Below are 57,671 nucleotides of genomic sequence, written 5' to 3'. Positions count from 1 at the left end.
TCGCTGTTCTTTGACGCGGACGGCGACGGCGATCAGGATTTGTATGTGGTGAGCGGTAGCAATGAGTTCGAGGCAGGTTCCCGTTATTACCAGGACAGGTTATATTTCAATGATGGGACAGGTCATTTCAAACTAAATCCCAGCGCATTACCTCCGCTTACAGCCAGTGGTTCTACTGTAAATGCCGCCGATTTTGACCGTGACGGTGACCTTGACCTTTTCATAGGCGGCAGACTTTCCCCAGGCACTTATCCCATGCCTGGCGAAAGCTATTTACTTAGGAATGAAGGCGGTAGGTTCGTGGAAGTGACGCAGCAGGTTTGCCCTGAAATCAAAAGTATTGGCATGGTAACCACCGCATTATGGACAGATTTCGACCAGGACGGCTGGACGGATCTTATTGTCGGCGGCGAATGGATGCCCATTGTGTTTTATAAAAATGCAAAAGGTCAGCTGTTGAACGTGAGTACGCTAACCGGACTTAAAAACACAACCGGGTGGTGGAACAGCATTACTTCCGGCGACTTCGACGAGGACGGCGATACCGACTACGTACTCGGTAATGTGGGCCTGAACAGCGAAGGAAAGCCCTCCAACGACAAGCCGCTGACATTACTCGCCAAAGATTTTGACAAAAGTGGCACCATGGACCCGGTAATCGCCCGCTACATTGGCAACGACCTGTACCCCACGCACCCGCGCGACGAAATGACCAGCCAGATGAACTTCCTCAAAAAGCGATTCATCTACTACGCCGATTATTCCAAAGCCAAAATCACCGACGTTTTCAAACCCGAAGAGTTGAAAGACGCTAAAAAACTGGTTTGTGAAACCATGCATTCAGTCATGCTCGAAAATAAGGGCGGCGGCAAGTTTGCATTGAAATACCTCCCCGCCGCAGCCCAGATGGGGCCGGTTTACGGCTTGCTGGCAGAAGATTTAAACCACGACGGCCACCTCGATTTGCTGCTTTCCGGCAACAGCCATGCTACCGAGTCGATCAGCGGAAGGCTGGATGGGTTGAATGGATTAGTGATGTTGGGTGATGGCAAAGGAGGTTTAAAACCGTTGCATGCGGCCCAAAGCGGCGTTTTTGTACCGGGCGATGCGAAGGGAATGGCGCATTTGCGATTAGCGAACGGTGGGTTATTGGTACTAGCGGCGCAAAACAATGCGCCGCTGCTGGCATTCGCCGGAGATATTGAGGATAAAATGTTGTATATCAAACCCATGTCACAGGATGCAGCGCTGATAGCAACTTATGCTAACGGCCGTCCGCGGCGCTTTGAGCTATCTTACGGTTCAGGTTGTTTGTCACAATCGGGGAGGGGTGTTGTATTGCCGCGCGAGGGGTTGCAAAAGCTATTAGCAATCGATTTCCGCGGACGCTCGCGCGCTGTTGTAACCAGCGATTGAAATCGCTGGTTAGGGAATAAGGCTACATGCCTAACGGCATTTGATATAGTCAAATCGTATCCCGCATTGAAGATGGCGTCAGGTACGTAATAGCGATGCAACATTGCGAACAACAAATCGCATCAAACCATCAACAAATGCCGTCAGGCATGTAGCCGTGTCTCATAACCAGCGATTTCAATCGCTGGTTACAACAGCGCGGCAACGCCCGAGCCCAGTCGATCACTGAACTGAAAAGCACTACCAAACAAACGTCCCAACCGACCCCGCTTTCAGACTGACAGGGGTCGCCAGGGCTCCATCCTGAATCGTAAATTTCTTCTCGACTTCCGAATCGTTCAAAACGATCAACACCTTTTTTCCGTCGGGACGTAAAAATGCGACGTTCAACAACTGACTGTCCGCGGCGCTCACATCTACGCCGGACGCGATACGCACGGAACCCGGGCGTACAAACTTGGATGCGTGCGCGACTACGTAATACGCGGCATTGCGGGTGACTTTGTCGCCATCGAGGGTGACGCCACCCAGGCAGCGGTCGCAGCCGCCGCGGTCGGTGAAGGGGCGGTTTTGCGGGTTGCTGGTGAGGTTCCATTCGAGCACGGTGCGGGCCCAGTTGCGGGTAGCACCGATGGTCAATTTTTTGATGTGGTCGGGAAAATCGCGCTCGAACTTGCCTGGCGCGCCCATCCATTGCTCGGTGAAATAAAGGTGCCTGTCGGGGTGTGCGTCGTGGACTTTGGATAATGCGTCGATGGTGCCGCCTTAGAGGTGGAATGCCGAGCCGTTTACATATCTCTTCGCTTCCGGATCGTCGAGGATCGTGATCGGGTACTCAGGTTTATCGGCATTGTGGTCGTAAACGATGATTTTAGTATTGATTTTGGCCTTTTCGAATGCAGGCCCCAAATGATTTTTGACAAAAACGGCCTGGTCTTTCGCCAGCATCAGCAGGCTGGGATTGTTGCCGGGATGCAATGGTTCGTTCTGCACGGTAATCGCATCGATACGAATACCCTCTTTTTGCATATCCTGAATGTAACGCACGAAATATCTGGCATAGGCATCATACCATTCCGGTTTCAGGCTTCCGCCGCGGGTGTCGCCATTGTCTTTCATCCACACCGGCGGCGACCAGGGTGAGCCGAGGATTTTCAATTTTGGATTAAAAGCTAATATCTCTTTTAAAATGGGGATCACATCGTTGCGGTCGGGGCCGAGGTTGAAATGCTTCATGTCCGGGTCGGTCTGGCCCTGGGGCAGGTCGTCGTAGGAGAATACCTTCTCATTCAGGTCGGATGCGCCGATGCTCACACGCAGGTAAGCAATCCCGATGCCATTGCCCGCAGTCGAGAAAAGCTCTTTGAGCAATGCGGTACGGGCGATTTTGCTCATGCCCATCAAATGCTGTGCGCTGCCGCCGGTGAGCGTAAAGCCGAAACCGTCGATTTCCTGGAACTTTTGTTTTGCATTAATACCAATTACCGGCGTTGCACCGGAAGATGCAGGTTTTTGTAATGCCAGGGCCGGCTGTTGGGCAAATAGCACCGATTTATCCGGATTGGTAAGCCAGAAATCGACCTTTTTCGACTGTCCGAAAGCCATCAGGCCGGTCACGAGGCAGATGCCGAGCAACAATGCAGGTTTAGGATTGAAGAATTTCATGCTTTTAAGTTTAATGTCTAAGAGTTTAGCGTCGAGCGTGTAAAGTTTAGAGTTTTGAAAGTTTAGACTAGACCTTGAACTCATAAACTCTGAACTCTCAACCGCAGCGGCGGACCGCTTAAAACCCATATTGAAATACACTGAAAATAATGTAATATATTGCGAGTTCAAATGTAGGGCAACCTGCACAACTTTGTGCATGACGGGCTACTACATTACTACAACAACCCGACTAAAATTGCGAAATAAATGCACTGGCGTGGTTCGCCACTACGTCAATCCGCTCATCAGTGTACTGCAAAGCCGGAATATGATACACATAGCTGTTTTCCTGTTTCTGGTGCTTTTTGTGCAACGGCTGTACGCACAGAACACCATCGGCCTGCCCGAGGTAGTCAACTATTCCAAACAAACATACCACGCCGGAACACAGAACTGGGCGATCCGCCAGGGCCGGAACGGTGTGATGTATTTTGCGAACAACGAAGGGCTGCTGACTTTCGACGGCATTTACTGGCGGACGTACCCATTACCCAACAAAACCAAAGTCCGCTCGCTGGAAATCGGGGCGGATAACCGCATTTACATTGGCGGCGAGAACGAATTCGGCTACTTCACGCCCGACAAGCGCGGTGTTTTGCATTATGTGTCCCTGCGTAACCTCGTACACGAGCGCGACCGCAGTTTTGCCGACATCTGGAATGTGGCAGTGCTTAACGGCAGCGTCTTTTTCAGGGCCAGCAACCGCATTTTTGTGTATGAAGACAATGCCGTCAGCGTATTCAGCGGCGGTTCGCATTGGCGCTTTATGGGCGTTTGTAATGGCATTGCTGTGGCGCAGGATGCGGCTAGCGGGCTGCTGAGGTACGATAATGGCCGTTGGGTACCGTGGATCACTGCTGGTGAGCTCCCTTCTGAATACCTAACCACGAGTCTCCTGTCCGTCGATAAAGAGCATGCGCTGCTCGTTACCATGGATGCTGGCCTGTACCGGCTTTCCGGCGACCGCGCCACGCGCCTGCAATCCGCGTTTATTGATCAGGTCAAAAGCGAGCGGATATATGCCGCGACGCGGGTGAACGAAAAACTGATTGCGCTCGCAACGAGCCTGGGCGGCTGCTACATCGTCACGAATGAAGGCGAGTTCGTTCACCGGTTCGCACGCGCGGATGGTTTGCAAAATAACAACGTCCTCAGTGTTTTCCGCGACCGGGACAAAAACCTCTGGCTGGGCCTCGACAACGGTATCGACTTCATCGCTTACGACAATGCCATTAAGACGATGTACCCGGCCGCAACCAAGGACGAGGCAGGTTATGCGTCGCTGATTCATAAGGGCCGCCTGTACGTAGGTACTTCCAACGGCCTGTATTCGGTGGCGGTGGGGCAGTTCAGCGACCTGAGCTATGTGAAAGGCACATTCAGTTTTGTAGCGCATTCGCGCGGGCAGGTATGGGGACTTTCGGAAATCAACGGGAAGCTGCTGATGGCACACCACGAGGGTATTTTTGAGGTGGAGGGTAATCAGGCCCGGCCGGTTGAAAAGCGAAATGGCTTCTGGGGCTTTTTGCCGCTTTCCCGGATTTACCCGGTCACGAAAGTGGCAGTAGGGAACTACAACGGCATCAATTTCCTGGAATATAATGGCAGTACATTCCGGCCGGTGGGTCGGGTCGAAGGGTTCGATGTGGCCGCGCGTTTCCTGAGTACGGATGCGCGTGAGGAGAATGTAATCTGGACGTCGCATCCTTACCGCGGGGTGTACAAGGTGACGCTGCCGGACAGTGAGCATTCAAGCGGCGATCCGTCAGGCGGCGATCCGTCGGGCGGCGTGCCGTCGGGCGGCGCACCGTCGCAGGCGCGGCTGTATACGCACAAGGACGGCCTGCCGCTTTCGCTCAACCACAATTACATTTATAAAGTCAAGAACAAGATCCTGGTCGCTACCGAAAAGGGCATTTACGAATACAATGCGGCGACCGACCGGTTTACGGCATCGGCGTACTACAATGGGATATTCCAAAATCTCGGTGTGCGCTATCTGAAAGAAGATCAGGCGGGTAACGTCTGGTTTGTACGCGGGAAGGAGCTGGGTGTGGTAGATATGAGCGGCGGTAGTCCCAAGATTATTTTCCTTCCCGAAATCAACCACAAAATGGTCTCCGGTTTCGAATACATTCACCCGTTAAATGAAGAAAACATCCTTATCGGCGGCGAGAAAGGCATTTACCATATCAATTACAAAAAGTACAAACAGAACAAGAGCCGTATTGCCGTGCAGATCAGCGCAATGCGGTCGTTCGGTACCGACTCGTTGCTTTTTGGGGGGTATTTCGGGGAAATTAATGATTTGAAAAAACAGACCGACGAACAGATTCCCCGCATTACAAACCGCTTGAATTCAGTGGGTTTTGAGTTTTCTTCGACATTGTTCAGCCAGCAGTCGAGCATCGAGTACGCCTATTTTCTGGAAGGATTTGACAGCAACTGGTCCAACTGGTCGGCGCGGAGTGCGAAGGAATACACGCATTTGCCGCCGGGGCATTATACTTTCAAAGTGAAGGCGCGGAATAATTTCGGCAGCGAGTCGGAAGCAGCGGGTTACTCGTTTGTGATCCTGCCGCCCTGGTACCAGTCGATCTGGGCGTATCTGGCTTACGGCGTGCTGATTCTCGGGCTGGCCTGGCTGTTTTACAAATGGCAGGAAAAGCGCTTCCTGCAACAGCAGCAAATGCATTTGGAAGAACAAAAACGCCTGCAATACCTGCACCAGCTGGAACTCGAAAAGAACGAAAAGGAAATCATCAAGCTCAAAAACGAAAAGCTGGAAGCCGAAATCCTGCACAAAAACACGGATCTGGCGACGTCGGCCATGCATTTGGTGCAAAAGGCTGAGCTGCTCTCGAAACTCAAAACCGACCTGGTTAAAATTACCAAAAGTGCTGAGGATGATAAGATTAACGATGATTTGAAAAAGATGATCAAGGTCGTTGGCGACGAAAACAAGGTGGATAAGGACTGGGGCCAGTTCTCCAAGCACTTCGATAGCGTGCACAGCAACTTCCTCATTGCATTAAAGGAAAAATACCCGAACCTGACCGCCAACGAACTGAAAATGGCCGCTTACCTGCGCATGAACCTTTCCAGCAAGGAAATCGCGCAGCTTATGAATATTTCGCTGAGAGGGGTGGAGGTAAGCCGCTATCGCCTGCGCAAGAAATTACAGCTGCCGACCGATGTGAATATGTTCAATTTCTTTCTCGGTTTTCATCTCGACGAGTCAAAAGAAAAGGCTTAGAGCAAAGCTCCAAGCCTTTCTGATCTGGGTATGAGACCGCTACCTGGTCCCGCCCCATTCTTTACTCTGCTCGATTTTCGTATTTTCCAGTTCCAGCAAAGGAATCGGAAGAATTTCGTGTTTGCCTGCCACGAAGCCTTTCGGTCCGAGCACGGCTGCCGCGTCACCCCATCGCACGAGGTCCATCCAGCGGTGGCCTTCACCCGCGAGTTCGAGGCGGCGTTCTTTTTTAATGTTTTCAAATGTCGCAGCCACTGGTTTCAGGCCTACACGTGCGCGTACCGCGTTCAGGAGCGCAGCGGCGCGGGTAAGGTCGCCCGACCCGCGTACGAGGGCCTCGGCTTCCAGCAGGTAGGTGTCGGCCAGGCGGGTATCGTACATATTCTGCGGGAAGTTGAGCTCGGGAGCACCGGCGCCTGTCCAACGGTCGGACTGCCTTCCTGCAAATTTTTCAAGGAAATAACCCGTGTTCATATAACCCTTCTCGTACGCTACGACGCCCGCTTTTTCAAGGCTGTCGAGGTTGGCCACGGTCGCTTTGTAGCGCGGGTCGAAATGGATCGCTTCAAATAGCGACGGCGTTACCGGCAGGAAGCTCCATCCTGAAACGTAATCCGGCGCCGAGTCCGACTTGCGGTTGTAGCCGCGCGGGCCGGTAATGATGTTCATCACATTACCTTCCGTACACGACACGCAGCTCCATCCTCCGGCAGAGGTATTGGTATAGGAAAGTTCAAAAATGGATTCGCTGTTGAACTTGTTCTTCGTCTTGAAAAGATCGCCGAAATTGTCGAGCAGCTTATAGCCATACTGGTTGTTACCGCCGGGCGTACCGTTCACTTTCGCCAGTTCCTGCGCAGCCTGCGCGAATTTATTTTGATACAAATAGACTTTACCCAAAATCGCATGCGCCGCACCTTGTCCTACACGGCCAGCTTCCGTTGCTACATTGATAGTAACCGGCAAGTCAGCGATCGACTCCGACAGATCTTTTTCGACCTGAGCATAAACTTCCGCCGGGGCCGCTTGCAGCACGTCGTACATTTCCTGGGTGGAAATGGTGCGGGTGAACAGCGGTACGTTCTTGAACAGCCTCACCAGCTCGAAATAGAAATACCCGCGCAGGAACTTCGCTTCGGCCGTGTAGCGCTTTTTGAGCGTCTCATCCATCGGTACCCCAGGAAGCTTTTCGAGAATGGCATTCGTGCGGAACACGCCCGAGAAGCCTTTTCTCCATAGTTCTCCCTGTGGTCCGGTGGTCGGGTTTAGGGTATAGTTGGAAATGACCTGGAAATCCATGATGTCGCTCGGGCCGCCGCCGCCCGCGAAATGGTCGTCGGAAGCCGCATTCATCGTGGCGATGGTGGAAACGTAGCCGTTACCCTGCCAGCCCACCACATCGTAAGCCGCCACCAGGCCGTTGAACGCCTCTTCCTGGTTGCGGTAGTAGTTCGCTTCGAGGTTGAGGCCCTTGGGTTTCACGTCGAGGAAGCTGTCGGAGCAGGACATGAGCTGCAAACCGGCGGTAAATGCCAGGGCAGTCACGAATTTGTTATATCTCAATTTCATTTTATTCGTATTAATCAATTAAAAAACAATGTTCAAACCTACCATGAAGCTGCGCGCCTGCGGGTAAATGCCCTTGTCGACGCTGAGCACGCTTCCGCCGATCTCGGGGTCGTAGCCGGTGTATTTGGTGAGGGTGAACAGGTTCTGGCTCATCACATACACACGTGCCTTTTTCATCGCCACCTTGCTGATGATCGAATTCGGCAGCGAGTAGCCGATTTGCAGCGTTTTCAAGCGGAAGAAATCGCCTTTTTCCAGATAGAAGCTCGACGGGTTCTGGAAATTCTTGTTCGGGTCGCCGTTCACGATGCGTGGGAAAGTAGTAGAAGTCCCCGGGCCCGTCCAGCGGTCGAGTGCGTCGGTTTGCCAGTTGGCATTGGCGATGTCGAGGCGGCGGAGGCCCTGGAAAATCTGGTTACCTGCCACGCCCTGGCCGAATACCACGATATCGAAACCTTTGTAGGCTGCATTCAATGTGAGGCCGTAGTTCAATTTTGGAGTGGGGTTACCGATGAACGTGCGGTCGGTTTCAGTGATCGTACCATCGCCATTCAGGTCCTGCCATTTGAAATCACCCGGTTTTGCATTCGGCTGAATCTTTTTGCCTTCGGCGGAAACGTGCGAATCCACTTCCTCCTGCGTCTGGAAAATACCCTGGTTTACATAGCCGAAGAACGAGCTGATCGGCTGTCCCACCTGCGTACGCGTGATCGGGGGCGAGCCCTGGAAGCTCTGGCCGCCGGAAAGGTACTGCACGCCGTTGCCGAGGTTGGTCACTTCGTTTTTGATATAGGAAACATTTCCGTTCACAGAGAAATCAACCTGGCCGAGACGCTTGCGGAAGCCCAATTCGAGTTCCACCCCGGTGTTTTCCATGTCGGCGATGTTGGCCGCAGGGTTCGAAATAGCACCTACGTAGCCCGGAATGCGTGGGTTTTGCAAAATATCCTTGGTAGCCTTCTTGAACCACTCGAAAGTCACATTCACATTATTGAAGATCGTCGCGTCGAAGCCGATGTTGGTCTGGCTGGTCTGTTCCCATTTCAGGTCCGGGTTCGCAGGCGCATTGGGGCTGTACCCGATGATGTAGCTGCCCGAAGTACCGATGGTGTAGTTACGGCCGCTCCCGATGGTCGAGAGGTAAGCGAAATCGCCGATACCGTCGTTACCCACCACGCCGTATCCCCCGCGGAATTTCAGGAAATTTACTGCATTGTTGGTCGGAAAGAATGCCTCGCGCGAGAGTACCCAGCCGAGTGAGAACGACGGGAAGATACCGTACTTGTGGTTCGAACCGAAGCGGGAAGAACCGTCGCGGCGTACCAATGCCTGCACGAGGTATTTCTCGTCATAGTCATAGTTCAAACGGGCGAAAAGCGAGCTTACGGTGTGATTAGCACCTTCTGAACCGTCGGAGTTGCGTTGGTCGGCAGGTACTTTAAAGTTCAGGGAAGCATCGTCGAAGTTGTCCGCAGGCACGTTGAAGAACGTCACGCTGGTCATGCGGGTATTGTTGTCAAGGTAAGCACCCTGTCCCAAAAGCACATTCACATTATGCAAGCCAAATGCTTTGGTGTAGGAAATGGTGTTTTCCAGATTGTAATCAAAGCGGCGGTTGTTGGTGCGGTTGAAGCTCGTCTGTGAATTAATGGAAGCCGCATTCAGCCACGAAATAGGGGTGAAGCTCTCATTGCCCCAGAACGCCAGCTTGCTACCGATGGTCGATTTCAGTTGCAAACCTTTGATCGGTTCGGCCATCAGGTAAGCATTGCCCACGATATTGTCCGACCAGCTGTAATTGCCTAAACGGTTTTGGATATACGCCAGCGGGTTGCTCATTTCCTGGCCCACTGCCTGCGAAATGCCGTAAGGATTGCCGTTCGCGTCGCGACGGATGCCTTTGTTGGTATAAGGCGCCGCATTTGCCACCGCAGGATCAGTGATTACTGCAGGTGTAATAGGGTCAAGGTTAATGGCAGAGCTCAACGGACCACCAAATTCGCTATTTGTATTACCCAGTCCCACGGATTTATCGTGCGCGTAACCGAGGTTCTGGCCGAATGTGAGCCATTTCGCAAGTTTGTGCTCCGAGTTAAGGCGAATGCTCGTCCTTTTGTATTTGGAAATATCCGTCGCGACAATACCCTCCTGGTTGAGATAACCCAATGAAAGATAGAAAGTTGACTTGTCGGTCCCGCCACTGACGCTCAGTTCGTGGTTCTGACGTTTGGCGCTGTTGTTAAAGATCAGGTCCTGCCAGTCGGTACCCTTGCCAAATGCCGCAGGATTAGCATAGGGAGCCGGTTGACCTGCATTTACAGCCGCTTCATTACGGATCGTCGCATATTGGGTAGCGTCGAGCAGGTCGAGTTTCTTAGCCGGTGCCTGCACGCCGATGTAGCCATTGTAATTCACGCGGATACCGCCTGCTTTCCCTTTTTTAGTAGTAACCAAAATTACCCCCGCAGCTGCCCGCGCGCCGTAAATGGCCTGTGAAGCTGCGTCTTTCAGTACTTCAATCGACTCGATATCAGACTGGTTAAGGAATCCGATACCACCGTTATCGACCACCACACCGTCCACTACGTACAAAGGGTCGTTGTTGTTCAGCGTCGTTACGCCCCGTACGCGTACGGTCGCGGCTGAGCCGGGCTGGCCGGAGTTCGAAGCGATTGTAAGGCCGGAAGTCCGGCCCTGCAACGCTTCTTCCAGTCGGTTAATCGGCATTGATTCTAAATCAGCGGCTTTTACGCTCGAAATGGCGCCGGTTACGACGCTTTTCTTCTGCGCGCCATAGCCCACCACCACCACTTCGCTGAGGTTATCGATGGATTCTTCCAGTTCAAAATTGATTTCGGATTGGTTGCCCACAGTAACTTTCTGGGTGTTCATTCCGATGAAACTAGCTACGAGGACGGAGTTGGGCTGCACCTCGATCGAGTAATTACCGGTGGCGTCGGTAATGGTCGCGTAGTTGGTGCCTTCTACTACCACCGTAGCGCCTACCAGCTCTTCGCCCTTCGTTTTGACCGATACTTTGCCCTTCACGACCCTGCTCTGGGCGAAGGCGGTCTGTACAAGGCCATATAGCATCAGCACACTACATAATAGTACAAATTTTTTGCTCATAAATGTTAGTATTAAAAATTAGTAGAACCGGCAAATGATCTTTGCCCAATTAATTATTGAAAAAGTAATACTTGCGTACCGCCGACAAAGGTATAGGCACAATGAGGCCTCCGGGTAGCAATGCATTACTACATTACTACCTCATATTGCACAAGTGAAATGTTTTCACGGAAAAATCACCCCTACATTACTACTACAATGAGGGGGTAAGCTGGTTATTTATTAACAAAAAGTAGGAGGATTTTGACTTTTAGCCTGTGGTGACATCGATTTTACCGATCACTTCTTCCAGGTCGATTCCTTCGCCTAAAACGGGTTTGAATAGGTCACCTTCGCGCTGAATTCGTTCCATGGCGTTGAAGATTGTGAAATCTTTCAATTGCAGACCGATCTTCACCTCGTCCCAATGCAAGGGCATGGAAACGGTGGCGCCAGGTTTTGGGCGTACCGAGTAGGGTGCGGCGAGTGTGGCTTTGGGGCGATTTTGGAGGTAATCGATGTAAAGTTTGCCCTTGCGGTTTTTGGTCATTCGCTCCACGCTGGTGAAATCGGGGAGCCGGTGCTGTACCTGGCCCGCCACCCATTCGGCGAAGAGCTGGCATTGGTCGTAGCTGTATTTCGCGCCGAGGGGAATGTAAATGTGCAGGCCGGTGGAGCCGGAGGTTTTGCAGTAGGAGGGCACATTCAGCGAATCGAGCAGGGATTTAATCACTTGCGCGGTTTCGATCACCTGCTCAAATGTATTGGTCGTGTCCGGGTCGAGATCGAGCAGGCACCAGTCGGGGTTATCGGGCGTTTCGATGCGGCTGTTCCAGGGGTTTACATCGATGGCGCCGAGGTTGGCCATGTAGAGCAATGTGGCCTCGTCGTTGCAGAGCATGAAGTTTTTGTGCTCGCCTTCGGAAACATAAGGTGTCGTTTCGATCCAGTCGGGTACTTTGCCGGTCACGTCTTTCTGGTAAAAGCTCTTGCCCTTAATACCGTTTGGAAAGCGGTTGAGCGAGAGCGGCCGGTTTTCGAGATAAGGCAGAATGAGTGGGGCGACCTGGTAGTAATAGTTGATCAGTTCGCGTTTCTGTATTTTATCGTCCGGCCAGTATAATTTACCCAAATTCGAAAACTTCACTTCATGGCCACTGATTTTGCGCACCTGCGTTTCCTCTTTCGGGTTCAAAAGTGTTTTTCTTTTCGGTTTGGAAGGTTTTTTAATGATGGTTTCTTCATCTGCATTCACCTCTTCCACCACTTCATCGGCCGGTTTTTCCACTTCCCGCACCACATCCTTCGCCGATTTGTCCTCCCGCATTCCCTCGAACGACGGGTGCCTGAACACGCCATCCTGCGTGATTTCGGTAAAACTGATCTCGCATACCAGTTCCGGTTTCAGCCAGGTCGCATTCGCGTGCGGCGGGTTCGGGCGGAAGCGCGAGGGTTTGTTGTAATCCGGCGTTTCTTTGAATGGGCTTTTTTTGATAATCAATGGTTTGAACAGCGCTAGCATTTCCTTTTGCTGCTTTTCCTTGAAGCCGGTGCCCACTTTGCCTACATAACGCAGCTCGCCTTTGTCATAAGCGGCCAGGAGTAACGCGCTGAAAAGCTTGGAAGAACCCTCATTCAGCGTATAGCCGGCGATAATCACTTCCTGCCGCTTGTTAATTTTTATTTTGAGCCAATCGCGCGTGCGGATGCCCGGAAAGTATTCGCTATCGGATTTTTTAGCGATGACTCCTTCCAAACCCATTTTCTGCGCTGCTTCGAAGAATGCATTACCATCCGCCTCGACACTGTACCCGAGCTGTACCGGGCTGTTTTCATCGACAATGCTTTGCAAAATGGCCTTCCGCTCGCTAAGAGGCAGGTGGATAAGGCTTTTGCCGTCGAACCAGAGAATATCGAAGGCATAGTAAACCAGCTCGCCATCGGCCTCGCTCCGCCAGTTTTGTAATGCATTGAAATCGGATAGGCCCTTTTCGTTAATTACAACGATTTCGCCGTCGATCACCGCATCGATTTTCCACTCCTGCAACTGCTGGTAGACGGGGTAAAATTTGTCATTAAACGATTTTTTGTTCCGCGATTGCAGGCTCACCCCGCCCTTGTTGAGGTAGGCCAATGCCCGGTATCCGTCCCATTTAACCTCATATTCCCAGCCGGGATCGTCGAACGGCCCGTCCACCAGCGTGGCGAGCATAGGCTGCAGGTCATCGGGAAACTTTTGCTTTTTTCCTTTTTTCAGGATCGCCGGTACGTCTGCGTCCGGACTTTTTTTTTCGGTAGCTGCATCCTCGGCGGGATCTTTGGCTTCCGTTTTGGAAGCTTTTGCTGTTGTCGATTTGCTTTTGCCCTTTGTTTTGCCGGTCGCCTTTGTTTTGGACGATTTCTTCTCCTCGTGATTGCTTTCCCAAACCGCGTCGCTTGCTTTTTCAATGCCGTTCAGCGTCCGGCGGGAGACGGCGGAGCGGTCTTTTTCGGTAATATCGTCCTCGGAAGCATATTTATCGCGGTGCTTGATGAGTAGCCAGGCATTTTCCTCCATGCCTTTCGTTTTCACCAATGCATATTCCCCTTTGAGTTTCTTACCATTCATCCGCACTTTCAGCGAGCCGGAATGCAGCTCTTTTAGCGCCAGTTTTTCCTGCGCCTTTTTACCTTTCACTCCCTTTAACTTCCCTTTTTCTACCTCTTCCAATGGCTCATAAGTGCCGTAATCCCACACCATAACAGTCCCCGCACCATAGTTTCCTTCGGGAATAATACCTTCGAAATCCTTGTAATCATAAGGATGATCCTCCACCATCATCGCCAGCCGCTTCACAGACGGATCGGTCGACGGACCTTTGGGGACGGCCCAGCTTTTGAGCACGCCATCCATTTCCAGCCTGAAATCGTAATGCAGGCGGGAAGCGTCGTGTTTCTGGATGACGAAAATGAGTTCCACCTGGTCGGCTTCGCCGCCTTTCGGTTCCGGCGTTTTGTCGAAAGTGCGTTTTTCGTTGTATTTGGAAAGTGTCATGGTGTGATGGGTTAGCGGTGGTGTGTTAATGAATTTTGAATGATTGAATGATTGAATGATTGAATAAGCTTGTGTTGCTGATTTTGAACTATTAATTTCTATGACTGTACGGGCGTTTAACTATTCAATCATTCAATCATTCAGTCATTCAGTCATTCAATCATTCAATCATTCAGTCATTCAATCATTCAATCATTCCCCGTTCCACGGCGGATCATTCAATCATTTCATTTATCCTGGCGTCGACACGTTCCTGCAACTTCCTCGCATTGTCCAGCGCGTGGCCGCCTATGTCGTTGTTGAAAAATGCCCAAACCTCGTGGCCGTCGTCGGCCCAGGCGGCGAATTTTTCGGCGTAATCTTCCAGGATATCGTCGGGGTAGGACGAACTGTACAGCGACGTCGGGCCGTGAAAGCGCAGGTAGATGTCTTTGGCGGTGATTTCTTCGTGGTAGGGGAAGCGGTCGGCCTGGGAGAAGACGAGCGCGATGCCGTGTTTTTTCATCAACCCTATGCTTTCCTCCGAAAACCATGACGGGTGCCGTACTTCGAGGGCGAAGCGGAAGCCTTCGTACGAGTCGGTTTCTTCGTAAAATGCCTCCGCTACTTCGGCTTGGAAACGGGAGTTGGCGGGCAATTGGACGAGTATGGGGCCAAGGTGTTTTTTATAAGGTCCAAAAATGTTGAAAAACCGTTCCAATGGCTCCTTTGGATCATGGAGCTTCTTCAAATGGCTCAGGTACCGGCTCATTTTCGGGCAGAACAGGAATCCATCGGGCACCAAATCGATCCATTTCTCCACGATCTCCTTCGTGGGCAGCTTGTAGAAGCTGTTGTTGATTTCCGAAACGGGGAAATGTCGGGCATAAAATGTCAGGTATTCCGCAGCTTTCACATTTTCGGGATAGAAAATGCCTTTCCAATGCTTGTAACTCCATCCTGAGGTGCCGATGTGTATCTTTCGCTCCACTTTCATTTTCAGTTTGTTGTGGAGCCAATAGAAGCAAATATCGTACCGAACGAAAGTTAGCGACGCCCGGATGGTAATGGGAACGGTTTTTGAATTTAGATACCCAAAACAAAACAGAAACCCATGGCAGTTATTGATATTCCCAGCATCGACAACCTGGGCGAGCAGGAGGAAACGCTGGGCACTGCCGACGACATTCGCGAGGAGGTGGTGCTCGACATCATGCAGCAGGAAATTGTGGGCAGCATGGTGAAAATAGAGTTTGAAACGTCGCTCGGGCTTTGTACCGGGCATTATTTGTCGACGGAACTAGGACACGAGGAGATTAACCTCGAAGCGGCATCATTCGAACGGCTGCGACAGCTTTTTCCTGCGTGCAACGGGGCGTTCGTGCATCCGGGCAACCGCGATTGGGTGGAGGTGAGCCTGGCGGAGGTTACCGGCGGGTTGCCGGAGTACAAGATCTACACGCGGCTGGTGACGGGCGGAATCGTATAAAGACGGGATTTCGTTGTGCATTCGGGAGGTTCGCACGAAAAAGTCCCCGTTTATTTCGAAATTGGCCCGTTAACTCACACCATTACCGCGTTCGCTCATGAAAGATATTAGTGTCCAGGATTTGCTTGCCATTGAAGTTTTTAAGGATGTGCCTGAAAACCAGCTGCAATGGATGATCGACCACAGCGAGCATTACGAGTTGCAGGAGGGCGATGTGATGATCCGGCCGGGAGAACCGCTGATAGGCACGCACGTCATTTTTTCAGGCCGGATCGAGCTGTACCGGGTTCAGGCCAATACCAAACAGATTATATCCGAGCTATTGCCCGGCACCGTGACGGGTATATTGCCGTTTTCGCGTGGAAAAATAGCCATCGCACACGGTGTATGCCTGGAAACGGCCCAGGTAATGACGCTCCCGAAAGAACTGTTGCGGGAGCTGGTCACGCTGCATTACGAGCTTACGCAGGCGCTCGTGATCGTGATGACGTCGCGCGTGCGGGAGTTCACCGAACTCGAACAGCAGAATGAGAAGATGATGGCGCTGGGTAAGCTCTCGGCGGGGCTGGCGCACGAGCTGAATAATCCTGCGGCGGCTATTGTAAGGAGTTCGGCTTCCTTGAAAGAGCATTTGCTGATGCAGCCCGATTCCTTTAAATCGTTGCTCTCGATCCATTTGTCGCACGAGGAAATCGACCTTTTGAATGATAAAATGGTGACTTTGCTCAACAATACGAACCGGCCTGTGCTCTCGATGATGAAACGGTCGGAGAAGGAGGATGAGATTCTCGACTGGCTCGATATGAACCAGATCGATGGTTGTGAAGACATCGCCGATAACCTCGTGGAATTCGGAGTTGGAGAAGATGATCTGGAAGCATTGAAAGGGAAGATCAACCACGATGACCTGTCGCCCGTGCTGACCTGGATCAACAATAGCCTGACGACCGAGCGGATGGTGGCGGATATTCAGGAGGCTTCGAAACGCATTGCAGAGCTCGTGGGCTCCGTGAAGACCTTTACGCATATGGACCGCGGGGGCGAGCGCGAGTACGTGGACATCCACGTGGGCATCCGCAACACGCTGATCATGCTGAATTACAAGCTGAAAAAGGGCAATATCAAGGTGACCGAGGACTTCGACCTGACGTTACCACCCGTGAAAGCGATGGTAGGTGAGCTGAACCAGGTGTGGACGAACCTGATCGACAATGCGATCGACGCGCTGGATAGTCAGCCGGAGGCCGAGTTGACGCTCATTACCCGCCGCGACAAGGAATTTGTGAAGGTGACGATCTGCGACAATGGCCCGGGCGTTCCGGCCGAGATCCGTTCCAAGATTTTCGACCCGTTTTTTACCACCAAGTCGGTAGGGAAGGGTACGGGGCTTGGGCTCGACGTCGTGAACCGCATCGTACGCCAACACCGCGGAACCGTTACGCTGCATTCGCAGCCGGGGCGTACCGAATTTGTGGTATGTTTCCCTTTTAATGGATAATTTTAATTCTCAACCCATACTTAAAAGAGCTCCCATGGCTTTGCCCATCCTATTTTCGATTGACGACGATCCCCAGGTACTCCGGGCGATCAGCCGCGACCTGAAATCCCATTACCGCGAAAAATACCGGATATTGAGCACTACTTCCGTGGCCGAAGCGATGGAAAGCCTGCTCGAATTGCAGAACCGCGGCGACGAGGTGGCGATGTTCATTTCGGACCAGCGCATGCCCGAAATGCAGGGCGTGGATTTTCTGCAAAAGGCCATGAAAATGTTCCCCTTCGCCAAAAGGGTGCTGCTGACGGCCTATTCGGATACGGAGGCGGCCATTAAGGCGATCAACGACGTTCAGCTCGACTATTACCTCATGAAGCCCTGGGACCCGCCGGAAGAGAAGCTCTACCCGGCGATCGACGAGCTGCTCCGCGACTGGCAGGGCAACTACCGACCGGATTTCAAGGGTATTAAAGTGTTAGGTTATCAATTCTCACCCAAAGCCCACGAAATCAAGGACTTCCTGGCTGGGAATCTGGTGCCGTACCTATGGCTGGATGCGGAATCGAACGAGAGCGGGCGGCAGATTTCGCAAAATAACAACCTGTGCCCGGTCGATTTCCCGGTGGTGATTTTTGAGGATGGTTCGTTATTGAAAACGCCGTCGCTGATCGACATTGCGGAGCGTATCGGGCTGAATCCCAAAACCAAACAGCAGATTTACGACGTCGTGATCATCGGTGCGGGCCCGGCGGGGCTGGCGGCATCGGTGTATGGTGCTTCGGAAGGTTTAAGTACTTTGTTGATCGAGCGCAAAGCGCCTGGTGGACAGGCCGGTACGAGTTCCCGGATCGAGAATTACCTCGGTTTTCCAACGGGTTTGAGCGGGGCCGAACTCACGCGCCGTGCCATCACGCAGGCGACGCGCTTCGGTACGGAGTTCCTTTCGCCGCAGTTTGTGAAGGAGATTAAGTTAAAAGATAAATATAAAACCGTGGTGCTTGGCGATGGTAACGAAGTGAATGCCAAGGCGGTAGTGATCACCACGGGTGTCGATTACCGTAAGCTGGAAACGATCGGTATTGAGGACTTTACGGGGAAGGGCATTTACTACGGTGCTGCCAGCACAGAGGCCAGTTCCTGCGGCAATAAGGATGTATATGTGCTCGGCGGAGGCAATTCTGCGGGGCAGGCGGCGATGTATCTGTCGAAGTTTGCGCGGAATGTGAATATCCTGGTCCGGAAAAATGATTTGACTTCCTCGATGTCGTCCTATCTGATCGACCAGATCGCCGGGACGGAGAACATCGCCGTTTTGGGCTGCACGGAAATTCTTGAAGCGCAAGGCGACGGCCATCTTGAAAACCTCAAACTGGTTGATTTGAATACCAGTGAAGAGCGCATTGTTCCGGCCGACGCATTGTTCATTTTCATCGGTGCGAAGCCTTATACCGAATGGGTAGGCCTTGAAATCATCAAGAACAAGAAGGGTTTCATCGAAACGGGCCGTGAAATGAAGAATTACGATAATTTCAAAGAGATCTGGAAAGCCGACCGCGATCCCTACCTGCTCGAAACGAGCTCGCCGGGCATTTTCGCTGCGGGCGACGTGCGTGCGGGCGCGATGAACCGCGTGACGTCGGCAGTAGGCGAAGGATCGATGTCCATCAGTTTTGTCCACCAATATTTAAGTGAAGTATAATGGAAGAGATTTGTAAACATTTAGAAGATATACAGGAGATTAAGGTCGCCAGCGAGCTTGTTTGCGAAGAATGCAAAAAAGTCGATGGCTGGTGGGTGCATTTGCGCACCTGCCAGACCTGCGGCGCGACCTTATGCTGCGACAGCTCCCCCGCCAAGCACATGACCAAGCATTTCCACCACACCGGCCACCCCGTAGCCTCGTCGGCCGAGCCGGGAGAGAAGTGGTTGTGGTGTTATGAGGATGAGGCGTTTGTAGAGTATGAATGACGGAGGAAGGGGAAGATGGAGGAAAGGGAAGAAAGGAGGAAGGGGAGGAAGGAAAAAGGCGCTGGTAGCGCTGGTACGAATCTCGTGATTCGTACGTACTATTCGCAGGCCTCTGGCCGGTCTATACTGCAATATCGGTTTGCGGTACAGACCGGCCAGAGGCCTACGAATATTTAGTCACGAAGGAAACCTTCGCGCCATTTTTCTTTTTTCTCCATCCTCCCTTTCCTCCATCTTCCCTTTCCTCCTTTCTTCCTTCTTCCCTAAATTTGATTTTCGTAACTTTACTCCATGGCGAAATCTGCGACGATCGAACAGTTTTATAAGGATACTTCCATGCTGATACCGGAGCCGGTGAAGAAGGAGGTGGGGCATTTCAATATTTTCAGGACGGACGAGCTGTACCGGCTGGCCGCCAAGAACCGCGTAATGCCCTACAACCGGCGCGCTTACTATAAAATCAGCCTGATTATCGGGCGGAACCGGGCGGAGTATGCGGACAAAGTGATTGATATACCGAATAATGCATTGCTTTTTGCAACGCCGCTGATTCCCTACAACTACGTGCCGCAGGATGAGAACCAGGCGGGTTTCTTCTGCATTTTCTCCGAAGATTTCCTTACGCAGGACAACAGCGGCGTGCGGTTACGCGAATTGCCGGTTTTTAAGCCGGGCGGTAACCCGATCTTCTTCCTGACGGACGAGCAGATCGAGGATATCAAATACATTTTCAGAAAGATGTTCCGGGAAATCGAGTCGGATTATGCTTATAAGTATGATCTGCTGCGGAATTATGTGATCGAGCTTATTCATTTCGGACAGAAGTTGCAGCCGGCGACCTCGCTTTTTACTGAAACCAATGCTTACAAACGGGTTTCTGCATTGTTTATCGAGCTGCTCGAACGGCAGTTTCCCGTCGAGCCGCCGCACCAGAAGCTGAATCTGCGCTCGGCGAAGGATTATGCCGACCAGCTTTCGATCCACGTCAATTACCTGAACAAGGTTTTGAAAGAAATTACGGGAAAGACCACCACCGAGCTCATTACCGAGCGCATTGTCAAGGAATCCAAGATCCTTTTGAAGCATACCGACTGGAATGTGTCCGAGATCGCTTACAGCCTCGGTTTCGAGGAAGCTTCACATTTCAATAACCTCTTCAAGAAGCATACGGCGCTCAGTCCGCGGGCATTCAGGGCTTAGATTTGAATTTCGTAAGTTTTGATTTGAAACCCGCAAATCCTGCCAGCTAGCGCCCGGTACCTTTGTTCCATCAATTTTAAACAACAAAAAAGATGGAATCAGTAAGTAAAATAGCATTGATTACCGGCGGCAGCCGTGGTTTGGGAAAAAATATGGCGATGCGCCTGGCAGAAAAAGGAAACGACGTGATTGTCGTGTACCGGAGCAAAGAACAGGAAGCGAATGAGGTGGTTGCCGCGATCGAAGCCCTGGGGCAAAAGTCAGTCGCGATCCAGTTGGATACTGCAAATATGAAGGCCTTCGACGGTTTCTTTGCTCAACTTTCGGCTATTCTGAAAGACAAATGGAACCGCACTTCTTTCGATTTTCTAGTGAATAATGCAGGTATCAGCCGGCATTCGGCATTTGCGGAAACCCCCGAGCAGGATTTCGACGACCTCCTGAATGTGCATTTCAAAGGCGTTTATTTCCTCTCTCAAAAAGCATTGCCGCTGCTCGCGGACGGCGGACGCATTGTGAATCTCTCCACGGGCCTCGCACGCTTCTCGTCACCCGGCTACGCAGCTTACGCATCCATGAAAGGCGCGATCGACACGCTCACGCGCTACATGGCCAAAGAACTCGGCGGCCGGGGCATCACCGTGAATGCATTGGCGCCCGGCGCGATCTACACCGACTTCAACAGCGACTCGTTCGATAACCATCCCGGCCTGACCGACTTCATCAGCAGCGTCACCGCACTGGGCCGCGTGGGCGAGCCGAACGACATCGGCGGTGTGGTAGCGTTCCTGTGTTCGGATGATGCGCGCTGGATTACCGGTCAGCGTATCGAAGTTTCGGGCGGGATGTTCCTCTAAAAAAGGAAAGGTTGAATGCAGGAATGACATTTCCTGAACATTCAACCTATTTCCACCTATGAACCCTTCACTAAATTTTGTTGCCCGAGAGCTTCAAATGCACCTCGATACCCGGCTTGATGGACGCGTCGTCCGGCAGGCCGGGTTCTGTGGCGTAATTCATGCCCCACAACGTGCGGTCGAATGTGGTGACGGCCTCCAATTTGAATGAATCACCGTTGATGTCGATCCGCGCCGGAAATGTGACCGGATTACTTTTACCTAACAGTGTTAAATGTCCTGTCACTTCATAATTGGCCCCTGAAATCACCCCTGCGCCGGTTCCCGAGTAGGGGGCTACGCTCATGATTTCAAAGGTGACGATCGGATGAAGCGCCATATTGAAGAAATCGGCGCTTTGCAAGTGGTGTATGAGCTGGTGTTTCAACTCGTCGGTAGGCAGGTTGAAATTGACGATCGATGCGAGCGGAAGCGTGAAGGTCCCGCTTTTCACTTTCCCGCTCTCGATCACGAAACTGTTACTTTCCACCTCGATCGAACCTTCGTTAAAGTAGCCTGTTTGGAGGAAACCCTTCCATTCGGCCACGGAGGTTTCGTCGAGGTGGTAGTTGGTGGTGGTCACCGGGTCGCCGTGGTCGGTGCAGTTTGTGGATAGTGCGGCAAGTGTTAACAGTGTTAGAAATTGTTTTTTCATGGTTTGAATTGTTTTCATGGCTGATTTGGATTCTGAGGCAAAACTAACGGCAGGTTTGTTGCCGGCGCCTACGCGGGACGGATGGAAAACTACGCGAAACGGATTTTGACGCAATCGGGAGCCGATTGGTATTGGAATCATTTATTGCGTTATTTGTAACCAGAATCCAGTCATTAATCCCCGGGGGCAATGTCAATCAGAGGACCCATTATTTCGATCGAAGACGACGCCGACGATCAGTTTTTAATCAAAAGCGTAGTTGAGGAGCTTGACATAACCAATGAGCTTTTGTTTTTCAACAACGGTGTGGAAGCCCTGCTGTACCTGGAAACCACACGCGACCAGCCGTTCCTGATCATCTGCGACATCAACATGCCCGTGATGAACGGCCTGGAACTCCGCGAGCGCATCGACAAGAACGAGTACCTAAGGAGGAAATCGATCCCGTTCGTGTTTCTGAGTACCGCCGATAACCCGCTGGTAATCGAAACCGCGTACGATTCGACGATACAGGGATTTTTTAAAAAGGAAAATAGCTTCGAGGATCTCAAAGCGAGGATCCGGGTGATTTATGATTATTGGTCCTACTGCCTGCATCCCAATCATTATCTCTAACTTTTTCTATGGTCCCCAGACTTAAGTCCGGGGCAAATCGATGGTCGGGTATGGTGGCTTTGGGCAGGTATTTTGCATCACAAACTTTATTTTAACCCCGGGTTTCAACCCGGGGCCGTTACCAACATATGACAACGATACTAATCGTCGACGACGAGGAAAAGCTGCGTGGCCTGATGGCCCGCGTGATCAAACTGGAAGGCTTTGAAGTGGTCGAAGCTGGTGATATTAAGACGGCCTGGAAAAAGCTGGACCAATCGGAAATCGATGTGGTGCTTTGCGATGTGAAGCTGCCTGACGGCAATGGCGTGGAGTTTTCGAAGGCATTGAAGGAGAAGTATCCAATGCTGGAAGTGATCCTGCTGACCGCCTACGGTAACATTCCCGACGGGGTTCAGGCGATCAAAAACGGCGCGTTTGACTACATTACCAAGGGGGATGATAACAATAAGATCATTCCGCTTTTGTACAAGGCTATCGATAAGACCGAGCTGAACCGCCGGGTGGTAAGCCTGGAAAAGCAGCTGGGCGAAAAGCGGTCGTTTGACGCGATTATTGGTAAATCTAAAAACCTGCTGGCCTGCATCGATCTCGCGCGACGCGTGGCGCCTACGGACACGACCGTGCTGCTGCTAGGCGAAACCGGTACGGGTAAGGAGGTATTTGCGCAATCCATTCACCAGGCGAGTAACAGGGCCAAGAAGTCGTTTGTGGCCATCAATTGCTCCGCATTTGGAAAAGATTTGCTCGAAAGCGAAATGTTCGGGCACAAGGCGGGGGCATTCACAGGCGCCGTGCGCGATAAAAAGGGCCTTTTCGAAGAAGCGAACAATGGTACCATTTTCCTCGACGAAATAGGCGAGCTCGCGCCCGAGTTGCAGGCCAAGCTGCTGCGCGTGCTCGAATCGGGGGAATTTATCAAAATAGGGGAAACGCACCCTACCAAAGTAAATGTGCGCGTAATCGCCGCTACGCACCGGGATTTACCCAAACAAATAGCCACCGGAGAATTCCGGAGCGACCTGTTTTACCGGCTTTCGGTTTTCCAGATCACGCTACCCGCATTACGCGAGCGCACGGCGGACATAGGCGCGCTAGCGAGCAGTTTCGCGACACAGTTTGCATTGAAAACCAACAAAAAGATTACCGCGCTATCGCCCGATTTTATCAATGCATTGGAAAAAAATCCCTGGAACGGCAACATCCGCGAGCTCAAAAACGTGATCGAGCGCAGTGTAATCCTCACCGACGGCCCCGCGCTGAACATCGAAAGCCTGCCCTTCGAAATGCAGCATCCAAGGCAGGAAGGCGGCAAGAACTTGTCGGCATTCAGCCTGGCCAGTTCGGAAAAGCTGCATTTGCAAAAAGTCCTCAACTACACGAACGGCAACAAAGCCGAAGCCGCACGCTTATTGGAAATCGGCATCGCGACCCTCTACCGCAAAATCGAAGAGTACAAATTATAAAGGGCATCCCGCTGCATCACACGCATTGCACCGGGCATAATCCACACCTCGTACCAACACTTCCATTCCGATAAAAAAGCTTATCAAAATGATAAGCTTTTTTTATGTCCAAAAAACAAAAAGCAATGCATCTATCTGAATAGCAACCCCTTGCCGTCGACTTAAGTCGACGGAACAAGAGTTGCTATATGCTAGATTGAGTTTATAATAAAAATTTGAAAACAATGACAACATTCCTTCTTCTGGCAGCCGGCGCATTAAGCTTCGCGCTCTTCTACAAAACCGTTCACTATTTCGAAAAGATCTGAAATCATGCTTGCGCTATTCATCGTCTCGATCCTGGTCTTCATGTACATGTGCTATGTGCTCGTGAAGCCTGAAAAATTCTAAAACACCCAATCCAATGAACACTGAATTATTTGGCATAGTCGCATTGTTCGTCGCCACGGTCGCATTGGCGGTACCGTTCGGCAAGTACATTGCGAAAGGATATGGAGGAGAAAAAACGCTCCTCGACCCTGTTTTTGGCCCTTTGGAAAAAGGGTTTTACCGTTTGAGCGGCATCCGCCCGAGTGTCGAAATGAACTGGAAGCAGCATTTGTTTGCATTGCTGACGATCAATATGGTCTGGTTTTTCCTCGGCATGTTCGTATTGATGAACCAGGGCTGGCTCCCGCTTAACCCCGATGGCAACCCGTCGCAATCGCCTGATCTGGCATTTAATACTACCATTTCTTTCGTCGTCAACTGTAACTTGCAACATTACTCCGGCGAAAGCGGGATGAGCTACCTCGGGCAGCTGTTTCTGATGTTCCTGCAATTCGTCACCGCGGGTACCGGTATGGCCGCCGCCGCTGTCGTGATTATCGCCATTAAAGAGCGTACTACCGATAAGCTGGGCAACTTTTACGATCTGTTCGTAAAATCCTGCACCCGCATCCTGCTGCCCGTTTCGTTTGCGATTGCGCTGATCCTGCTAGCCAACGGTACACCGATGACATTCAACGGTAAGGACACGATGTACACCATGCAGGGCGATACGGTGCAGATTTCGACTGGCCCGGTAGCGGCATTCGTACCTATCAAGCACGTGGGTACCAACGGCGGTGGTTTCTTCGGCGCCAACTCGGCCCACCCATTGGAAAACCCCACCTATGCGACCAACATGACCGAAATGTTCGGCCAGATGATCATTCCGATCGCCATGATCTTTGCATTGGGTTATTATGTCAAAAGAAGAAGGCTGTCGTGGATGATCTTCGGTGTGATGACGCTCGGCTTTTTGCTGCTGACCGTCCCTACGATTATCACCGAGCTGCACGGCAACCCGAAAATCGCGCAAATGGGTGTCGATATGTCGTCCGGCGCAATGGAAGGCAAGGAGACGAGGTTCGGTACGACGGCTTCTGCCTTTTGGAGTATAGCCACCACCGTTATCTCCACCGGCTCGATCAACTCCATGCACGACAGCTTCATGCCCGTCTCCGGACTGACCCAAATGCTTTCCATGATGACCAACGCATTCTATGGCGGTGCGGGCGCGGGGATTCTCAACTTTTACATTTTCATCATTCTCGCCGTGTTTATCAGCGGGTTAATGGTGGGTCGTACGCCGGAATTTATGGGTAAAAAAATCGAAGCGCGGGAGATGAAAATCGCCATGATCGTCGCTTTGCTGCACCCGCTGCTGATTCTGGCCGCCACCGCATTGGGCGTATCGATGCCCGAACTTACCGCAGGCACATTGAACAACCCTGGTTTCCACGGTTTCAGCGAAATGCTGTACGAATACACCTCCTCGGCAGCCAATAATGGTAGCGGTTTCGAGGGGCTCGGCGACAATACGCCGTGGTGGAACATCAGCTGCGGTATCGTGCTCATCCTTTCACGGTTTATCCCGATCATCGGTCCGGTGGCCATTGCAGGCATTCTTGCATCCAAAAAGCACGTTCCGGAAAGCGCCGGAACCCTCCAAACCGACACCGGTACATTCGGTATCATGGTGTTCGCAGTGATCGTGATCATCACCGCATTATCCTTCTTCCCCGCATTGACCCTCGGGCCGATTGCCGAATACTTTTCAATGCAATAATTAACTGATTATCAGAAATGAAAGCTCAAAATACATCCCTCTTTCAGGGAGACCTCGTACGGGAGGCGCTGGCACAATCCTTTGTGAAGCTCAATCCCCGGATCATGTTCCGTAACCCTGTGATGTTCACCGTCTGGATCGGTACGTTTGTGATGCTGATCGTGAATATCTGGGTAATAGCAGGGGAAAAATCGCAGGGCAGTATGGTTTACAACCTGGTGATTTTCCTGATTCTTTTGCTTACGCTCTTGTTTGCCAACTTCGCCGAAGCCATTGCCGAGGCGCGCGGCAAAGCGCAGGCCAACAGCTTGCGTAAAACCCGCGAAGAAACGCCTGCGAAGTGGATCCAGGCCGTGGGCGAAATGTATGTGAATGAAGTGAAAATCGTGCCGTCGTCGCAGCTGCGAAAAGGCCATATCTTCCTCTGCGAAACCGGCGACATAATCCCTACCGATGGCGAGATCATCGAAGGACTTGCTACCATCGATGAAAGTGCCATTACCGGCGAATCCGCTCCCGTGATCCGCGAGGCGGGTGGCGATAAAAGCAGCGTCACAGGCGGTACCAAAGTCCTTTCCGATCGGATTAAGGTGAAAGTCACCACCGAACCGGGCGAAAGTTTTCTCGATAAAATGATCGCACTCGTGGAAGGTGCCAGCCGCCAGAAAACGCCTAACGAAATCGCATTGACGATCCTGCTGGCCGGTTTTACGCTCGTCTTCATCATCGTGTGTATCACGTTGAAGCCATTTGGTGATTTTGCGAACACGCCCATTACCATTGCCGCATTCATTTCCCTGTTCGTCTGCCTCATCCCGACTACCATTGGCGGGCTGCTTTCAGCCATCGGTATCGCCGGTATGGACCGCGCATTGCGTGCGAATGTGATTACCAAAAGTGGTAAGGCCGTGGAAACGGCGGGGGATATCGACACATTGCTGCTCGATAAAACTGGTACCATCACGATCGGTAACCGCAAGGCGACCAATTTCTGGCCAACCAGGGGCGTCGATAAAAGCTATTTCATCAAAGCAGCCGCATTGAGCTCCATCGCCGACGAAACGCCTGAGGGTAAGTCTATTATCGAGCTCGCCGACCTGCACTCCGACCAGCTCCGCGTCGAAAACCCGACCTTTATCGAGTTCACCGCCGAAACGAGAAGCTCAGGTGTAAACTTCCTCGATACCCGCATCCGCAAGGGCGCGTCCGACGCGATCCGCAAGCTGAGCGAAAAAGCGGGCAACGCATTCCCGATGGACATCGCGGAGAAGGTGAGGGACATTTCCAGCAATGGCGGAACACCGCTGGTAGTAGCTGAAAATGAGGTGGTGATCGGTGTGATCGAGTTGCAGGATATTATCAAACCCGGCATTCAGGAACGTTTCGAAAGGCTGCGGAAAATGGGTGTCAAAACCGTGATGGTAACCGGCGACAACCCGCTGACAGCCAAGTTTATCGCCGAAAAGGCGGGTGTGGACGACTACATCGCCGAAGCCAAGCCGGAAGATAAAATGAATTATATCAAAGCCGAGCAGCAAAAAGGCAAACTAGTAGCCATGATGGGCGACGGTACCAACGATGCACCGGCCCTCGCACAGGCAGACGTGGGCGTGGCCATGAACTCCGGTACACAAGCCGCCAAGGAAGCCGGTAACATGGTAGACCTGGACAACGACCCGACCAAACTGATCGAAATCGTCGAAATCGGCAAGCAATTGCTTATGACCCGCGGCACGCTCACGACATTCAGTATCGCCAACGACGTCGCCAAATACTTCGCCATCGTGCCTGCGTTGTTCATCGCATCCATCCCGGCCCTGCAAGGCCTCAACATCATGCGCCTCCACACGCCGGAAAGCGCAATTCTTTCGGCGATCATCTTCAACGCCGTCATCATCCCGCTGCTTATTCCGCTGGCATTGAAAGGCGTCGCATACAAGCCTATCGGCGCCAGCGCATTGTTGAGACGGAACTTGCTGATTTACGGATTGGGTGGGGTACTGGTGCCTTTTGTAGGGATCAAGGCGATTGATTTGCTGGTTAGCGTTTGGTTTTGAGTAGCTTATTGTTCGTAGTGGCCATGAACGCTCAGCACGAAAATTTCGCCGGAAGCAAGGACTTTGTATATCAAACGGTGTTCATCAGTTATCCTGCGGCTCCAATATCCTTTGAACTGGTGTTTCAATCCTTCGGGTTTTCCGAGCCCGTCGAATGGATGCTTGTGAATATCGGCAATAAGTTCGAAAACCTTTCTTACCAATTTGGGTTCAATTTTGGCCCATCGGGCAAGGTCTTCGAACGCAGTGGGATCGAACACCGTATTTTTCATTCCTCTTTCGTCAGGTGTTTGCTGAAAAGTTCAAAAGAATCTCCGCTAAAAGTCACCACGTTGCCTTTTTCGAGATCGTCCATGGCTTTCTCTAACCGGGCAAAATATTCTTCACGGGTTTCCTCGCGAAGGATGCCTTTGGATGAATGGTCATTAATGCTAATCGTGATTTCAGAGTTTTCTTTCCCACGAATCAGCGCCTTGATTTTCTCGATCAATTCATCTGTGAATTCCGAAGATTGAATTCTTAGGACAGCATCCATACCATTTCTTTTTTCTCAAAAATAAAAATATAAATACCATGAAACAACACATTCTCCCAGCGATCCGGTTGACGATCGTGACGCTGATATTCTTCTCGGGCGTGTATACGCTGGCGGTTCTGGGCGCGGCTCAGCTCTTTCCTAACCATGGCAAAGGCGAGGTTATCGAGCAAAATGGTAAACGGTATTATGCCAATATCGGGCAGTCGTTTACGGATGACAAGTACTTCAACTCGCGGCCGTCGGCGGTGGGTTACAATGCGGCGGGTAGCGGTGGTAGCAACAAAGGACCTTCCAACGAGGAGTACCTGGGCGTGGTGCAAGCGCGGATCGATACTTTTCTGGTGCATAACCTGGGTGTACAAAAGGCCGACATTCCCGTAGAGCTCGTGACAGCGAGCGGCAGCGGCCTCGATCCCGATATTTCCGAAAAAGCAGCATTAGTGCAGGTCGATCGTATCGCGAAGGTTCGTAATGTGCCTGTTCAAAAATTGCAGCAGATTGTGAAAGAGCATATTAGCAAGCCATTGCTAGGGTTGTTCGGTCCGGCGAAGATCAATGTGCTGAAACTGAACCTGGCGCTCGATCAATTGAAATAACCTCAAAAGCGCCGCCCGTTTCCAGTGCCGTCGCAACGGGCGGGGTTTCTTCTTACCGCGCGGCTATGATTGAACAGATTACCTTTTTTATGAAAACTTTGATTTTAAGTGCGCTTGCCATTGCCTCCGTTTCTCACTCCAATGCCCAGGATTCAACGCAAACTGCTGTCGCGCCGGCTGACGGTAATACGTCGCCTTTCGCGGTAAGCGCTTACGTGGAGTCGTACTATTTGCAGGAATTCCACAAAAGTGACAACCACACGATGCCCGGTTTCATTTACAACCACAACCGGACCGGTGAGGTGAACCTGAACCTGGCATTCCTCAAAGGCAGCTACTCAGGCGACCGCGTGCGTGCGAACCTTGCATTGGCAGCCGGTACTTATATGAATGCAAACTACGCCGCCGAGCCCGGCGTACTGAAAAACGTGTTCGAAGCAAATGCCGGGATAAAGATTTCCAAAAACCATAACCTCTGGCTCGATGCGGGCATTATGCCTTCCCATATCGGTTTCGAGAGCGCGATCGGGAAGGATAACTGGGCATTGACGCGCAGCCTGGTGGCAGAAAATACGCCCTATTTTGAAACCGGTTTAAAACTGGGATACACCACTGAAAACGCAAAATGGTACCTCGCGGCGACCTACCTCAATGGCTGGCAGCGTATTCAGCGGGTAGATGGTAACACGACGCCCGCATTCGGGACGCAGGTTACTTACAAGCCAAACGCCGCGGTAACATTGAATTACAGCACATTCATCGGCAGCGACAAGCCGGACAGCACACGGCAAATGCGGTACTACCACAACATTTACGGGGTATTCCAATTCTCGGATAAATGGGGTCTCACGGCCGGCTTCGACATTGGCAGTGAGCAGAAAGCGAAGGGTAGCAGCGCTTACAACACGGTGTATGTGCCGGTCACGATCCTGCGCTTTTCGCCTTCCCCGAAAATCAATATCGCAGCGAGAGGGGAGTATTATCACGATAAAAATGGCGTAATCATCGCCACAGGTACGGATAACGGTTTTCAGACTTTCGGAACGTCGCTGAACTTCGACTATCAGATCACCCCGCAGGTAATGTGGCGGATCGAGGCGCGTAACCTTAGCAGCCGTGATGCAATTTTCAATGACAAGGGCGCCGATTTGTCCAAAAACAAAACCTATTTGACTACCGCCCTGACCTTCGCTTTGAACTAGACACAAGCCGGGCAGGTAGCCAATCCTGCCGGTTTTAACCCTGTACAGCCATGTTTACCCAGTTACAAATCATCAACCTGCTTAGAAATGAACTTCCTGTCTTGGCCGGAGCGGATTGCGCGGCGGTATCAGCGCATACTTTCAATTCTATCCATTCATCAATCCATTACCTGTCGGCTTGCACGAAAAACACGATGGAACACAGGCACTTCCGCGCGGCGAGATGCTGTTTCGGCCTTGCGGAAAAAGTCTACCGGGAAGGCGACGCGATGGTGAAGCTGCTGATCGAGAATGTATTTGTGTATGCCAATGTCTGGACCAGATCAAGAAACATTCCATCGCCACTGCCTGCGGACATTGTTCCTGATGTTTTATACAAAATTCATTTGAAACAGCTCAACGACAGCGGCTGCTAGCATTTATTACTCAACGTTAAACTCCAAGAACCGCAGCAGCGGACCATCCCGAACCCTTAACCTTCAACCCAAACCCTGGGCCGCAGCGGCGTACCGCTCTAAATCCTGAACTTTAAACTCATAAACCCTAAACTATAAACCCTCAACTCCATGGAAACCAGCGCCGAACATTTTCTCGAACTGATCAAAAAGTCGAGGAGAGGCAAATTCAAGATATACATCGGTATGAGCGCCGGGGTGGGCAAGACCTACCGGATGTTGCAGGAAGCCCACGCGCTCCTGCGTACAGGCATCGACGTGAAGATCGGGTATATCGAAACGCATAACCGGAAGGAAACGCACGAATTGCTCGAAGGGCTGCCGGTTATCCCGCGGCGCAAGTTGTTTTACAAAGGGAAAGAGCTGGAAGAGTTCGATGTGCAGGCGGTGATTACCCTCCGGCCGGAAGTGGTGATCGTGGACGAGCTGGCGCATTCTAATATCGAAGGCAGTAAAAATGCCAAACGCTGGCAGGATGTGCTGGATATTCTCGAAGCGGGGATCAACGTGATTTCGGCGGTGAATATCCAACATATCGAAAGCCTGAATCAGGAAGTGCGCGAGATTACGGGCGTGGAAGTGGCCGAGCGCATTCCCGACAAAGTGCTGGGCCTGGCCGACGAAGTGGTGAACATCGACCTTACCGCCGACGAGCTCATTACCCGTTTGAAAGAAGGCAAAATTTACCGGGAAGAAAAGATCCAGGCCGCATTACAGAACTTTTTCAAGCCACAGCACATTCTCCAACTCCGCGAACTGGCCCTGAAAGAAGTGGCTTCCCAGGTGGAACGGAAGGTCGAAAGCGAAATACAGCCGGGTATGGCGCTCAAACACGAGCGTTTTCTGGCATGCATTAGTAGTAATGAAAAGACGGCCCGCAATGTGATCCGCAAAACCGCGCGGCTGGCCAACTACTATCATAGCAGCTGGTTTTTGCTGTATGTGCAGACGCCCGGCGAGTCGGCGAGCCGCATTGGGCTGGCCAAACAGCGGCATTTGATCAACAATTTCAAGCTGGCGACCGAGCTGGGCGGGAACGTGATCAAAATGGAGAGCGGCAGCATCGCCAAAACGATCGTGGAGGTGGCCGAAAAGAACAAGATCACCACGATATGCATCGGGAAGCCGCATTTGAACCTCTTCAAAGTCATTTTGGCCACGAATGTGTTCAACGGGCTTTTAAATAAAATGTCTTCTTCCGACATTGACCTCGTAATACTTTCCTGAAATGAAGATCAAAACCAAACTGAGGCTCGGTATAGGCCTGCTTTTCGCCATGATCACGGTGCTGGCCGTGGTGGGAATCAGGCAGGTAAGCCTGCTGTCGGCCGATTCGCGCAATATCCTCATTGCCAACCATAATTCCCTCGAATATACCCGGCAAATGCTCCGCGCGCTCGACGAGCTGGAAGTGCATGCCGGTGCATTGGACGTGTTCAAAAAGAACCTCGAAGCACAGCAGAAGAACATTACCGAAATCGGGGAAAAGGAGCTCACGGCACAGCTGGCGGGGCATTTTGAAAAGCTGAAAACGAATGTCCGCGACCGGGAAACAGCGGCGCTGATCCGGAACGATGCGCTCGAAATTATGAGCATTAACCTTGACGCGATCAACCGTAAAAGCCACATCGCGAGCCAGACGGCCAAGAGTTCGATGGTTTGGATCGGTATTACGGGCACATTATGCTTCATTATCGCATTCACACTGTTCGTAAACCTGCCGGGCAACATCGCCAACCCTATCCGCGAGCTCACCGAAAGTATCCGCCAGATAGCCAATGAGAACTACACCGAACGCGTACATTTCGGCAGCCGCGACGAGTACGGGCAGCTGGCACAGTCGTTCAACACGATGGCCGAGAAGCTGGAAGAATACAACAGCAGCAACCTGGCGAAGCTGATGATCGAAAAAAAGCGGGTAGAAACGCTGATCGACAATATGCATGACCCGGTAATTGGCCTGGATGAAAACCGGAAAGTGATATTCGCCAACGAAGTAGCCAGAAGAGTTACCGGTTTGCAGGCTACCGAACTCGTCGGTCGCGACGCGGCGGAGGTGGCATTGCACAATGACCTCGTCCGTTCGCTGGTAAAGGACATTGCCGACCCGAAGGCCAAAGCAAACGGGCAGAGTACTGCCATGAAAATTTACGCTGACGACAAGGAGAGCTATTTTGAAAAGGAATACGTTGATATTTCCATCGTGCCCACCGGCGAGCAGCAGCCCCGCTCGATCGGCCATGTGATTATCCTGCGGAATGTGACGCCTTACAAAGAGCTGGATTTTGCCAAAACCAATTTCATAGCCAACGTCTCCCACGAGCTCAAAACGCCTATTTCTTCCATTAAAATAACCCTCGATCTCCTTCGCAACGAACGGGTAGGCAATACCAACGACGAACAACGCAGCCTGCTCGACAGCATCCGCGAAGACGCCGACCGCCTTTTGAAGATCACCGGCGAACTGCTGAACATTACCCAGGTGGAAAGCGGTAAAATCCAGCTCAACATCGCCGGTACCTCACCGCGCGAGATCGTGCAATATGCCATTGCGGCCAATGAGACCCAGGCCGAAAGCCGCGATATCAGCCTGCAAATAGAAGATAACGGTATCAAATCCAATGTGCTGGCCGACTCGGAGAAGACCGCCTGGGTGCTTACCAACCTGGTTTCCAACGCGATCCGCTATTCGTACGACCATTCCAGCATCCGCATTGTACTCGAAGAATATGCCGACACCGTGCGCATCGCCGTTGCCGACAATGGCCAGGGTATTTCCCAGGAGTACAAAGACAAGATCTTCGACCGCTACTTCCGCGTGCCGGGCTCCACCAAAGAAGGCACCGGCCTCGGCCTGGCCATCAGCCGCGAATTCATGGAGGCCCAGGAAGGCACACTCACCGTCGAAAGCGAGCTAGGGGCGGGGAGTACTTTTACGATTGCGTTGAAAAAAGTCGCGTAATGCGTGGTGGGCGTTCATTCGCGCATGCGTACAAGGCTTTGCCACTCATCAAATAGCTATTGTAGTTTTCAAATCAGTACTGTATATTGCATAGTACCTTGTAAAACAATTTTAGCTATGAAAATGAAATCATTACTTATCTCTCAATTTGCAATGCTGGCAATGTTTGTTGCCTGCAACCGTGGTGACGTGAATATTGCCGTGAAGGACGATGACGATCATTACCGGTTCAGGGCGCATTTCAATGACGACCTGTCGCCGGAAGTGGCGGAATTCCTCAATGACCACATTTCGCCGATACGCATCGATCCCGAGCGGGAATCGAAAATCATTACCGTTTTGTCCGACCATACTAAACTGACCGTCGAGTCGTCACCGGGTGAGCTGATGGTTTATATCGACAAGGACGAGAACAGCCGCGATTCTTACCACCGGGTCAAGAACCTTTGCGACGGCGTGAAGGACGTCATTATGAGGCATAGCAAGTAGCATTCAGGGAAAACGCCGTGGCAGGCTGTGTCGCTGGCCGAAAATCTTTATTTTTGGGAAACCAACAGTCTGGTTACAAATGGTTTCCAAAACGATCAGCGATTTTTACCACAAACACAGGCAGGAGTTGCTCTACGGGGTATCGCTTGCCTTGTTGCTTTTTGTGCTCAGGTGGTTCGAATTGCGGTTCCTGATCCTCGATCATATCATTGAAATTTACGTAGGCGCGATAGCGCTGCTGTTTACCGGCCTCGGCATCTGGCTGGCGCACAAGCTCACTACGCCCAAAGTGGAGACGCGCATCGTGGAGCGGGAGGTGTATGTGACGGCGGGGGATGAGTTCACCGTCAACGAGCCGGAGCGGCTGCGGCTGGGTATCAGTCAGCGCGAGCTGGAAGTGTTGCAGCTGGTGGCCGAAGGGCTGAGCAACCAGGAGATCGCCGAGCGCCTGTTCGTATCGCTGAATACGGTGAAGACGCATTCGTCACGGATTTTTGAAAAACTCGAAGTCCGTAACCGTACGCAGGCGGTCGAGCGTGCGCGGCGGCTCAGGCTTATTGCGTGAGACCACATGACAATTCTTAACCATTCCTGACCACACCTGACCAAGAACAGACGACAAATTCAACCTCCTGAGACAAAATCACCCGAAAGTATGACTCGAAAACGGCCATTACGCTTCAAATTCGCAGCATTACCGGATATTTAAATCAAAATGATATGAACAGGATTATCGTTATCTGCGGCATTATTTCAGGGGCGCTCGTGTCGACTTTCATGGTGGCTTCCATGGCGGTTTGCTACCAGAAACAGGAGTTCGAAGGCAATATGCTGCTTGGTTACGCGGCCATGCTGCTGTCTTTTTCCATGGTTTTTGTAGGGATTAAAAACTACCGCGACAAGTACAGCGGAGGCGCGGTTTCGTTTGGCAAAGCATTCAAAATAGGGCTCTACATTACGCTGGTCGCGTCGACGGTGTATGTGATCGTGTGGCTGATCGACTATTACCTTTTTATCCCCGATTTCATGGACAAATACACCGCGCATTTGCTCAAACAGTTCCAGGCGGAAGGACCTACGGCGGCCGAGCTCGAAGCGAAGGTGACCGAGCTCGCTGGGTACAAGGAAATGTACCAAAGCCCTATTATGGTTATCCTGTGGACCTATGCCGAGATACTACCGGTAGGGCTGGTGGTAACGCTCATTTCCGCATTGATCCTTAAAAAGCCCGGAGCAAATGTGCAGGCGGCTTAGTTCCGATGCTTAAGATTTAAAACTAATACTACTCCGAAGGGTTTGAGTTTCAAAGGTTTTTAGCTATAATCGCCTGAAAATCTTTTAGTAAACACAAACCCTTCCTTTTGTGAAAAAATTCTACCTTCTGCTGGTAGCACTGCTGCCGTTTGCCGCATTGGCACAATGTCCAACCGATCTCATCATTAACGACCAGGCCACGCTGGACGATTTTGTTACTAACAACCCCGGCTGCGTTAATTTACCAGGTGACCTGATCATAGAAGGTGTTGATATTAAGAATCTTAGCTCCCTGAGTACGCTATCCGCGGTAGGAGGGAGCATTATAGTGCGGAACAATGATTCGCTGACCACCCTCGCCGGTCTGGGGGATATCGTTTCGGTCGGAGCTTCGGTGAGAATATATGGTAACCCGTTACTGGAAGACCTTTCCGGCCTCGACGGCCTTACCACGTTGCCCGGCAGCCTGGTGATCGATGCCAATGCAGTGCTGAAAAACATTGCGGGAGCAGGCAATATCGTGTCGGTAGGCGATTCGCTCGTGATCGCACAAAGCGATTCGCTGAAATCGATCAGCAGTCTCACGGTTTCTTCGGTGGGCTCGGTGGTGGCAATATATGACAACGAGGCGCTGGAAAGCGTAGCCGGGCTTGAAGGCTTGAACATTGTGCCCGGTGACCTGATCATCGACGGAAACCTGGCGCTTAAAAGCGTCGCGGGGATCGGTAACATCGGTGCGGTAGGCGGTTCGTTTGTCCTCGGCACGACGGATTCATTGACAACGATCGACGACCTTGGCATTGTTGCCGTCGACGGGTCGCTCCGCATCGGGTTCAATGTAAATCTGGCATCGCTGGCCGGGCTGGAAAATATCACGCAACTCGGTGGTGATCTGGAAATTACGAACAACTTGTCGATCAAGGACCTGATGGGATTGAACGGGCTGGCGTCGGTAGGTGGCAGTACTTTTATTGATTTCAGCGACAGCCTCGTGAACCTGCAAGGACTGAACCAGCTTACTACCATCGGCGGCGAGCTCTTCCTGGACTTTAATCCGTTGCTAGAAAGCCTGAGCGGGCTGGACCAGCTGATTTCGATAGGCGGCCATTTGACAATCGCCGATACCGACACCCTCACGGATATTTCGGCATTGAGCAACCTTTCTTCCGTCGGTGGTGGGTTATACCTGTTTAATAACCTGTTGCTTCCTAATCTCAACGGTTTACAGAGCGTCCCGTCCTTCGGCAGTGAAATGGTAATCACGTTTAATCCTGCGCTGGAAAATCTGGACGGGCTGGATGGGCTGACGTCAGTTGGGGAAGCGGGTGTTCAAATCGCCTTCAACTTTTCATTGCAAAACCTGGACGGGTTGTCTGCCCTGACGGCTATCGACGGCGACTTGATGCTGCTATACAATTTTTCACTGAAAAGCCTCTCGGGGCTAAGCAACCTGCAAGCATTGGGCCCGCTCGGTACCCTGGTGGTTGCCGTAAACGATTCCCTGGCTGATTTGCAGGGGCTAAGCGGCCTTACAACCGTCGACCGCGTTTTCATAGAGGCAAATTTCAGTCTCAAATCGCTGGCTGGTTTGGATAATCTTGCATCCATAACCGATTCTTTATCAATAACCTATAATGATAGTCTGGCCAATCTCGATGGCCTGGCCGGTTTGCAAAGCATTGGCGGGGGCTTGCTGATAGCCGAGGACTTGCAGCTTGCAAGCCTGGATGGATTGAGCAGTCTCCAAACCATCGGCGGTACGATTACCATCGCCGACAATATATTGCTCGAAACCTGCGCTACGGTCAAATTTTGTGATATACTTAAAAACAAACCGGTAGAGCTGGTATTGATCGAAAACAACCTCGGCGACTGCCTGGACCGCGCGGCGGTGGATGCCGCCTGCGCTCAGCTTCCGGTCACATTGATCGCCTTTACGGCTAAAAAGGAAGGACAAACGGCGCTACTCGAATGGTCGACGAGCGCGGAAACGAACAGCGATTATTTTGAAATACAACACAGTAACAGCAACGGTAAGTCCTGGGTGGTGGTAGGTAAAAAAGCGGCGGCGGGAGAAAGCACCGTGGTAAAAAGCTATACTTTTACCCATGCTAATCCATTGAAAGGAAGCAATTTGTATCGTCTTAAAATGGTCGACCGGGACAAGAGCTACGCATTCAGCAGCATTCAGGCGGTGCGGTTCGATGATCTTCCGGTACTTGAAATCTATCCTAATCCCGTGGCCGCGAGCCTGATCGTTCGCCCGACAAACGGAACAATCCGCGAGATCGCCTTGTACAATGCTGCCGGTAAACGTGTCATAATCAAATCGTTGAATACGATGCAGTTACCGGAGCCCGCGACGATCGATACGAGCCATTTGCCGGGCGGAATGTACGTCGCCAAAGTTGCTTATGCAGACGGCTCGGTACATTCCTGCAGATTTGTGAAGAAATAATGCCTTACTGGATCGCCAGCTTTTTGACCGCGCTCCTGCCATTAATGCTCACTTTCAAAAAGTAAATGCCGGTTGTGAGCTGGCTGGGCAGGAATGCGGCGGGTGTCTGGCTGATCGTCAATTTCCGGTTATCCAATGTCCTCCCCGAAACGTCGGTAAGCGTCAGTTCCGCCATCTGCGTCGTTTGCCCTGTTGTGCGGATTTGCATTTGGCTGGCTGACGACGGGTTCGGGATGATCTCGATGTCGAGGGATATATTGGGTTCGGCGGCGAGCACCGGGTCCGGTAGCACAATGGCAACGATACGGGAATAAATAATCCGTCCATCCAAGGCATTCATAGCCAGGCGGTAGTAATAGGTGTCGTTAACCGGCAAACTTTGACTCTGGGTATCCACAAATACGTAGTCCTTTCGTTGCTGTGAGTTGGGGCCTCCTGTTACTTTTCCTATTTCGGCGAAGTTCCGGGCATCGTCCGAACGCTGGACGGAATAATGTGATAATTCTGCCTCCGTTTCGCTAGTCCATTTAACGGTCACTGAATTTTTATTATCCCGTTCGGTTGTGAGACTTATCAACTTGGCCGGATCAGGCTTGGGTGTGGTCACTTTCACATGAAAAACGTCCTGAATGCAATTTTGCGCATCTTTCACGGTATAGTCGGTACTCTGTGCCGGCTGCACTGTGAGTGTGCGGTTTTTTGAGCCGTCAGTCCAAACATAGTCACCCACAAACGACGCTTTCAGCTCCACCGACTGATTACGGGCGATCTCGTGCGTCGTTTCTTTATTCACGCCTTTTTCCATTGTGAACTTGTCGCGGATCACGCCGTCGGCGGCTATCCATTTCAAATCCAGTCGGTTGCCTTCCACTTCCAGCATGAGGCTCCCGCCGTGTTCGGCGTCGGAGTGGTACATGGCTTTGTGGGGGAAATCGGGTTTGGGGTTACCTAGCTGCCCGCCGGAACCGGCCACGACGTACACCGTACCGCGGCTTTGCGGGCTGTTTTTAATGTAGGGGCAAGAATTATCGGAACCGTCGTACCGCGCCGAGGATAGGTCGACGACGTGTTTAGAGGCGTCGAACGTGCTACTATTCCCGTAATGCCCGCCCATGAGGCGCGAGCGCTCGTACACGTGGCTGTGCCCGCACACGATGAGGTCTACGCCCATGCGTTCGAGAATGCGGATGAAGTTCTGGCGGATAGCGGCCATTTCAGGATCACCGTCCGACTCGCGCGAACCTTTTGAATAGGGTGGGTGATGCCAGTAAGCCACTACCCAATCCTTGTTTTGATTGGCCGCGAGGTCTTTTTTGATCCATTGTACTTGCTTGCCGAGCGTGTCGTAAAGCCGTGTTGCATTGTCTTCGCGGCCATAAGAATCGAGCGAGAGGAAATGCACATTGCCGTAATCGAATGAATAGAATGATTCGGTACCGGACGGCTCACCACCCGCCTCACCCTGGGTAGGCATGGTGAAAACATCGTAATACGGAATCTTGTGGTCGTCCTGGCGCGCCGGATTGTCGTTGTCGTAATCGTGGTTGCCGGGCGAAGGGAAGAGCGGATATTGTTTGAGCAGGTTATCCTTGTAACGATTGAAAAAATTGGACTGGTACTCGGCATCGCGGCCAAAAGAATACGCATTGTCGCCGAGCAATAGCCAGGCATTCATATAGTTACCGCCTAGGTATTCCATCAGTCGGGCCCGTACATCGTCCTGGATCACCGAATTCGTGCCGCAGTCGCCCAGCAGGCCGAAGCGGTATTTTCCCGGCTTGCCTGCCACGGCCGCAGTCTGGAAAAAGTTGTGGTCACCTGTCTGTAAAACGGCGGTTTGGGAGCCGATCGAATAATAATACCGCGTCTCCGCTTGCAGGCCTGTTACCTTCACTTCATGTTCGGTGGTGGCAGCATTGTCGGTAAAAGTCTTGTCGAGCGACTGCGAGCTGCTGCCCACTTTTACCATCGAATTGGAAGGCTGGTCGGTACGCCAGCGGATGATAATGCTGGTAGGCGTGGCTACTTGCAGGTATGGCCCGCGCAGGAGCGTTCCTTGCGCATGGGCTGCGATAAAGGAGAAGAATGTCAGGAAGGTGAGTAGATATGTTTTCATAAATGGTCGGTAAGCGAATGTAAAAAGGCAATAATGTCGGACTTTTCCTCATCCGAAAGATTAAGCGGTATGGAAGGCAGTGTCTGGTCGGGAATATCGAGCCCCAGGCCGGCGCCCCCGCCTTTGTCATAGAACTCCATCACTTTTTCCAGACTTCCCAATGCGCCGTTGTGCATGTAGGGCGCGGTGACGGCGGCATTCCGGACGGTCGGGGTTTTGAATGCCCCGCGAAAATAGGGGGTAGGGCGGGCTTCAAACCGGCCCTGATCGGGGTCTGTTTTGGGGTGAACCAAGTCGTCAGACGCCGTTGTACCCAGTATTTCAAACTCCGTGAGCGTGTACGTGGGCGGGATCAGTCCGTTGAAAAGCGGAGCAAAATGGCAGGTACCGCATTGCGCCTTGCCCATGAAAAGGTTAAAGCCAATTACCTGACGATCGGTTAATGCGGATTTGTTGCCTGCAATATACCGGTCGAAATCCGAGCTAAACGGCTGTAATGTGCGCACGTAGGCTGCAATGGCCTTATAAATAATCGTGTCGGTTAACGTCTTCCGATTCGGGTCTATTTTTTTGATCAGGCGCCGGTAGGGCCGTTCCTTCGCGAATTTCCGGACCATTTCCGCTGGTTTGCCATTCATTTCCAGGCTGTCGTGGATTACGGTGCGGATCTGTTCTTCCAGCGTCCTCGCGCGCCCGTCCCAGAACTGCGCGTGTTGGAATGCACTATAGATTAAGGAAGGCGCATTACGCCGCACGGCCTGGCCGGGGTGGATACCGATGCTTTTGGGCAACCCATCGGTAAAATGCAATGCGGGATTATGGCAGGAAGCGCAGCTGCGGGTACCGTTGGAAGACAGGCGCGTTTCGAAGAAAAGTTTTTCACCCAACTCAGCCAATGCGGGATCGGTATTCGCACTGCCGCCGAATGCGGTTTTTGCAAATGCATCGGGACGGAAAATGTTTTTGGCATTATAATTCAAAGTTCCTTTCTCATTGATTTCAAGCCCCATTCCACGGATCATATTGCCTATCCGCTCCTGTAACGGCAACGCGTAGCTCGTCAGGAAATCGAGGCGGTCGAACGTGTCAAAATTGTTGCTTTTTGCCAGGTATACTTCGCACGAAACAAGCCATTTCCAGACAATATCGTCTTTTGAATGTTTCATGTAAGGTTTCAAGACCTCATCGATCGCTTCCAGGGATGCAAGCGCTTCTTTGAGCCCGCTTTTCAGCGAAGGCGCGTCGAAGCCGGAAATGCTGAGTGTCATCACCCGGACAAGTTCAAGGCGTACGCTTTCCAGTATTTGTGCGTCGGTTGCCTTGAAATTGTAAAGTAATGCAGGCAGGTCGTCCGCGGCCGTTTCCATAAACCGGCATTGCCGGAGCATTTCGGCTTTGTTGCCACCGGGGTTATCAAAAAGCAGCGCTTCGAGGTATTGCAAGCCCATCGGTTCCCCATATTCGAGGTGCGGTTCTTCGATCTCCGTCTTGGGAGGCCGGTTGTAAATGCGGGAAGAAGTGAAGAAGAAGTAGTCGAGGAAATAGGCGATGCGCTTGTAAGCGAGGCGCGCGTTTTTCAGCTTTTCCTTCGCGTTCGCAATGCTATTGGCATCGGTAGAATCGATTTGTCCGATAGCAACCCTCATTTCCCTTACATTCCCGGCGAAGGCCAGGGCATCGGTAAGGAAAAGTTTGGTGCAATGCTCCACACCGATTTCCTGTTGCCGGGATGCGGCAACGAGCAGTACCAGCGCGAAAAACAATGCGAGGGCTTTCCACATGGGAAAAGAATGTTTTAGGAAACATCCGCAAGATACAGAACAGGTGTCAAATCACGAATATCCATTAAATTGCCGGCTCTGACCCAATTTCAGTATCCCATGCACGGTTCATTTCCACGGCTCGACATCGGCCCGCTCTCCGAATACCGCGAGGACCACATTATGATCGCCCGGTTTTCGGATTATGTCCACGAGCACCAAAGCCTCGTTTTTCCGCACCGGCACAGCTTTTACCACCTGGTACTTTTTACCGAAGGCGCTGGCCGGCATACCATTGATTTCCACCATTTCCAGGCTTCCCCGTACCAGGTTTATTTTATGATTCCGGGGCAGGTGCATACGTGGGATTTCAATGATCAAATGGAAGGTTACGTTGTCAATTTTTCGGATTCGTTTTTCAAATCCTTCCTCCTGCAACCCGAGTACCTAGATTCGTTTTCGTTCCTCGATCAGGATAGCAGCAACAATGTGCTCATGCTCGCGGAAGGCATTCGCGGGCAGATTTGCGGATTGTTTGAAGAGTTACTCAGCCAAAATGCCCGCGCAACCGCCTGGCGCGACGATATGGTGCGGGTTTTACTAATTCAAATTTTCCTGATCATCGAACAAAGCGATTCGGTCGACCGGAAAAAGAATGCTGAAAAAGGGAAGAATGCGACAGTACGGAATTTCATCCGGCTGATCGATAAGAACTACGACCGGCTGAGGCTTCCGGGACAATATGCTGAAATGCTGAATGTTACGCCCAACCACCTGAATGCATTGTGTAAAGAGCATGTGGGAATGCAGGCGGGCGAGCTGATCCGCAACCGGATCGTTTTGGAGGCCAAAAGGCTGCTGATCAACCTCGACCTGACCGTTTCTGAAATCGCTTACAAGCTGAATTTCAACGACAACTCCTATTTCACCAAGTTCTTCCGGAAAGAAACCGGCATGACGCCGGAAGATTTCCGGAAGAGCCCGGCACTGTAAATGCGTTATGCGTGCTCCTTGGTAGAAACCGGCTTGATAAACAATGCAAGCCAGGTCCGGCGTGCCATGCGGTAAAAGAGCGGCGTCAGGATCACGAGGATCGGGATGATGCTTGCGAGGAAGTAATCGAGGTATTCCCTGAATAAATTCACGAATATCAGGAAGTAAATCACCATGAACGCCACGTAAAGTGCATAGCTGATATACAATGCGCCCTGATAAAAGCCTGGCTCGGGCACGAAGTCGGCACCACAGTTCGGGCAGTGACGGTTCATTTTATCAAAATTACGGAGGTTATAGGCACTTTTAGTAATAAAAAAGTCGCCCTCGCCGCATTGGGGGCATTTATTGAATAAAACGCTGTATAGTTTATTGGGCTTTGCCATGATCTTACTGTTTTAAACTGTATACAAATCTCCTCATTAACCCGGTTAAAAAGAAAGACTGAATCCTGCTTTTATGGTAGAAATCAACGGTCGCTGCTAAAAATTATGCCAGCGAGTTGATGAAAGAGGCCATTTGTATGGTGTCGAAGACGTGATCGATGGGCAGGTGGGTGAGCGCGTAATGCGGCATGAAAGGCATTTGCGCGGTGTCGGGATTTTGTACGATGGCCGTGCCGCCGGCCTTTTTTACGGCTGTGAGGCCGCTGGTACCATCCTCGTTTGCGCCCGAAAGCAATATCGCCACAAGCCCCGATCCGTAAACCTCCGCCGCCGATTCGAACGTGACGTCGATGCTGGGGCGGCTGAAATTGATTTTCTCGGAATAATCGAGTGAAAATGTGCGGTCGTGCTCGATGAGCAAGTGGTAATCCGCAGGAGCGAGGTAGATCGTCCCGGGGGTAGCGGGTTCCTTGTCCTCCACCTCGTGCGTCGGGTTCAAAGTCTTGGAGCCTAGCAGGTGAGACAATGACGAATCGGTGGAATTACGCCGGTGCAGCACCAGCGCCATCGGAAACGGCAAATCGCCGCGGAGCAGCGGGAGCAGCCGGAACAGCACTTCCAGGCTCCCCGCCGAGCCGCCGATCAACAGGAATTCACAAGTATGGTTCAGATGATTTTCTTCCATATTTTTTCCCGGTTCAGCTGCTTGAACTTGTTTTGTACAGCCGAGAATTTCAATGTCTCCTTGGTACCTAATGCAAGGTAACCCAATGCTCCAAGACTCGCATCGAAGAGTTTAAGCACCCTGTCCTGCAAGTCCTTGTCAAAGTAAATCAGCACATTGCGGCACAGGATCAGGTCAAATTCATTGAAGGAACTGTCTGAAACGAGGTTATGCGTCGAAATGATAATCTTTTCCGATAGCTCGTTGTTGAACTTGGCCTGGCCATATTGCGCCGTATAGTAGCTCGAAAAATCCTGCGCCCCGCCCGACGCGATGTAGCTTTCGGAATACTGCTTCATCAGGGCCAGCGGAAATATGCCTTTGCGCACTTTTTCCAGCACGCTGGGATTCAGGTCGGTCGCGTACAGCAGCGAGCGCCTGAGCAAATTGGCTTCTTTGAGCAGGATCGCCATCGAATACACCTCCTCGCCCGTAGAGCAACCCGCGTGCCAGATGCGGATAAAAGGCTTGGTACCGAGCACGGGCAGCACTTCCTCGCGCAGGGATTGATAAAAAGCCGGGTCGCGGAACATTTCCGTCACATTCACCGTCACTTCCTCCACAAACCGTTTAAGATAAGTAGGGTCGTTCCGCACCCGGTAGCGGAGTTCGGCGAAGCTCGGGAACTTGTCGAGCGAGCAGAGCCGCACCACCCGGCGTTTCAGCGAAGCGCGCGAGTACCGCGTGAAATCGTATCCGTACAAATCGAACAGGTCACTCAGCAAAAGGTCGATGTCTTCCTCTTCAATCATGGAGTCAGATGCCGTTAAGAATCTTCAAAAGTTTGTCGACATCGATCGGTTTGGAGATGTAATCGTTGGCACCGGCGTCGAGGCACTTCTCGCGGTCGCCCACCATCGCCTGCGCAGTAACGGCGATCACCGGTACCGAATGCCTGTTATCCAGGTCTTTGATGAGCGGAATCGCTTCGTACCCATCCATTTCAGGCATCATCATATCGATCAGCACGGCATCCACGGGTGCATCGGTGCGCAGGATATCCAGCGCCTCCGTTGCCGCGGAGCAGGAAATGCACTCAAAACCTTTCGCTTTGAGGGTCGCTTTGAGCGCGAAAATATTCCGGGCGTCGTCGTCGACGATCATGATTTTCTTCTTTTCCATTATGAGGGTCAGGATTTTTCGTAAAGCCATACGCGGAGGAGCGACATCAGCTGGTCGATATCCACGGGCTTGGTAATATAGTCAGAAGCCCCCGCATTAATGCATTTTTCGCGGTCGCCGGTCATGGCTTTGGCGGTCACGGCAATCACCGGCAGGTTACGCCATTGCGGGTTTTCGCGAATGCGCTTGGCGGTTTCGTAGCCGTCCATTTGCGGCATCATCATATCCAGCAGCACCACGTCCACCTCGGGGTTTTCGCTTAGTTTTTGCAACGCTTCCTTGCCGTCCAGGGCCGTGAGGACATTCATTTTATAGTTTTCCAATGATTTGGAAAGGGAGAAAATGTTCCGCACGTCGTCGTCGGCTATCAGTACGGTTTTGTTATTCAAAATTTCACCCAACCCGCCGAGCTTACGCACATCGCCGCTTTTGCGTGCATTTTTCTTGTTCTCTTCCACGACATGCAGGAACAACGACACCTCGTCGAGCATACGCTGGTAGGAATGCGCGGTTTTGACGATGATCGAATCGGCATATTGCTTGATCCGCAACTCTTCCGTCATTGAAAGGCTTTTTCCGGTGAAAATAATGATCGGTACATGCTCGAAACCGGGGTTCTTTTTGGCCTCTTCTAGCATATCGTAAGCCTTTTTGTCGGGAATGCCCATATCGAGGATCACGCAGTCGGCCTCGTTGTTGGAGAGCGTGCTGATGCCGTCCCTGATATCGCTTTTCAGCTCCGAATGAATGTCGAAAGTGCCCAGGTAGTAGGCCAATGCTTTCGCGTGCATCGAGTTGTCTTCGACGATCAGTACTTTCTTCGATTTCTTGCTGATTACATATTCGATTTTCCGGAAAATCTCGTCCATTTTCTCGATCGCCACCGGCTTATCGATGAAGTCGACCGCGCCTTTTTGCAAGCTCTCGTTCTTCATCCGGTGCGACGACATGATGTGTACCGGGATATGCCGCGTTTCGGGGTCGCTTTTGAGCTGGTCCATTACCTCCCAGCCACTGACGACGGGCAGCTGAATGTCGAGCAGAATGCCCATTGGCCGGAACGTCCGTGCCAGTTCCAGCCCTTCGTCGCCGCGCACGGCCACAATGCCCTTGTAGCCCTGTTTACGGGTGTAGTCGAGGAGCGATTTGGCAAAAAATGTATCGTCTTCGATGATCAGGATCGTTTTCACGTCTTCGGTCACAGTGGAACGGTCATCGGGAATGCTCTCGGGAATGACGGTACTGATAAATTTGCTTTGCACGGCAGGAGCCGCTTTGGCGACGTTTTCTTCCTGGAAACTCCCGAAGAAATTGGTTGTATCCGGTTCCGGACTGACGTAGGAAGCTTTTAGAGGTACAAAAAGCGTGAATTCACTGCCCTGGCCGACGACGCTCGTGAGCGATATCTCCCCGCCCAGCAGCTTGGCCAGTTCCCGGCTGATCGATAACCCGAGCCCCGTACCACCATATTTGCGCTTCGTCGAACCATCCGCCTGCTGGAATGCCTCGAAAATGTGGTGCTGCTTTTCAGGCGCCACGCCTATGCCCGTATCGCGCACGACGAAGCAAAGCATCTTATCATTGCCGTCGTTCAGTTTCACGGTAATATCGACCGAGCCTTCCGCGGTGAACTTCAAGGCATTGGAAACCAGGTTTTTCAGGATCTGCTCCATCCGCATTTTGTCCGTCTCGATCACCGGTGGCACGCCATTGACGATGTTTACCGAAAATTCGAGCCCCTTTTCCCGCGCTATCGGGGTGAAAAGGCCTTTCATATCATCGCAAACCTCTTTCACAGACACCGTCACATAATCCAGCTCCATTTTACCCGCCTCGATTTTAGAGAGGTCGAGGATTTCGTCGATCAGGCCCAGCAGCCCGTTACCCGACGATTGTATCACCGTCGCATATTCGATTTGCTCGCCAGTGAGGTTTTTGTCGTCGTTTTCTGCGAGCAGGCGGCTCAGCAGCAGGATCGAGTTCAGCGGCGTCCGCAGCTCGTGCGACATATTCGCGAGGAATTCGGATTTGTACCGGGTGGTCAGTTCCAGTTCCTCCGCCTTTTTCTGTATTTCAATGTTTTTTTCTTCCAATAGCCCGCTCCGCTCTTCCAGTTCTTCATTGGTTTGCTGCAATTCTTCCTGCTGCACCCGCAACTCTTCTTCCGATGCCTGCAACTTATGCGATTGCGCTTCCAGCTCCGCATTCAGGTTTTCCAGCTCGTTATGCTGTGTTTGCAGCTCCTCCGCCTGCGCTTGTGTTTCTTCCAGGAAGTTTTGCAGTTTCACATAATCCAATGCCGAATTAATGCCGCTGGCCATCGTTTCCAGGTTTTCTTCGAGGAAACGCATGGTCAATTCGTCCGGATTTTTCAAAAAGCCGAGTTCGATCACGCCTATGCACTCGTACGAGTACACGAGCGGGAGGATCGCGAGCGCTGCGGGGCTGGTTTCTCCCAGGCTGGACGATATTTTAAGGTAATTCGCGGGAATGTCGCGCACGAGCACCGGCTTTTTCGTTTCGATCACCTGCCCGCACAATCCTTCGCTGGCTACAACGGTTTCGGGCGCATTTTGCGCGGCGAAAGTGCCGGTAAGGCGGAAATTCCAGTCGGTGTCGAGAATGTAAATGGTGCCGAGAGTCGCCCCGGAATAGGCAGTGAGGGTGTTAATGAGTTTCGCCGAGAGCTTTTTCAACACCCGTTCACCTCGGATGGCGTCGTTAATCTGCACATCTCCGGCCTGCAACCAGTTCTGAATGCTCAGATCGTTGAATGTCTGTTCCAGCGAGCTGGCCATTTTATTCAGAGCCACAGAAATCCGGCCCAGTTCGTCGTCTGTGTCATCCTGGCTGCGGGTCGCATAATCGCCTTCCGAAACCCGTTGCGTAACCTGTTCGATATGGCCGATGCGGCGGTTCGTGTCGGCATACTTTTCCTCGTCCAGTTGCTGTTGCTCTATGCGCTTGCCGATGTCCGTTCGAATGCGCATGTACGAGGATATCGTGATCAGTATCGAGATCAGCGCGGCCGCAACGAGCAGGATGGGCGTGTATTTAATGTAAATCTGTTGTTGTTCGAGCCGTTCGGTAAGCCGGGTACTTTCCTCTTCCTTGATGCGGTCGGTGCTGAGCCGGAGGTCGTCCATGATCTTTTTCCCCCGCACCATTTCCCGCGACCGCGCATCGGTATCTTCCACGAAATTGGAATTCTTTTTGGCCATATCGATGATGTTCTGCATCTGGCCGAATTTTGCCTCGTAAAGCGCTTTCACCTCGCGCAGGTTCTTTTGCTGCACCGGGTTGTCGGCAGTCAGTTCCAGGAGCTTGTTGTAGCTGTCGGTGGTTTTCTCGTATGCGCCTTCGTAAGGGGAGAGGAATTGCTCGTCGGCGGTGATCAGGTAGCCCCGCTGGCCGGTTTCGGCATCTTTCATGTGCGAAATGATCGCCTCGGCCTGGATAAGGACTTCATTCGTGTGGTTGACGAGCTCCGAATTGTTGATCAGTTTCTGCGTGCTGTAATACGACGCCAGAAGGCTGAAAAACAGGAGCAGAATGGAGAAGGAGAAAACGATCTGTAATTGCTGAACGATCGAATTGGAAACTTTCTTCATAAAAATGCCTCAGCTAAATGTCGGTTTTAATGGCCGTGAATGCATTTTCCTGCACAAACGGAAGTATGAGAATGAATTCGGAACCCTGGTTTTCGGTGCTTCGGGCGGAAATGAGCCCGTTATGCTTGTCCATGATCTTCTTGGCGATCGCCAGCCCGATGCCGGTTCCTTCGTAGGCGTTGATGTTGTTGAGCCGTTGGAAGATGACGAAAATCCGGTCGAGGAACTTCTCGTCGAATCCGATGCCGTTGTCGGCGATGGTAATCCTGCAATAAGGGCCGTCGGCCGATACCGAGCCGGAAACGTCCTTGTGATCGATCACCTCGCAACGGATATCGATTACCGGCGGGACGTCGGGCCTCGAAAATTTCAATGCATTGCTGATCAGGTTCTGAAATACCTGTCGGATCTGGCTCGGGATGGTCTCCACCACGGGCAGCTGATCTTTGCGGATAGCGGCCTTTTTCTCGCGGATCGTCTCGTCGAAATCGGCCAGGAGCTCGTCCACCAGCGCATTCAGGTTGGTGGGCTGGAAATGCGCGGTTACGGAAAGGCGGGAATAATCTAGCAAATCGCTGATCAGCCGAGACATACGTGCCGAAGAGCTGATCGAACGGTTCAGGTAGGAGACGGCCTCGTCATTGCCCGTCAGGTATTTATCTTTAATTAAATGGCTGAATGTCTGGATCTTGCGAAGCGGCTCTTTCAAATCGTGCGATACCACCCAGGCAAACTGCTGTAATTCGTGGTTGGTTGTTTCCAGTTCCGAATTTTTATCGACGAGCTCCTTGGTACGAAGCTCCACTTTGTGTTCGAGCAATTCGTTCGCCATTTTCTGCTGGTGAATGTCCGTAAATGTGCCCACCCAGCGGACAATGGCACCGTGTTGCAGTACCGGGATTATTTTAAGCAAAAAATATTTGTACTCGTCCGAATCGAGCTGTTTCAGCCGCGCTTCGCCCGAAAATTCCAGTCCGTTGAGGAAATGCTCGGTCCAGCGGTCGTAAGTATGATCGTCGGGATGTGTTTCGGGGAATGAATGCGCGTCGGCGGCGTATTGGAACCAATGCTTGTTCACATATTCGATCTTCCCGTCGGTCCGGATCGTGAATGCGATCTGGGGCAGCGATTCCAGTATGAAACGAAGTTCGTCCATGCGCGCGGCAAGTTCTTCCTGCGCGTGCTTGCGGATGTCGATCTCCTGCCTGAGTGATTCCTGGATGGCTTTGAGCTCCTGCTGCTGCTCGAAAAGCCGGTAAAAAGTCTTGACTTTCAGTAGCAGTATATCAGGATCGACGGGCTTGGTCAGGTAATCGATACCACCTGAGGTATAGCCTCTTGTAATGAATTTTTTTTCCGTATTAACCGCCGAAAGGAAGATGATCGGGGTGTCCCGTGCTTTCCCGAATCCGGCAATGGCCTCAGCCACCTCGAAGCCGTCCATACCCGGCATTTGTACATCGAGAATGATCACCGAGTAGGTCGTTTTAAGCACTTTTTTCAATGCTTCCTCGCCCGATTCCGCGGTATCGGTTTTGAAATTGTGGAGTTCCAGGATTTTTTTAAGCGGTAAAATATTTTCCGGCCTGTCGTCGACAATAAGGATCATGGTTTCGGGTAAAATAGGCACTTATCGGGTTCTGGATCAGCACAGTATCCGTAAACGGAACGCATATACGGCCGGCTTGCTGTAACACAAAATTCTTTTAGTGTGTGTACAAGTGTTACCATGTGTGTAGTAAGCTTTCCATACAAAAATTATACCCGCACGTGTTTGGGGAATTTCTTCCCGGGTGTGTGCGAACGCCGTTGGCATAATTTTGTATCAAAACGTGTTCTAACGCCAGTTTTTTCGACAAAGTACTTCTTAAAACCGCATGGAATTTGGCTGTGTGAATGGGCTGAAAAAAGGGTGGTGCAAACTCAAACCGACTGATATGAAGAAGATTGCCAATAAAAAACTTGTAGATCAATCCCAGGAGAGCAGTGTAAAGGTGTTTCCGGGCGAACCATATCCGTTGGGGGCGACCTGGGACGGCAAAGGGGTGAATTTTGCGCTGTATTCCGAGAATGCCACAGGTGTGGAATTATGCCTGTTCGACAGCCCTGAGGCTATTACCGAACACATTAAAATACAAATCAAGGAAGTATCGCATCACGTGTGGCATGCGTACGTTCCCGGTCTTAAACCCGGGCAATTGTACGGCTATCGCGTGCACGGGCCTTACGAACCGACTGTCGGACTGCGATTCAATCCCCATAAACTGCTCATCGATCCTTACGCGAAATCCATTTCAGGCACCGTGCAATGGCATGACGCGCTGTTTGGCTATAATATCGGCGACCCGGAAGAAGACCTGAGTTTCAGCGAGCTCGACAGCGCGCCTTACATTCCCAAATCGGTGGTCGTCGACCATTTGTTCGACTGGGAAGGTGTAACTGCCCCCGAGATTCCCTACCATGATACCGTAATTTATGAATTGCATGTAAAAGGGTTCAGCTGCCTGCATCCCGATGTGCCCGAAGCGATTCGTGGTACTTATGCGGGATTGGCGCACCCGGCGAGCATTGCGTATTTGAAGAAGCTGGGTATCAATGCAGTAGAGCTTATGCCTGTGCACCATTTCATTTCCGACCGGCATCTTCGCGAGCGCGGCCTTTCCAATTACTGGGGCTATAATTCCATCGGCTTTTTTGCGCCGGACGTCCGGTACAGTAGCTCCGGGACACATGGAGAGCAGGTGAAGGAGTTTAAAAATATGGTGAAAGAGCTGCATAAGGCCGGTATCGAAGTGATCCTGGACGTCGTGTACAACCATACCGGCGAGGGAAACCAACTCGGGCCGACGCTGTCGTTCCGCGGGATCGACAATATGGCCTATTACCGGCTGATGGACGGCCGCTACTATATGGATTATACCGGTACAGGTAATACGTTGAACGCCAGGCTTCCCAGCGTGCTGCGGCTCATTATGGACAGCCTTCGCTATTGGATCACCGAAATGCATGTGGACGGGTTCCGTTTCGACCTCGCTTCTACGCTTGCGCGCGAGCTGCACGAGGTGGACAGACTGAGCGCATTCTTCGACATTATCCACCAGGACCCTGTCATATCGCAGGTGAAACTCATCGCAGAGCCCTGGGATATTGGCTTCGACGGGTACCAGGTAGGGAAGTTTCCGATCGGCTGGGCGGAATGGAACGGCCGCTACCGCGATTGCATGCGCGACTACTGGCGCGGGGCCGATAGTATGCTCGCCGAGTTCGCCGAGCGATTTACCGGCAGCTCCGATTTATACAAAGGTGAGGACCGCTTTCCTACCGCAAGTATTAACTTCATCACCGCCCACGACGGTTTCACATTGAACGACCTGGTTTCGTATAATGAGAAGCGTAATGATGAAAACGGGGAGGAAAACCGCGACGGTGAGAGCCATAACCGCTCCTGGAATTGCGGCGAGGAGGGGCCGACGGAGAATGAAGAAGTGATCGCGCTGCGCGACAAGCAGAAGCGCAATTTTCTTACCACCTTATTCCTTTCACAAGGCGTACCCATGCTCGTTGCCGGCGACGAATGGGGCCGCTCGCAGGATGGTAATAACAATGCCTATTGCCAGGATAATGAGATTTCCTGGTTGAATTGGGACAAAGTAGATGAAAAGCTGCTGGCATTTACCCAAAAACTGATCACGTTTTGTAAGGCGCATCCCACGTTTCGGCGCAAGCACTGGTTCCGCGGAATGCCGATCAAAGGCATCGGCCTGGAAGATATTGCCTGGTTTTTGCCTAACGGCGAGGAAATGCCCGATGAGAACTGGAACCACGATTATGCGAAGTCGCTGGGTATTTTTTTGAATGGAAAAGGGATCAGGCACATGGACCCGAAAGGAAAGCCTATTTACGACGACAGCTTTTACATTATTTTCAATGCGCATTACGAGCCCGTCGAGTACACGCTGCCGCCCGAAAAGTACGGTAGCGAATGGCGAAAAGTGATAGACACCGCCGACGCCTGCGTAAGCGACGACGGCCAGGTGCTCAATCCGGGTGATAGTTTCTCGGTGGACAGCCGTTCGGTAGTGGTATTCAGACATGCTTTGGAAGAACAGAAAATATGAATTACGAGGATTTACTGGCGATGCGGCCAGGCATCACATTCAGCGAGGATGGTGAGGCGCAAGTGCTCTTGTGGGCGCCCAAAGCGGAGAAAGTGCAGGTACAGTTCGGGAAGGAAGGTAATGCATTGGACCTGGAACAAAGGGACTATGGTTTCTGGACATTGCAAACCCGCGCATTATGGCCAGGCGACCGCTACGGTTTCCTGCTCGACCGCAAGGGACCATTTCCCGATCCGGCAACGCTTTACCAGCCCGAAGGCGTGCACGCCCCGTCGGAGGCATTCGACGTCCTGAAATTCCAATGGACGGACCGGAATTGGAAGAACCCGGCGATGAAGGATTACATTATTTACGAAGTTCACACCGGGACGTTTACACCTGAGGGTACGTTCGAAGCCATGGAAGCGAAGCTCGATTACCTGGTGGCATTGGGAGTGAATGCAATTGAAATAATGCCGTTGTCGCAATTCGCCGGTGGGCGGAACTGGGGCTATGATGGCGTGTTTCCGTACAGCGTGCAGGATTCCTACGGCGGGCCGGAGGCGTTGCAGCGGCTGGTCAATGCATGTCATAAAAAAGGCATTGCAGTGGTGCTGGACATGGTGTACAACCACCTCGGGCCGGAAGGGAATGTGCTGAGCCATTTCGGACATTATTTCACCGATAAATACCATACGCCCTGGGGCGATGCGATCAATTTCGATGATGCCTGGTCGGATGCCGTGCGCCATTACTTTGTGCAAAATGCGCTGATGTGGTTCCGCGATTTCCATATCGACGCCCTACGCCTCGATGCGGTGCATGCGATCAAGGATTTTGGGCCGGTGCATATTTTGCAGGAAATCAGGCAGCAGGTAGATATGCTAGCCCGCGGGACTGGTAAGGAGCATTACCTGATCGTTGAAATGGATCTGAACGATACGCGTTTTGTAAAACCCATCGAAGCAGGCGGTTATGGAATGCATGCGCAGTGGATAGACGAGTTCCACCACGCATTGCGCGTAAGTTCGGGCCAGGAGCGAAGTGGGTACTATTCTGATTTCGAAGGAGTTGCTTCGCTGGCAAAGTCGTTACGGGATGCTTATGTGTTCGACGGCATTTATTCCGATCACCGGAAGCGGAAGTTTGGTGTGAAAGCCGATGGCATTCCGGGGCAGCAATTCATTGTTTTTTCCCAAAACCACGACCATATCGGCAACCGTATGCTGGGCGAGCGCACGAGCCAGCTGGTGAGTTTCGAAATGCAGAAGCTGCTGGCGGGAACCGTGTTCGTGAGCCCTTTTATACCCTTGCTTTTTATGGGGGAAGAATGGGCAGAGCCGAATCCGTTCCAGTATTTCGTAAGCCACACCGAAGAAGAACTGGCCGAAGCTGTTCGAAAAGGCCGGAAAAGCGAGTTTGCCGCATTCCACCTCGAAGGCGAAGCCCCCGATCCGGTAGCAATTTCGACGTTTGAAAACTCAAAACCGCAATGGGCGCTCATCGATCAGCAGCCGCACCGGACAATGCTGCATTACTACCGCAAATGGATTGCGTTGCGGAAAAGTGAGGCAGTGCTGCACGAATGCGACCGCGACGGCTTGTCGGCCGAGGTTTTTGAGGAAAAAGAGTTGATAACCGTTCAACGGGTGTGGGGCAGGCAGCATTTGGTGGCTTTTCTGAACTTCTCCAAATCGCCGCAAGAGGTATTGCTGCCGTTTGAACACCTTCAATGGCACAAGCTGATCGCGTCGTCGGACCCGGCCTGGAATGGGATCCAGGAAATGCCGGCGCTGGCCGGGGCGGGTGCATTGAGCGTCGCGCCGGAGTCCATTACTGTTTACATTAATACTATAAATTCCTGATTTTAATGCGGATGTCTTGCGGCGCAACCTCGTCGCCGCCGAAATAGGGAAGCAGTTTATAAGCAATGCCCACGCCGCCGGAGCAATGGCGGGGCATCGCGGTTTCAATGCCTTTGTAAGTAAAAACGTAGGTATTTTCGCGGATATCGATCCGGAAGCTGGCTATTTCGTTCAGTTCCGCTGTCCCGAGCTCGCGCTCCTGGCGCACGCCGTTCACATATATGTATGCGTAAATACGCAATGCGCCCTCGCGCCAGTTCCAGCCGAAGCGGGCACTGTTGTTCTGATGCTGCGAGCTGCAATCGGAGAAGCCGTACAGCTTGTTGATATCGTTCTGGTTTTCGGGTACCGTCGTTTGGTAAACGCAGCTGCTGTCGAATACGGCCTGGAACCGCATGGACGAGGCAGTGAACGGGGTGTTCAGGTTACGCTCGACTTCGTGGTTCCCTTTTTTGATATCGTAGGTAATAAAATCGTCCCCAAAACTCGGCGTATTGCCGATCCATTCGCAGGAAACAGCGCCGATCAGGAGGGTGAGGGCCATCAGATATCGTTTCATGGGTGCTGGCTTTTTAATTAAATGCAGGGCGAAATTCAGCATAGAAACGCTCTGCCGCAACGAAAATTGGATCGCAGGGCTACCAGCGGCTATTTTTTTAGACTACATTGATGGTGTCAGGTTTACACATTCCATGAGTAAGACTACCGAATTGTCGCTTTTTTGAAGGGCAACAATTTTGAAATGAATATGGCACGACAATCTGAATACAACCTGCGAGTCGGCCTCTTCGGCATTGGTTTGGAGGCATATTGGGCACAATTCGAAGGACTTGAAGCGAGGTTGAAAGGCTACGTTGATGTGGTGGCCGAGCGACTGGGCGGTTATGGCGCCGAAATCGTCAACCTTGGACTGATCGACACGCCGGAAAAGGCATTGGCAGCGGGGCACACGTTCCGCAGGGAAGATGTGGACCTGATTTTCCTGTACGTGACCACCTACGCATTATCGTCGACCGTGCTTCCGGTGGTATCGCGGGCGAAAGTGCCGGTCATCGTACTGAACCTGGCCCCGGAGCCTGCGATCGATTACCAATGGTTCAATGCATTGGGCGATCGCACGCGCATGACGGGCGAGTGGCTGGCTTATTGCTCGGCGTGCCCGGTACCCGAGATCGCCAACGTGTTCCGCCGCTCGCGCATTCCGTTTTACCAGATCACCGGCACCTTGCACGACGACCCCGAGGTGTGGCAGCAAGCCCGCGAATGGGTTGAAGCGGCAAATGTGGCGCACACGATGGCGCACAACCGCCTGGGCGTGATGGGTAACTACTACGGCGGCATGCTCGACATTTATTCCAACCTTACCCTGCAATCCGCCACATTCGGCGGGCATGTTGAAATCATCGAGGTGGACGAGCTTTCAGCCCTCCGCGAATCGGTTTCCGATGCGGAGGTGAATGCGATGATCGGCGCTTTTCAAACCACATTCGATATCCAGGACGACTGCTCCGAATATGAATTACAGCGGGCTGCGCGGACGGCAGCCGCTTTGGAAAAACTGGTTGAAATACACCAACTGGGCTCCATGGCCTACTACCACAAAGGCACGGGCAACGCGCAAAACGAAGATACCATGAGCTCGGTGATCCTCGGTAACTCGCTGCTCACGGCGCGGGGTATCCCGGTAGCGGGCGAGTACGAGGTGAAGAACGCGCAGGCGATGAAAATCATGGATGCATTCGGTGCTGGCGGTTCATTTACAGAGTATTATGCGATGGATTTCAAAGACGATGTGGTGCTGATGGGCCACGACGGGCCGGGCCATATCGCCATAGCGCAGGGAAAAACGAAGGTGAAGCCGCTGTATGTCTACCATGGGAAGGTCGGGAATGGCCTTTCGGTGGAAATGAGCGTAGCGCACGGGCCGGTAACATTGCTTTCGGTGGTGGAAACGGTGGAAGGAAAGGTGATTTTGCTGGTAGCAGAAGGAGAATCTGTGCCGGGGCCGATCCTGGAAATAGGGAATACCAACAGCCGGTACCGGTTCCCGATCGGTGCAAAACGCTTTACAGAGCAATGGAACAGCCACGGCCCGGCGCACCATTGCGCGGTAGGGATCGGGCATATCAGCTCCAAAATCGATAAGCTGGGGAAATTGCTGGGGATTGAGACGGTGAGGGTGTGTTAGCCGTGGGAAATGAACTTAATTGTGTGTAAATTGTGTATCAAATTGGTACACAAAAAATGAAAAGCGATGCTCGTGATCAGCTCCCGCGAATTCCGCGACAATCAAAAAAAATATATGGACCTTGCCGATAATAATCAGCAGGTCATTATACAAAGAGGTAAAGGGAAAGCCTACGCCCTGACACCGGTAAGTGATAAGGACCGTTACTTCATGAACCCTGAGGTAGTAGCCGAGATCAGGGAAGGAATAGACCAGTACCTTGCCGGGAAAACCACAAAAGTAAACAAGGCGGATTTAGATCAACTGCTGGGATTATGAGCTATCAGCTTGCTTTCACTGAAAAGGCGTTGGAAGGCATTGAAAAGCTGAAAAAGTCAGGGAACAAGCCTGTGCTTATAAAACTCCGTAAACTGCTTGACGAGCTCACTGAACATCCGTACACCGGTACCGGGCAGCCCGAGCAGTTGAAGTACGATATGGCCGGCTTCTGGTCGAGGAGGATCAACCAGGAACATCGCCTTGTGTACGCCGTCAATGAAAGGGAGATAACGGATCAAGACCAAATGTTGTGGAGCACCTTGGATTAAGCATATAACTGGGTAAGGCGGTAAAGGAAGAATTCTACATTCCTGACTCCTCTGAACTGCGCCCTGAACGCTTTGATCTTCGCATTGAAAGATTCAGCGGATGCATTGGTGCTTCTGTTATCAAAATAGTTAACAATGGTCTTGTAGTGATTCTCAATCGAGCGGGCAACGGTATTGAATGATTTGAAGCCGGATTGCCTGACCTTTTCGTGCCACTTAGCCAGCCTGGTCAGTCCGTATATTTTTTCTTTTGTAGTCGTGAAAAT

General features: G+C 51.9%; 46 protein-coding genes (1 of these 46 running past the window's edge). 27 read left to right on the top strand and 19 right to left on the bottom strand.

The window, feature by feature from the left end:
- On the top strand, positions 1-1,416 hold the end of the coding sequence (locus BLQ88_RS34490; protein ID WP_090157575.1) for a VCBS repeat-containing protein. It extends 2,136 nt beyond the left edge of the window; 1,416 of the gene's 3,552 nt are visible here — the last part of the coding sequence; its start codon lies off the left edge, out of view; its stop codon occupies positions 1,414-1,416.
- Between the two features lie 240 nt (positions 1,417-1,656).
- Here BLQ88_RS34490 and BLQ88_RS37480 read toward each other — a convergent pair whose 3' ends face one another.
- Together BLQ88_RS37480 and BLQ88_RS37475 are read right to left on the bottom strand one after the other, a co-directional pair.
- Positions 1,657-2,106: a glycoside hydrolase family 30 beta sandwich domain-containing protein gene (locus BLQ88_RS37480; protein WP_310590165.1), complete on the bottom strand. Its 450-nt coding sequence runs from the start codon at positions 2,104-2,106 to the stop codon at positions 1,657-1,659.
- Positions 2,107-2,181: 75 nt separating this feature from the next.
- Positions 2,182-3,081 (bottom strand): glycoside hydrolase family 30 protein, encoded by a 900-nt coding sequence (locus BLQ88_RS37475; protein WP_310590164.1) that lies wholly within the window; start codon positions 3,079-3,081, stop codon positions 2,182-2,184.
- A 310-nt stretch (positions 3,082-3,391) separates the two neighbouring features.
- Between BLQ88_RS37475 and BLQ88_RS34480 the strand changes: the two genes are divergently transcribed.
- Positions 3,392-6,379 (top strand): triple tyrosine motif-containing protein, encoded by a 2,988-nt coding sequence (locus BLQ88_RS34480; protein ID WP_176885190.1) that lies wholly within the window; start codon positions 3,392-3,394, stop codon positions 6,377-6,379.
- Between the two features lie 39 nt (positions 6,380-6,418).
- On the opposite strand, the gene BLQ88_RS34475 is transcribed toward BLQ88_RS34480, so the two are convergent.
- The 4 genes from BLQ88_RS34475 to BLQ88_RS34460 form a co-directional block, all read right to left on the bottom strand.
- Positions 6,419-7,948 carry a RagB/SusD family nutrient uptake outer membrane protein gene (locus BLQ88_RS34475; protein WP_090157586.1) on the bottom strand — a complete coding sequence of 510 codons (1,530 nt, stop codon included), beginning with the start codon at positions 7,946-7,948 and terminating at the stop codon, positions 6,419-6,421.
- A gap of 18 nt (positions 7,949-7,966) precedes the next feature.
- The gene (locus BLQ88_RS34470; protein ID WP_229212982.1) at positions 7,967-11,077 is read right to left on the bottom strand and encodes a SusC/RagA family TonB-linked outer membrane protein; all 3,111 of its coding nucleotides are present in this window, start codon (positions 11,075-11,077) and stop codon (positions 7,967-7,969) included.
- A 250-nt stretch (positions 11,078-11,327) separates the two neighbouring features.
- On the bottom strand, positions 11,328-14,090 hold the full coding sequence (gene ligD, locus BLQ88_RS34465) for a DNA ligase D (protein ID WP_090157572.1): 2,763 nt from the start codon (positions 14,088-14,090) through the stop codon (positions 11,328-11,330).
- Between the two features lie 214 nt (positions 14,091-14,304).
- The gene (locus BLQ88_RS34460) at positions 14,305-15,066 is read right to left on the bottom strand and encodes a DUF72 domain-containing protein (protein ID WP_090157571.1); all 762 of its coding nucleotides are present in this window, start codon (positions 15,064-15,066) and stop codon (positions 14,305-14,307) included.
- A 117-nt stretch (positions 15,067-15,183) separates the two neighbouring features.
- On the opposite strand from BLQ88_RS34460, the gene BLQ88_RS34455 reads away from it, so the two are divergent.
- From BLQ88_RS34455 to BLQ88_RS34430, 6 genes are all read left to right on the top strand, one after another.
- On the top strand, positions 15,184-15,558 hold the full coding sequence (locus tag BLQ88_RS34455) for a hypothetical protein (RefSeq protein ID WP_090157570.1): 375 nt from the start codon (positions 15,184-15,186) through the stop codon (positions 15,556-15,558).
- A 97-nt stretch (positions 15,559-15,655) separates the two neighbouring features.
- Entirely contained in the window at positions 15,656-17,056 is a 1,401-nt protein-coding gene (locus tag BLQ88_RS34450) for an ATP-binding protein (RefSeq protein WP_090157569.1), read from the top strand.
- 34 nt (positions 17,057-17,090) lie between these two features.
- Complete coding sequence (locus BLQ88_RS34445) at positions 17,091-18,752, top strand: response regulator (RefSeq protein ID WP_090157568.1); 1,662 nt, start codon at positions 17,091-17,093, stop codon at positions 18,750-18,752.
- The gene (locus BLQ88_RS34440; protein WP_090157567.1) at positions 18,752-19,021 is read left to right on the top strand and encodes a UBP-type zinc finger domain-containing protein; all 270 of its coding nucleotides are present in this window, start codon (positions 18,752-18,754) and stop codon (positions 19,019-19,021) included. Before BLQ88_RS34445 ends, BLQ88_RS34440 begins: the two co-directional genes overlap by 1 nt.
- Positions 19,022-19,312: 291 nt before the next feature.
- Positions 19,313-20,221 carry a helix-turn-helix domain-containing protein gene (locus BLQ88_RS34435; protein ID WP_090157566.1) on the top strand — a complete coding sequence of 303 codons (909 nt, stop codon included), beginning with the start codon at positions 19,313-19,315 and terminating at the stop codon, positions 20,219-20,221.
- A 92-nt stretch (positions 20,222-20,313) separates the two neighbouring features.
- Complete coding sequence (locus tag BLQ88_RS34430) at positions 20,314-21,078, top strand: SDR family NAD(P)-dependent oxidoreductase (protein ID WP_090157565.1); 765 nt, start codon at positions 20,314-20,316, stop codon at positions 21,076-21,078.
- A 70-nt stretch (positions 21,079-21,148) separates the two neighbouring features.
- Here BLQ88_RS34430 and BLQ88_RS34425 read toward each other — a convergent pair whose 3' ends face one another.
- On the bottom strand, positions 21,149-21,772 hold the full coding sequence (locus tag BLQ88_RS34425) for a YceI family protein (RefSeq protein ID WP_229212981.1): 624 nt from the start codon (positions 21,770-21,772) through the stop codon (positions 21,149-21,151).
- A 189-nt stretch (positions 21,773-21,961) separates the two neighbouring features.
- On the opposite strand from BLQ88_RS34425, the gene BLQ88_RS34420 reads away from it, so the two are divergent.
- From BLQ88_RS34420 to kdpB, 4 genes are all read left to right on the top strand, one after another.
- Complete coding sequence (locus BLQ88_RS34420; protein WP_090157563.1) at positions 21,962-22,387, top strand: response regulator; 426 nt, start codon at positions 21,962-21,964, stop codon at positions 22,385-22,387.
- A gap of 128 nt (positions 22,388-22,515) precedes the next feature.
- Entirely contained in the window at positions 22,516-23,853 is a 1,338-nt protein-coding gene (locus BLQ88_RS34415) for a sigma-54-dependent transcriptional regulator (RefSeq protein WP_090157562.1), read from the top strand.
- A gap of 403 nt (positions 23,854-24,256) precedes the next feature.
- Entirely contained in the window at positions 24,257-25,945 is a 1,689-nt protein-coding gene (gene kdpA, locus BLQ88_RS34410) for a potassium-transporting ATPase subunit KdpA (RefSeq protein WP_090157561.1), read from the top strand.
- Positions 25,946-25,962: 17 nt separating this feature from the next.
- A complete protein-coding gene (kdpB, locus tag BLQ88_RS34405) occupies positions 25,963-28,002 on the top strand; it encodes a potassium-transporting ATPase subunit KdpB (RefSeq protein ID WP_090157560.1) in 2,040 nt (679 codons plus the stop codon).
- 5 nt (positions 28,003-28,007) lie between these two features.
- Here kdpB and BLQ88_RS34400 read toward each other — a convergent pair whose 3' ends face one another.
- Together BLQ88_RS34400 and BLQ88_RS34395 are read right to left on the bottom strand one after the other, a co-directional pair.
- Positions 28,008-28,274, bottom strand: a complete 267-nt coding sequence (locus BLQ88_RS34400) for a Txe/YoeB family addiction module toxin (RefSeq protein WP_090157559.1) — start codon at positions 28,272-28,274, stop codon at positions 28,008-28,010.
- Positions 28,271-28,537, bottom strand: coding sequence for a hypothetical protein (locus BLQ88_RS34395; RefSeq protein WP_090157558.1), 267 nt, complete (start codon positions 28,535-28,537; stop codon positions 28,271-28,273). The genes BLQ88_RS34400 and BLQ88_RS34395 overlap by 4 nt, the downstream gene beginning before the upstream one ends.
- 38 nt (positions 28,538-28,575) lie before the next feature.
- Between BLQ88_RS34395 and BLQ88_RS34390 the strand changes: the two genes are divergently transcribed.
- The 9 genes from BLQ88_RS34390 (at position 28,576) to BLQ88_RS34350 (ending at position 37,956) form a co-directional block, all read left to right on the top strand.
- Positions 28,576-29,136 carry a K(+)-transporting ATPase subunit C gene (locus tag BLQ88_RS34390; RefSeq protein WP_090157557.1) on the top strand — a complete coding sequence of 187 codons (561 nt, stop codon included), beginning with the start codon at positions 28,576-28,578 and terminating at the stop codon, positions 29,134-29,136.
- Between the two features lie 89 nt (positions 29,137-29,225).
- On the top strand, positions 29,226-30,338 hold the full coding sequence (locus BLQ88_RS34385; RefSeq protein ID WP_090157585.1) for a porin: 1,113 nt from the start codon (positions 29,226-29,228) through the stop codon (positions 30,336-30,338).
- A gap of 50 nt (positions 30,339-30,388) precedes the next feature.
- On the top strand, positions 30,389-30,754 hold the full coding sequence (locus tag BLQ88_RS34380; protein WP_090157556.1) for a DUF7674 family protein: 366 nt from the start codon (positions 30,389-30,391) through the stop codon (positions 30,752-30,754).
- Positions 30,755-30,904: 150 nt separating this feature from the next.
- The gene (locus BLQ88_RS34375) at positions 30,905-32,020 is read left to right on the top strand and encodes a universal stress protein (RefSeq protein ID WP_090157555.1); all 1,116 of its coding nucleotides are present in this window, start codon (positions 30,905-30,907) and stop codon (positions 32,018-32,020) included.
- A gap of 1 nt (position 32,021) precedes the next feature.
- Positions 32,022-33,755, top strand: a complete 1,734-nt coding sequence (locus BLQ88_RS34370; protein WP_090157554.1) for an ATP-binding protein — start codon at positions 32,022-32,024, stop codon at positions 33,753-33,755.
- A 123-nt stretch (positions 33,756-33,878) separates the two neighbouring features.
- Positions 33,879-34,244: a hypothetical protein gene (locus BLQ88_RS34365; RefSeq protein WP_229212980.1), complete on the top strand. Its 366-nt coding sequence runs from the start codon at positions 33,879-33,881 to the stop codon at positions 34,242-34,244.
- Positions 34,245-34,323: 79 nt separating this feature from the next.
- Entirely contained in the window at positions 34,324-34,809 is a 486-nt protein-coding gene (locus BLQ88_RS37470) for a helix-turn-helix transcriptional regulator (protein WP_090157552.1), read from the top strand.
- A gap of 155 nt (positions 34,810-34,964) precedes the next feature.
- A complete protein-coding gene (locus BLQ88_RS34355) occupies positions 34,965-35,498 on the top strand; it encodes a DUF4199 domain-containing protein (protein ID WP_090157551.1) in 534 nt (177 codons plus the stop codon).
- A gap of 109 nt (positions 35,499-35,607) precedes the next feature.
- The gene (locus BLQ88_RS34350; RefSeq protein WP_090157550.1) at positions 35,608-37,956 is read left to right on the top strand and encodes a T9SS type A sorting domain-containing protein; all 2,349 of its coding nucleotides are present in this window, start codon (positions 35,608-35,610) and stop codon (positions 37,954-37,956) included.
- Between the two features lie 4 nt (positions 37,957-37,960).
- On the opposite strand, the gene BLQ88_RS34345 is transcribed toward BLQ88_RS34350, so the two are convergent.
- Both BLQ88_RS34345 and BLQ88_RS34340 read right to left on the bottom strand, forming a co-directional pair.
- Entirely contained in the window at positions 37,961-40,072 is a 2,112-nt protein-coding gene (locus BLQ88_RS34345) for a metallophosphoesterase (RefSeq protein ID WP_090157549.1), read from the bottom strand.
- Positions 40,069-41,853, bottom strand: coding sequence for a cytochrome-c peroxidase (locus BLQ88_RS34340; protein ID WP_090157548.1), 1,785 nt, complete (start codon positions 41,851-41,853; stop codon positions 40,069-40,071). The genes BLQ88_RS34345 and BLQ88_RS34340 overlap by 4 nt, the downstream gene beginning before the upstream one ends.
- Positions 41,854-41,952: 99 nt before the next feature.
- On the opposite strand from BLQ88_RS34340, the gene BLQ88_RS34335 reads away from it, so the two are divergent.
- The gene (locus BLQ88_RS34335; protein WP_090157547.1) at positions 41,953-42,825 is read left to right on the top strand and encodes an AraC family transcriptional regulator; all 873 of its coding nucleotides are present in this window, start codon (positions 41,953-41,955) and stop codon (positions 42,823-42,825) included.
- A gap of 5 nt (positions 42,826-42,830) precedes the next feature.
- Here the strand turns inward: BLQ88_RS34335 and BLQ88_RS34330 are convergent, their stop codons facing one another.
- The 6 genes from BLQ88_RS34330 to BLQ88_RS34305 all read right to left on the bottom strand — a co-directional run bounded on the left by BLQ88_RS34330 (position 42,831) and on the right by BLQ88_RS34305 (position 50,277).
- Positions 42,831-43,211 carry a DUF983 domain-containing protein gene (locus tag BLQ88_RS34330; protein ID WP_090157546.1) on the bottom strand — a complete coding sequence of 127 codons (381 nt, stop codon included), beginning with the start codon at positions 43,209-43,211 and terminating at the stop codon, positions 42,831-42,833.
- Between the two features lie 103 nt (positions 43,212-43,314).
- Complete coding sequence (locus tag BLQ88_RS34325) at positions 43,315-43,896, bottom strand: chemotaxis protein CheB (RefSeq protein ID WP_090157545.1); 582 nt, start codon at positions 43,894-43,896, stop codon at positions 43,315-43,317.
- Positions 43,878-44,687, bottom strand: coding sequence for a CheR family methyltransferase (locus BLQ88_RS34320; protein ID WP_090157544.1), 810 nt, complete (start codon positions 44,685-44,687; stop codon positions 43,878-43,880). The genes BLQ88_RS34325 and BLQ88_RS34320 overlap by 19 nt, the downstream gene beginning before the upstream one ends.
- 4 nt (positions 44,688-44,691) lie before the next feature.
- A complete protein-coding gene (locus BLQ88_RS34315; protein WP_090157543.1) occupies positions 44,692-45,057 on the bottom strand; it encodes a response regulator in 366 nt (121 codons plus the stop codon).
- 8 nt (positions 45,058-45,065) lie between these two features.
- Positions 45,066-48,668, bottom strand: coding sequence for a response regulator (locus tag BLQ88_RS34310; RefSeq protein WP_090157542.1), 3,603 nt, complete (start codon positions 48,666-48,668; stop codon positions 45,066-45,068).
- A gap of 13 nt (positions 48,669-48,681) precedes the next feature.
- A complete protein-coding gene (locus BLQ88_RS34305) occupies positions 48,682-50,277 on the bottom strand; it encodes a response regulator (protein ID WP_090157541.1) in 1,596 nt (531 codons plus the stop codon).
- Positions 50,278-50,605: 328 nt separating this feature from the next.
- Here BLQ88_RS34305 and glgX point away from each other — a divergent pair, with 328 nt between their 5' ends.
- The gene (gene glgX / locus BLQ88_RS34300; RefSeq protein ID WP_090157584.1) at positions 50,606-52,786 is read left to right on the top strand and encodes a glycogen debranching protein GlgX; all 2,181 of its coding nucleotides are present in this window, start codon (positions 50,606-50,608) and stop codon (positions 52,784-52,786) included.
- Positions 52,783-54,630, top strand: coding sequence for a malto-oligosyltrehalose trehalohydrolase (gene treZ, locus BLQ88_RS34295; protein ID WP_090157540.1), 1,848 nt, complete (start codon positions 52,783-52,785; stop codon positions 54,628-54,630). The genes glgX and treZ overlap by 4 nt, the downstream gene beginning before the upstream one ends.
- On the opposite strand, the gene BLQ88_RS34290 is transcribed toward treZ, so the two are convergent.
- Positions 54,617-55,189: a hypothetical protein gene (locus BLQ88_RS34290; RefSeq protein ID WP_090157583.1), complete on the bottom strand. Its 573-nt coding sequence runs from the start codon at positions 55,187-55,189 to the stop codon at positions 54,617-54,619. The two genes, treZ and BLQ88_RS34290, sit on opposite strands and share 14 nt — an antisense overlap.
- Before the next feature lie 189 nt (positions 55,190-55,378).
- On the opposite strand from BLQ88_RS34290, the gene BLQ88_RS34285 reads away from it, so the two are divergent.
- The 3 genes from BLQ88_RS34285 (at position 55,379) to BLQ88_RS34275 (ending at position 57,405) form a co-directional block, all read left to right on the top strand.
- Positions 55,379-56,818 carry an arabinose isomerase gene (locus BLQ88_RS34285; RefSeq protein WP_090157582.1) on the top strand — a complete coding sequence of 480 codons (1,440 nt, stop codon included), beginning with the start codon at positions 55,379-55,381 and terminating at the stop codon, positions 56,816-56,818.
- Between the two features lie 66 nt (positions 56,819-56,884).
- Positions 56,885-57,136: a type II toxin-antitoxin system Phd/YefM family antitoxin gene (locus BLQ88_RS34280; protein WP_090157539.1), complete on the top strand. Its 252-nt coding sequence runs from the start codon at positions 56,885-56,887 to the stop codon at positions 57,134-57,136.
- Positions 57,133-57,405 (top strand): Txe/YoeB family addiction module toxin, encoded by a 273-nt coding sequence (locus BLQ88_RS34275; protein WP_090157538.1) that lies wholly within the window; start codon positions 57,133-57,135, stop codon positions 57,403-57,405. The genes BLQ88_RS34280 and BLQ88_RS34275 overlap by 4 nt, the downstream gene beginning before the upstream one ends.
- Here the strand turns inward: BLQ88_RS34275 and BLQ88_RS34270 are convergent.
- Positions 57,402-57,671 (bottom strand): transposase (locus BLQ88_RS34270; RefSeq protein ID WP_143017000.1); only part of this gene is annotated, 270 nt, incomplete at its 5' end. The two genes, BLQ88_RS34275 and BLQ88_RS34270, sit on opposite strands and share 4 nt — an antisense overlap.

The sequence above is a fragment of the Dyadobacter soli genome, from assembly GCF_900101885.1.
GTDB lineage: Bacteria > Bacteroidota > Bacteroidia > Cytophagales > Spirosomataceae > Dyadobacter > Dyadobacter soli.
Note: the sequence above shows the minus strand (reverse complement) of the source record. Positions and strands in the feature narration are given on the sequence as shown.

What these genes read in the sequence shown, in the direction of transcription:
- BLQ88_RS37480 (WP_310590165.1), bottom strand. Translation starts at nt 2,106, where the DNA reads ATGGGCGCGCCAGGCAAGTTCGAGCGCGATTTTCCCGACCACATCAAA.
- BLQ88_RS37475 (WP_310590164.1), bottom strand. Translation starts at nt 3,081, where the DNA reads ATGAAATTCTTCAATCCTAAACCTGCATTGTTGCTCGGCATCTGCCTC.
- BLQ88_RS34480 (WP_176885190.1), top strand. Translation starts at nt 3,392, where the DNA reads ATGATACACATAGCTGTTTTCCTGTTTCTGGTGCTTTTTGTGCAACGG.
- BLQ88_RS34475 (WP_090157586.1), bottom strand. Translation starts at nt 7,948, where the DNA reads ATGAAATTGAGATATAACAAATTCGTGACTGCCCTGGCATTTACCGCC.
- BLQ88_RS34470 (WP_229212982.1), bottom strand. Translation starts at nt 11,077, where the DNA reads ATGAGCAAAAAATTTGTACTATTATGTAGTGTGCTGATGCTATATGGC.
- ligD (WP_090157572.1), bottom strand. Translation starts at nt 14,090, where the DNA reads ATGACACTTTCCAAATACAACGAAAAACGCACTTTCGACAAAACGCCG.
- BLQ88_RS34460 (WP_090157571.1), bottom strand. Translation starts at nt 15,066, where the DNA reads ATGAAAGTGGAGCGAAAGATACACATCGGCACCTCAGGATGGAGTTAC.
- BLQ88_RS34455 (WP_090157570.1), top strand. Translation starts at nt 15,184, where the DNA reads ATGGCAGTTATTGATATTCCCAGCATCGACAACCTGGGCGAGCAGGAG.
- BLQ88_RS34450 (WP_090157569.1), top strand. Translation starts at nt 15,656, where the DNA reads ATGAAAGATATTAGTGTCCAGGATTTGCTTGCCATTGAAGTTTTTAAG.
- BLQ88_RS34445 (WP_090157568.1), top strand. Translation starts at nt 17,091, where the DNA reads ATGGCTTTGCCCATCCTATTTTCGATTGACGACGATCCCCAGGTACTC.
- BLQ88_RS34440 (WP_090157567.1), top strand. Translation starts at nt 18,752, where the DNA reads ATGGAAGAGATTTGTAAACATTTAGAAGATATACAGGAGATTAAGGTC.
- BLQ88_RS34435 (WP_090157566.1), top strand. Translation starts at nt 19,313, where the DNA reads ATGGCGAAATCTGCGACGATCGAACAGTTTTATAAGGATACTTCCATG.
- BLQ88_RS34430 (WP_090157565.1), top strand. Translation starts at nt 20,314, where the DNA reads ATGGAATCAGTAAGTAAAATAGCATTGATTACCGGCGGCAGCCGTGGT.
- BLQ88_RS34425 (WP_229212981.1), bottom strand. Translation starts at nt 21,772, where the DNA reads ATGAAAAAACAATTTCTAACACTGTTAACACTTGCCGCACTATCCACA.
- BLQ88_RS34420 (WP_090157563.1), top strand. Translation starts at nt 21,962, where the DNA reads ATGTCAATCAGAGGACCCATTATTTCGATCGAAGACGACGCCGACGAT.
- BLQ88_RS34415 (WP_090157562.1), top strand. Translation starts at nt 22,516, where the DNA reads ATGACAACGATACTAATCGTCGACGACGAGGAAAAGCTGCGTGGCCTG.
- kdpA (WP_090157561.1), top strand. Translation starts at nt 24,257, where the DNA reads ATGAACACTGAATTATTTGGCATAGTCGCATTGTTCGTCGCCACGGTC.
- kdpB (WP_090157560.1), top strand. Translation starts at nt 25,963, where the DNA reads ATGAAAGCTCAAAATACATCCCTCTTTCAGGGAGACCTCGTACGGGAG.
- BLQ88_RS34400 (WP_090157559.1), bottom strand. Translation starts at nt 28,274, where the DNA reads ATGAAAAATACGGTGTTCGATCCCACTGCGTTCGAAGACCTTGCCCGA.
- BLQ88_RS34395 (WP_090157558.1), bottom strand. Translation starts at nt 28,537, where the DNA reads ATGGATGCTGTCCTAAGAATTCAATCTTCGGAATTCACAGATGAATTG.
- BLQ88_RS34390 (WP_090157557.1), top strand. Translation starts at nt 28,576, where the DNA reads ATGAAACAACACATTCTCCCAGCGATCCGGTTGACGATCGTGACGCTG.
- BLQ88_RS34385 (WP_090157585.1), top strand. Translation starts at nt 29,226, where the DNA reads ATGAAAACTTTGATTTTAAGTGCGCTTGCCATTGCCTCCGTTTCTCAC.
- BLQ88_RS34380 (WP_090157556.1), top strand. Translation starts at nt 30,389, where the DNA reads ATGTTTACCCAGTTACAAATCATCAACCTGCTTAGAAATGAACTTCCT.
- BLQ88_RS34375 (WP_090157555.1), top strand. Translation starts at nt 30,905, where the DNA reads ATGGAAACCAGCGCCGAACATTTTCTCGAACTGATCAAAAAGTCGAGG.
- BLQ88_RS34370 (WP_090157554.1), top strand. Translation starts at nt 32,022, where the DNA reads ATGAAGATCAAAACCAAACTGAGGCTCGGTATAGGCCTGCTTTTCGCC.
- BLQ88_RS34365 (WP_229212980.1), top strand. Translation starts at nt 33,879, where the DNA reads ATGAAATCATTACTTATCTCTCAATTTGCAATGCTGGCAATGTTTGTT.
- BLQ88_RS37470 (WP_090157552.1), top strand. Translation starts at nt 34,324, where the DNA reads ATGGTTTCCAAAACGATCAGCGATTTTTACCACAAACACAGGCAGGAG.
- BLQ88_RS34355 (WP_090157551.1), top strand. Translation starts at nt 34,965, where the DNA reads ATGAACAGGATTATCGTTATCTGCGGCATTATTTCAGGGGCGCTCGTG.
- BLQ88_RS34345 (WP_090157549.1), bottom strand. Translation starts at nt 40,072, where the DNA reads ATGAAAACATATCTACTCACCTTCCTGACATTCTTCTCCTTTATCGCA.
- BLQ88_RS34340 (WP_090157548.1), bottom strand. Translation starts at nt 41,853, where the DNA reads ATGTGGAAAGCCCTCGCATTGTTTTTCGCGCTGGTACTGCTCGTTGCC.
- BLQ88_RS34335 (WP_090157547.1), top strand. Translation starts at nt 41,953, where the DNA reads ATGCACGGTTCATTTCCACGGCTCGACATCGGCCCGCTCTCCGAATAC.
- BLQ88_RS34330 (WP_090157546.1), bottom strand. Translation starts at nt 43,211, where the DNA reads ATGGCAAAGCCCAATAAACTATACAGCGTTTTATTCAATAAATGCCCC.
- BLQ88_RS34325 (WP_090157545.1), bottom strand. Translation starts at nt 43,896, where the DNA reads ATGGAAGAAAATCATCTGAACCATACTTGTGAATTCCTGTTGATCGGC.
- BLQ88_RS34320 (WP_090157544.1), bottom strand. Translation starts at nt 44,687, where the DNA reads ATGATTGAAGAGGAAGACATCGACCTTTTGCTGAGTGACCTGTTCGAT.
- BLQ88_RS34315 (WP_090157543.1), bottom strand. Translation starts at nt 45,057, where the DNA reads ATGGAAAAGAAGAAAATCATGATCGTCGACGACGACGCCCGGAATATT.
- BLQ88_RS34310 (WP_090157542.1), bottom strand. Translation starts at nt 48,668, where the DNA reads ATGAAGAAAGTTTCCAATTCGATCGTTCAGCAATTACAGATCGTTTTC.
- BLQ88_RS34305 (WP_090157541.1), bottom strand. Translation starts at nt 50,277, where the DNA reads ATGATCCTTATTGTCGACGACAGGCCGGAAAATATTTTACCGCTTAAA.
- glgX (WP_090157584.1), top strand. Translation starts at nt 50,606, where the DNA reads ATGAAGAAGATTGCCAATAAAAAACTTGTAGATCAATCCCAGGAGAGC.
- treZ (WP_090157540.1), top strand. Translation starts at nt 52,783, where the DNA reads ATGAATTACGAGGATTTACTGGCGATGCGGCCAGGCATCACATTCAGC.
- BLQ88_RS34290 (WP_090157583.1), bottom strand. Translation starts at nt 55,189, where the DNA reads ATGAAACGATATCTGATGGCCCTCACCCTCCTGATCGGCGCTGTTTCC.
- BLQ88_RS34285 (WP_090157582.1), top strand. Translation starts at nt 55,379, where the DNA reads ATGGCACGACAATCTGAATACAACCTGCGAGTCGGCCTCTTCGGCATT.
- BLQ88_RS34280 (WP_090157539.1), top strand. Translation starts at nt 56,885, where the DNA reads ATGCTCGTGATCAGCTCCCGCGAATTCCGCGACAATCAAAAAAAATAT.
- BLQ88_RS34275 (WP_090157538.1), top strand. Translation starts at nt 57,133, where the DNA reads ATGAGCTATCAGCTTGCTTTCACTGAAAAGGCGTTGGAAGGCATTGAA.